At 44.2% G+C, this 57,671-nt stretch carries 53 protein-coding genes and 1 pseudogene (1 of these 54 running past the window's edge); 35 read left to right on the plus strand and 19 right to left on the minus strand.

The window, feature by feature from the left end; genetic code table 11:
- Window positions 1-173: 173 nt before the first annotated feature.
- Window positions 174-686 carry a universal stress protein gene (locus AS29_RS09790; protein WP_035406607.1) on the minus strand — a complete coding sequence of 171 codons (513 nt, stop codon included), beginning with the start codon at window positions 684-686 and terminating at the stop codon, window positions 174-176.
- A 190-nt stretch (window positions 687-876) separates the two neighbouring features.
- Between AS29_RS09790 and AS29_RS09795 the strand changes: the two genes are divergently transcribed.
- The gene (locus AS29_RS09795) at window positions 877-2,916 is read left to right on the plus strand and encodes a transglycosylase domain-containing protein (protein ID WP_051860637.1); all 2,040 of its coding nucleotides are present in this window, start codon (window positions 877-879) and stop codon (window positions 2,914-2,916) included.
- Between the two features lie 233 nt (window positions 2,917-3,149).
- On the opposite strand, the gene AS29_RS09800 is transcribed toward AS29_RS09795, so the two are convergent.
- Window positions 3,150-3,434, minus strand: coding sequence for a hypothetical protein (locus tag AS29_RS09800; RefSeq protein ID WP_035406604.1), 285 nt, complete (start codon window positions 3,432-3,434; stop codon window positions 3,150-3,152).
- Window positions 3,435-4,481: 1,047 nt separating this feature from the next.
- Here AS29_RS09800 and AS29_RS09805 point away from each other — a divergent pair.
- Together AS29_RS09805 and AS29_RS09810 are read left to right on the plus strand one after the other, a co-directional pair.
- The gene (locus AS29_RS09805) at window positions 4,482-6,239 is read left to right on the plus strand and encodes an ABC transporter ATP-binding protein (protein WP_035406601.1); all 1,758 of its coding nucleotides are present in this window, start codon (window positions 4,482-4,484) and stop codon (window positions 6,237-6,239) included.
- Window positions 6,236-8,266, plus strand: coding sequence for an ABC transporter ATP-binding protein (locus AS29_RS09810; protein ID WP_035406598.1), 2,031 nt, complete (start codon window positions 6,236-6,238; stop codon window positions 8,264-8,266). Before AS29_RS09805 ends, AS29_RS09810 begins: the two co-directional genes overlap by 4 nt.
- A 42-nt stretch (window positions 8,267-8,308) precedes the next feature.
- Here the strand turns inward: AS29_RS09810 and AS29_RS09815 are convergent, their stop codons facing one another.
- Window positions 8,309-8,977, minus strand: a complete 669-nt coding sequence (locus AS29_RS09815; RefSeq protein WP_035406595.1) for an NAD(P)H-dependent oxidoreductase — start codon at window positions 8,975-8,977, stop codon at window positions 8,309-8,311.
- A 131-nt stretch (window positions 8,978-9,108) separates the two neighbouring features.
- Between AS29_RS09815 and AS29_RS09820 the strand changes: the two genes are divergently transcribed.
- The gene (locus AS29_RS09820) at window positions 9,109-9,459 is read left to right on the plus strand and encodes a winged helix-turn-helix transcriptional regulator (protein WP_035406594.1); all 351 of its coding nucleotides are present in this window, start codon (window positions 9,109-9,111) and stop codon (window positions 9,457-9,459) included.
- A gap of 34 nt (window positions 9,460-9,493) precedes the next feature.
- On the opposite strand, the gene AS29_RS09825 is transcribed toward AS29_RS09820, so the two are convergent.
- Together AS29_RS09825 and AS29_RS09830 are read right to left on the minus strand one after the other, a co-directional pair.
- Entirely contained in the window at window positions 9,494-10,111 is a 618-nt protein-coding gene (locus AS29_RS09825; RefSeq protein WP_035406591.1) for an NAD(P)-dependent oxidoreductase, read from the minus strand.
- Between the two features lie 309 nt (window positions 10,112-10,420).
- Window positions 10,421-10,621: an alpha/beta-type small acid-soluble spore protein gene (locus AS29_RS09830; RefSeq protein WP_035406588.1), complete on the minus strand. Its 201-nt coding sequence runs from the start codon at window positions 10,619-10,621 to the stop codon at window positions 10,421-10,423.
- 254 nt (window positions 10,622-10,875) lie between these two features.
- On the opposite strand from AS29_RS09830, the gene AS29_RS09835 reads away from it, so the two are divergent.
- The gene (locus AS29_RS09835; protein WP_035406585.1) at window positions 10,876-11,118 is read left to right on the plus strand and encodes a hypothetical protein; all 243 of its coding nucleotides are present in this window, start codon (window positions 10,876-10,878) and stop codon (window positions 11,116-11,118) included.
- A gap of 282 nt (window positions 11,119-11,400) precedes the next feature.
- Here the strand turns inward: AS29_RS09835 and AS29_RS09840 are convergent, their stop codons facing one another.
- The 7 genes from AS29_RS09840 to AS29_RS09870 all read right to left on the minus strand — a co-directional run bounded on the left by AS29_RS09840 (window position 11,401) and on the right by AS29_RS09870 (window position 18,912).
- Complete coding sequence (locus AS29_RS09840; RefSeq protein ID WP_035406582.1) at window positions 11,401-12,528, minus strand: ABC transporter ATP-binding protein; 1,128 nt, start codon at window positions 12,526-12,528, stop codon at window positions 11,401-11,403.
- A gap of 127 nt (window positions 12,529-12,655) precedes the next feature.
- Window positions 12,656-13,561 (minus strand): PucR family transcriptional regulator, encoded by a 906-nt coding sequence (locus AS29_RS09845; RefSeq protein WP_051860636.1) that lies wholly within the window; start codon window positions 13,559-13,561, stop codon window positions 12,656-12,658.
- 109 nt (window positions 13,562-13,670) lie between these two features.
- Window positions 13,671-13,880 (minus strand): YheE family protein, encoded by a 210-nt coding sequence (locus AS29_RS09850; protein ID WP_035406579.1) that lies wholly within the window; start codon window positions 13,878-13,880, stop codon window positions 13,671-13,673.
- Between the two features lie 156 nt (window positions 13,881-14,036).
- On the minus strand, window positions 14,037-15,065 hold the full coding sequence (locus AS29_RS09855) for a YheC/YheD family endospore coat-associated protein (protein WP_051860635.1): 1,029 nt from the start codon (window positions 15,063-15,065) through the stop codon (window positions 14,037-14,039).
- A complete protein-coding gene (locus AS29_RS09860) occupies window positions 15,062-16,432 on the minus strand; it encodes a YheC/YheD family endospore coat-associated protein (RefSeq protein WP_035406576.1) in 1,371 nt (456 codons plus the stop codon). Before AS29_RS09860 ends, AS29_RS09855 begins: the two co-directional genes overlap by 4 nt.
- 24 nt (window positions 16,433-16,456) lie before the next feature.
- Complete coding sequence (locus AS29_RS09865) at window positions 16,457-17,545, minus strand: YheC/YheD family endospore coat-associated protein (RefSeq protein WP_035406573.1); 1,089 nt, start codon at window positions 17,543-17,545, stop codon at window positions 16,457-16,459.
- Window positions 17,546-17,550: 5 nt separating this feature from the next.
- The gene (locus tag AS29_RS09870) at window positions 17,551-18,912 is read right to left on the minus strand and encodes a YheC/YheD family endospore coat-associated protein (RefSeq protein ID WP_035406570.1); all 1,362 of its coding nucleotides are present in this window, start codon (window positions 18,910-18,912) and stop codon (window positions 17,551-17,553) included.
- A 115-nt stretch (window positions 18,913-19,027) separates the two neighbouring features.
- On the opposite strand from AS29_RS09870, the gene AS29_RS09875 reads away from it, so the two are divergent.
- Both AS29_RS09875 and AS29_RS09880 read left to right on the plus strand, forming a co-directional pair.
- Entirely contained in the window at window positions 19,028-20,164 is a 1,137-nt protein-coding gene (locus AS29_RS09875; RefSeq protein ID WP_035406567.1) for a DUF445 domain-containing protein, read from the plus strand.
- 99 nt (window positions 20,165-20,263) lie between these two features.
- Entirely contained in the window at window positions 20,264-20,614 is a 351-nt protein-coding gene (locus AS29_RS09880; RefSeq protein WP_035406564.1) for a YlbF family regulator, read from the plus strand.
- Between the two features lie 181 nt (window positions 20,615-20,795).
- On the opposite strand, the gene AS29_RS09885 is transcribed toward AS29_RS09880, so the two are convergent.
- Window positions 20,796-21,761 (minus strand): acetylxylan esterase, encoded by a 966-nt coding sequence (locus tag AS29_RS09885; protein ID WP_035406561.1) that lies wholly within the window; start codon window positions 21,759-21,761, stop codon window positions 20,796-20,798.
- A gap of 258 nt (window positions 21,762-22,019) precedes the next feature.
- Between AS29_RS09885 and ssuD the strand changes: the two genes are divergently transcribed.
- The 5 genes from ssuD (at window position 22,020) to AS29_RS09915 (ending at window position 28,072) form a co-directional block, all read left to right on the plus strand.
- Window positions 22,020-23,075 carry an FMNH2-dependent alkanesulfonate monooxygenase gene (gene ssuD / locus AS29_RS09890; protein WP_035406558.1) on the plus strand — a complete coding sequence of 352 codons (1,056 nt, stop codon included), beginning with the start codon at window positions 22,020-22,022 and terminating at the stop codon, window positions 23,073-23,075.
- 471 nt (window positions 23,076-23,546) lie between these two features.
- Window positions 23,547-24,782, plus strand: a complete 1,236-nt coding sequence (locus AS29_RS09900) for an ROK family transcriptional regulator (protein ID WP_231889924.1) — start codon at window positions 23,547-23,549, stop codon at window positions 24,780-24,782.
- A gap of 121 nt (window positions 24,783-24,903) precedes the next feature.
- Complete coding sequence (locus AS29_RS09905; protein WP_035406553.1) at window positions 24,904-26,211, plus strand: ABC transporter substrate-binding protein; 1,308 nt, start codon at window positions 24,904-24,906, stop codon at window positions 26,209-26,211.
- 110 nt (window positions 26,212-26,321) lie between these two features.
- Window positions 26,322-27,245 (plus strand): carbohydrate ABC transporter permease, encoded by a 924-nt coding sequence (locus tag AS29_RS09910; RefSeq protein ID WP_082883807.1) that lies wholly within the window; start codon window positions 26,322-26,324, stop codon window positions 27,243-27,245.
- The gene (locus AS29_RS09915) at window positions 27,245-28,072 is read left to right on the plus strand and encodes a carbohydrate ABC transporter permease (RefSeq protein WP_197491598.1); all 828 of its coding nucleotides are present in this window, start codon (window positions 27,245-27,247) and stop codon (window positions 28,070-28,072) included. Before AS29_RS09910 ends, AS29_RS09915 begins: the two co-directional genes overlap by 1 nt.
- Window positions 28,073-28,301: 229 nt before the next feature.
- Here the strand turns inward: AS29_RS09915 and AS29_RS09920 are convergent, their stop codons facing one another.
- Window positions 28,302-28,757: an HIT family protein gene (locus tag AS29_RS09920; RefSeq protein ID WP_035406550.1), complete on the minus strand. Its 456-nt coding sequence runs from the start codon at window positions 28,755-28,757 to the stop codon at window positions 28,302-28,304.
- A gap of 197 nt (window positions 28,758-28,954) precedes the next feature.
- Here AS29_RS09920 and AS29_RS09925 point away from each other — a divergent pair, with 197 nt between their 5' ends.
- The 7 genes from AS29_RS09925 (at window position 28,955) to AS29_RS09955 (ending at window position 38,219) form a co-directional block, all read left to right on the plus strand.
- Entirely contained in the window at window positions 28,955-30,190 is a 1,236-nt protein-coding gene (locus tag AS29_RS09925; RefSeq protein WP_035406546.1) for an ROK family transcriptional regulator, read from the plus strand.
- A gap of 65 nt (window positions 30,191-30,255) precedes the next feature.
- On the plus strand, window positions 30,256-31,518 hold the full coding sequence (locus AS29_RS09930; protein ID WP_035406544.1) for an ABC transporter substrate-binding protein: 1,263 nt from the start codon (window positions 30,256-30,258) through the stop codon (window positions 31,516-31,518).
- Between the two features lie 60 nt (window positions 31,519-31,578).
- The gene (locus AS29_RS09935) at window positions 31,579-32,430 is read left to right on the plus strand and encodes a carbohydrate ABC transporter permease (protein WP_035406540.1); all 852 of its coding nucleotides are present in this window, start codon (window positions 31,579-31,581) and stop codon (window positions 32,428-32,430) included.
- A complete protein-coding gene (locus tag AS29_RS09940; RefSeq protein WP_082883805.1) occupies window positions 32,430-33,290 on the plus strand; it encodes a carbohydrate ABC transporter permease in 861 nt (286 codons plus the stop codon). Before AS29_RS09935 ends, AS29_RS09940 begins: the two co-directional genes overlap by 1 nt.
- An 11-nt stretch (window positions 33,291-33,301) precedes the next feature.
- Window positions 33,302-35,023: a glycoside hydrolase family 35 protein gene (locus AS29_RS09945; protein ID WP_035406537.1), complete on the plus strand. Its 1,722-nt coding sequence runs from the start codon at window positions 33,302-33,304 to the stop codon at window positions 35,021-35,023.
- Between the two features lie 14 nt (window positions 35,024-35,037).
- Complete coding sequence (locus AS29_RS09950; RefSeq protein ID WP_035406534.1) at window positions 35,038-37,263, plus strand: alpha-galactosidase; 2,226 nt, start codon at window positions 35,038-35,040, stop codon at window positions 37,261-37,263.
- An 89-nt stretch (window positions 37,264-37,352) separates the two neighbouring features.
- A complete protein-coding gene (locus AS29_RS09955) occupies window positions 37,353-38,219 on the plus strand; it encodes a Cof-type HAD-IIB family hydrolase (RefSeq protein WP_035406531.1) in 867 nt (288 codons plus the stop codon).
- A gap of 80 nt (window positions 38,220-38,299) precedes the next feature.
- Here AS29_RS09955 and AS29_RS09960 read toward each other — a convergent pair whose 3' ends face one another.
- Complete coding sequence (locus tag AS29_RS09960; protein WP_035406528.1) at window positions 38,300-39,226, minus strand: S66 peptidase family protein; 927 nt, start codon at window positions 39,224-39,226, stop codon at window positions 38,300-38,302.
- A 162-nt stretch (window positions 39,227-39,388) separates the two neighbouring features.
- Here AS29_RS09960 and AS29_RS09965 point away from each other — a divergent pair, with 162 nt between their 5' ends.
- The 9 genes from AS29_RS09965 to AS29_RS10005 all read left to right on the plus strand — a co-directional run bounded on the left by AS29_RS09965 (window position 39,389) and on the right by AS29_RS10005 (window position 49,072).
- Window positions 39,389-40,153, plus strand: a complete 765-nt coding sequence (locus tag AS29_RS09965) for an alpha/beta fold hydrolase (protein ID WP_035406527.1) — start codon at window positions 39,389-39,391, stop codon at window positions 40,151-40,153.
- Window positions 40,153-40,737: a TetR/AcrR family transcriptional regulator gene (locus tag AS29_RS09970; RefSeq protein WP_035406524.1), complete on the plus strand. Its 585-nt coding sequence runs from the start codon at window positions 40,153-40,155 to the stop codon at window positions 40,735-40,737. Before AS29_RS09965 ends, AS29_RS09970 begins: the two co-directional genes overlap by 1 nt.
- Window positions 40,738-40,810: 73 nt before the next feature.
- Window positions 40,811-42,316, plus strand: a complete 1,506-nt coding sequence (locus tag AS29_RS09975; protein WP_035406620.1) for a coproporphyrinogen III oxidase — start codon at window positions 40,811-40,813, stop codon at window positions 42,314-42,316.
- 617 nt (window positions 42,317-42,933) lie between these two features.
- Entirely contained in the window at window positions 42,934-43,371 is a 438-nt protein-coding gene (locus AS29_RS09980; protein WP_051860633.1) for a GNAT family N-acetyltransferase, read from the plus strand.
- Between the two features lie 145 nt (window positions 43,372-43,516).
- Window positions 43,517-45,076 carry a fatty acid--CoA ligase gene (locus tag AS29_RS09985; RefSeq protein ID WP_035406520.1) on the plus strand — a complete coding sequence of 520 codons (1,560 nt, stop codon included), beginning with the start codon at window positions 43,517-43,519 and terminating at the stop codon, window positions 45,074-45,076.
- A gap of 19 nt (window positions 45,077-45,095) precedes the next feature.
- Complete coding sequence (locus AS29_RS09990) at window positions 45,096-46,244, plus strand: acyl-CoA dehydrogenase family protein (RefSeq protein WP_035406516.1); 1,149 nt, start codon at window positions 45,096-45,098, stop codon at window positions 46,242-46,244.
- Window positions 46,245-46,261: 17 nt separating this feature from the next.
- A complete protein-coding gene (locus AS29_RS09995; RefSeq protein ID WP_035406512.1) occupies window positions 46,262-47,137 on the plus strand; it encodes a 3-hydroxyacyl-CoA dehydrogenase family protein in 876 nt (291 codons plus the stop codon).
- Complete coding sequence (locus AS29_RS10000) at window positions 47,134-48,288, plus strand: thiolase family protein (protein WP_035406509.1); 1,155 nt, start codon at window positions 47,134-47,136, stop codon at window positions 48,286-48,288. Before AS29_RS09995 ends, AS29_RS10000 begins: the two co-directional genes overlap by 4 nt.
- 13 nt (window positions 48,289-48,301) lie before the next feature.
- Entirely contained in the window at window positions 48,302-49,072 is a 771-nt protein-coding gene (locus AS29_RS10005) for an enoyl-CoA hydratase (protein ID WP_035406507.1), read from the plus strand.
- Window positions 49,073-49,127: 55 nt separating this feature from the next.
- Here AS29_RS10005 and AS29_RS10010 read toward each other — a convergent pair whose 3' ends face one another.
- Window positions 49,128-49,313: a YhzD family protein gene (locus AS29_RS10010; protein ID WP_035406504.1), complete on the minus strand. Its 186-nt coding sequence runs from the start codon at window positions 49,311-49,313 to the stop codon at window positions 49,128-49,130.
- 156 nt (window positions 49,314-49,469) lie between these two features.
- Here AS29_RS10010 and AS29_RS10015 point away from each other — a divergent pair, with 156 nt between their 5' ends.
- The 3 genes and pseudogenes from AS29_RS10015 to AS29_RS10025 all read left to right on the plus strand — a co-directional run.
- Window positions 49,470-50,369 (plus strand): ABC transporter ATP-binding protein, encoded by a 900-nt coding sequence (locus tag AS29_RS10015; RefSeq protein ID WP_035406501.1) that lies wholly within the window; start codon window positions 49,470-49,472, stop codon window positions 50,367-50,369.
- On the plus strand, window positions 50,362-51,612 hold the full coding sequence (locus tag AS29_RS10020) for an ABC transporter permease (protein ID WP_035406498.1): 1,251 nt from the start codon (window positions 50,362-50,364) through the stop codon (window positions 51,610-51,612). The genes AS29_RS10015 and AS29_RS10020 overlap by 8 nt, the downstream gene beginning before the upstream one ends.
- A gap of 117 nt (window positions 51,613-51,729) precedes the next feature.
- Window positions 51,730-52,656 (plus strand): annotated as a pseudogene (locus tag AS29_RS10025) (IS1595 family transposase); the annotation flags it as partial.
- A gap of 91 nt (window positions 52,657-52,747) precedes the next feature.
- Here AS29_RS10025 and AS29_RS10030 read toward each other — a convergent pair.
- The 3 genes from AS29_RS10030 to AS29_RS21590 all read right to left on the minus strand — a co-directional run bounded on the left by AS29_RS10030 (window position 52,748) and on the right by AS29_RS21590 (window position 54,259).
- Window positions 52,748-53,419 (minus strand): HAD family hydrolase, encoded by a 672-nt coding sequence (locus AS29_RS10030; RefSeq protein WP_035406492.1) that lies wholly within the window; start codon window positions 53,417-53,419, stop codon window positions 52,748-52,750.
- A gap of 28 nt (window positions 53,420-53,447) precedes the next feature.
- Window positions 53,448-53,675 carry a hypothetical protein gene (locus AS29_RS10035; RefSeq protein ID WP_035406488.1) on the minus strand — a complete coding sequence of 76 codons (228 nt, stop codon included), beginning with the start codon at window positions 53,673-53,675 and terminating at the stop codon, window positions 53,448-53,450.
- Between the two features lie 254 nt (window positions 53,676-53,929).
- Window positions 53,930-54,259, minus strand: a complete 330-nt coding sequence (locus AS29_RS21590; protein WP_051860632.1) for a DUF3889 domain-containing protein — start codon at window positions 54,257-54,259, stop codon at window positions 53,930-53,932.
- Between the two features lie 135 nt (window positions 54,260-54,394).
- On the opposite strand from AS29_RS21590, the gene AS29_RS21595 reads away from it, so the two are divergent.
- From AS29_RS21595 to AS29_RS10060, 4 genes are all read left to right on the plus strand, one after another.
- Window positions 54,395-54,610: a hypothetical protein gene (locus tag AS29_RS21595; RefSeq protein WP_035406483.1), complete on the plus strand. Its 216-nt coding sequence runs from the start codon at window positions 54,395-54,397 to the stop codon at window positions 54,608-54,610.
- Between the two features lie 95 nt (window positions 54,611-54,705).
- Complete coding sequence (locus tag AS29_RS10050) at window positions 54,706-55,527, plus strand: GNAT family N-acetyltransferase (RefSeq protein ID WP_035406479.1); 822 nt, start codon at window positions 54,706-54,708, stop codon at window positions 55,525-55,527.
- A gap of 126 nt (window positions 55,528-55,653) precedes the next feature.
- Window positions 55,654-56,901, plus strand: a complete 1,248-nt coding sequence (locus AS29_RS10055; RefSeq protein WP_035406476.1) for a metallophosphoesterase family protein — start codon at window positions 55,654-55,656, stop codon at window positions 56,899-56,901.
- A protein-coding gene (locus AS29_RS10060; protein WP_035406473.1) for an AAA family ATPase crosses the window boundary here: on the plus strand, window positions 56,898-57,671 show its 5' end (the start). The gene runs 2,229 nt beyond the window's last position; the window shows 774 of its 3,003 coding nt (coding positions 1-774); its start codon is at window positions 56,898-56,900; the stop codon falls past the right edge of the window. Before AS29_RS10055 ends, AS29_RS10060 begins: the two co-directional genes overlap by 4 nt.

The following is a 57,671-nucleotide window of genomic DNA, read 5'->3' on the forward strand; positions in this document are numbered from 1 at the left end:
GCGAGTGACCGATATCTGAGAGTGAAAGTCCGATAAATGAGCGAGTGGACGATATTCAGTGAGAAGTGTCCGTTAACCGGAGGTGAGCCCTCCCTATCCAAGACTCCCCATAGAGAGATTAATTTAATACATAGAAAAAGCTGCCCCCTAAAAGAGCAGCTTTTCACTACTATTTACTTCGCAATCAAAACCGGGATGACCGATTCCTTTGTTACTTTTTCGCTTACACTGCTTGTAATCAATTTTTTGAAGCCTGAAATGTTGCGCTGTCCTACGACAATCATGTCTGCACCAATTTCCTCTGCAAAAGAAAGGATCGTGTCGGATGGATTGCCGTCCATAACTTTGACTTCACCCGGAATATTATTTTGCTGAAGCATGGCTTGGGCTTCCGTTGTTACAAGGTTCGTCCCGTCATTCATGTATTGATCTTCATGGTAGGCTTCATCCCGTGCATCGACTACTGGAGGCATTGGATAGTTCGTCATGCCATCACCGCTCATTCGGTTGGCGTAAAGCGGCTGAGTGGATGAGGCTGTGATGGCTGGCTTATTTTCATTTTCATATACATGGAGAACGGACAATTGAGCATTAAGCTGCTTGCTTAGGCTGATTCCGGTTGAGAGCGCTTCCTTGCTGTCTGCTGTTCCATTGAAAGCTACGAGCAGGTGACGAATTGTATTCAACTTCCCCACATCCTTTTTATAAGTTTAAAGCATTTTACATTCAATACCCTTTTTGGTAAATATTAATCCTCATGACATCTACCCCTATGAAATGGTCCTGCATATCGTATGATTTATCGTTATGTTTTTGTTAGGGTAATGTATAAAGGGAAGACAGCATGCCCAATTTCCATTAGATGGCGGGGATTTTATGACGAAAAAATTTATATTTAAAATATCGATCATTGCCGTGCTGGCAGTAGTGTTGGCAGGTCTCATTCTCCATCAGGCTTTAATTGCCAAAGCGGATGTGAGCAAGCTGGAAAAGTCAGTTACCCAGCCAACAGCAATTTATGACCAGAATGGCAAGCTGGCAAGTAAACTTACATCCTCAAAGATCGAATGGATGGATTACGAGGAAATGCCGAAAAGCTTTGAGCACGCTCTCGTTGCGACCGAGGATCGTGACTATTATAAACACAGCGGCATTGATTATTTAGGAATTGTCAGAGCGGCCTTTAAAAATATTGCTGCAGGTGGCGTCGTGGAAGGCGGAAGCACGATTACCCAGCAGCTGGCTAAAAATACGTTCCTGACGCAGGATCAAACCTTTACGAGAAAATTTGATGAATACTTTCTAGCCAAGAAAATTGAGCAGAAGTATTCGAAAGAAAACATCCTGGAGCTCTACGCCAATCAGGTTTATTTCGGCGAAGGGGCTTGGGGACTAAAAAGTGCTGCACAAACCTATTTTGGAAAAGAACCTAAAGATTTATCAAATAGTGAATCAGCTATTTTGGTGGGCTTAATAAAAGCCCCGACAAATTATTCTCCAGTTAAAAACTATGACAAGGCTATTGAGCGGCGCAACGTAGTAATTGGCTTGATGGAGGATCAAAAGTTTCTCTCTAAGGCCGATGCAGATAAGGCGCGCAGTGAAGAGCTCGTTTTAAAGGAAAAGAAGACAGATCCACTTAAAGGGAAATATCCTTCCTACGTGGATCAAATTATCGCAGAGGCAAGCCAGCGGTATGGAATTTCCCAGGAAAAACTCCTTGCGGGCGGTTACAAAATCCATACGGAATTGAACCAGGATATGCAGACAGGCCTTGAAGAAATCTTTAAGGATGACACTCTTTTTCCTAAGAGCAAAACGGATCAGCAAGTTCAGGCAGGATCGGTTCTGATTGATCCGAAAACTGGAGGGATTCAGGCCTTAATCGGCGGCCGGGGAGAGCATTCATTCCGTCAGTTTAATCGTGCTACTCAGCTTAAAAGACAGCCGGGTTCGATTATGAAGCCGATTGCTGCTTACACGCCGGCGCTTGAAAAAGGTTATACACTGGATTCTCCGCTTAAGGATGAGGAAATGGACTTTGGCGGATATACACCGAAAAATATTGATGGACAATACAGAGGAACCGTATCCTTATATGACGCCTTTATCAAGTCCTACAATGTTCCAGCTGTCTATACACTCAGTGATGTGGGCATAGATGCAGGACTTGATTCAGCAAAACGGTTCGGGATTCCTGTTACCGATAAGGACAGGCAGTATGGTCTCGCTCTTGGCGGCCTGAATGAAGGAGTATCTCCATTGCAGATGGCCGAAGCATTTTCCGCCTATCCGAACAAAGGAGTCCGTAACGAATCCCATGCGATAACAAAGATTGTAGATTCAGAAGGAAAAACAGCAGGTGAATGGGAAGGAGCCAAATCCAAAGCGACCACTCCTGAAGTTGCTGATAAAATTACTCAGCTAATGCTCGGAACCGTTAACGAAGGAACTGGGAAAAATGCGAAAATAGAAGGCTGGGAGCTGGCAGGAAAAACCGGTTCTACACAGGATCCAAATGGTGGAGATGGCACGAAGGATCAATGGTTTGCAGGCTTTACCCCTAATTTAGCGGGAGCCCTGTGGATCGGCTATGATAAAACGGACGCCGATAACATATTGGATACGACGAGCAGTAAAACAGCCGCTCCGCTATATAAGAAGATTATGGAACGAGCTTTAAAAAATGAAGAGAAACAAAGCTTTAATTTGCCTCTTTATCAAAAACCGGTATCTGTTCCGCCGCCGGCAAGTGTGCCTAATGAGAAAGAAGAAAAAGGAAACAAAGATAAAAAAGGAGCACCTGGCGAGGAAAAGAATCCCAGTCATCAAAAAAATAAAGAAATAGAGAAGAAAATGAAAGAAAAATTTAAAGAAGAGAAGAAGAAGTGGGAAGAGCAATTTAAAAACAATTAATAATAGAAATGCCCTGCAGACAACCTGCAGGGCATTATTTTATTTTTTTGCCGGTAATAAGGTCAAAAACCAAATAAAAAAAACCTGCTCGGCAGGTTCTTGTTCTTACAGCATATTGATAATCCAAGCGATAACAACGATTGCTCCAATAACCATCAAAATTGTACGCAGCATGTTCATTCTCCTTTGCACTTTATAATTTAATGTACCCATTGCTGAGTTGATTATGCTAATTAATGAAGAGGGGATAAAAGTGCAGTATTTTCTTTCTCAAACAGCTCAGCAAGTTTTTCGCTTACTTGAGCATATTTATCCCGATCACAGATAATTTGAAGCTGTTTGTTATGTGAAGCTGTCAGCAAAAATGCGACAAGAGATGGGAGTTTGGATACATCGACTTTAGACCTTTCGTCTGCATTGATATATATGTCAGTATTAAGTGTTTTCGCAAGCTGGTTCAATTCAATTGCCTGTTCCATGTTCAATGAAGAACCAACAAAATATGTAGCTTTTTCCATTTCTAGTCCCTCCCGATTTTTAATGTTTTTCTTTTTTTATTGTTGTATTTCTATTACCTCTTTAATTAAGAAGTGAAACAGAAAAAGATGAAAATGGGTAAAAAGACCTTGTTGTTTGCACAGGAATACTCACCCCATCATAAACCGCCTTCATTCCCTCAGTCGGAGGCCTGCAGGAGGCAGGTCAGTTCTGCGTTGCGACAGGACGTCGCGCTTTTAGCAGAACTTCCTTAAGTCAGCGCCCCTCGGTCGGGAGTTCCACCGTCTCTCATGCCTAACCAAGCCGCCTCCAAACCCGTTAGCAGAAGAGGATTAGCGCTTGTACTCCGTCCAGCTCCGGGCGCTAGCCCCTCGAGGTCATAAGCCGCTCATCCTGCGAAAGGGAAAACCGCCTTTCTCCGGCTGATCGTCTTATGCTTGTCGGAGGCCTGCAGGAGGCAGGTCAGTTCTGCGTTGCGACAGGACATCGCGCCTTTAGCAGAACTTCCATAAATTAGTGTAGCGCTTGTACTCCGTCTAGCTCCGGCGGCTAGGCCTTCGGACGCTTCACTCCCTCGGTCAGGGCAAAAAGCGCCCCTCGGTCGGGAGTTCCACCGTCTCTCAGGCCTAACCAAGCCGCCTCCGCTTTTGTGAGAAAATTTACAATTGACAAAAAGCTGTCACAAATGATATCTTTACAATGACATTAAACAATAATTGGAAAGGAGGGACGCGTCATGAAGGGAATTGATATGGTTAAGTTTGTTTCTGTTCGTCAATCAGGCGCGGTCCTCCTTTAACGTATATACAGCTTGATATCTGCAGCTGTTATTAGTTAGGGCATGGTCCGCGGTAAAACGCGGTTCCATGCCTTTTCATTTGGAAAAGGCATATCCTCCATGGTGTGCCTTTTTTTGCTTTTTTAGGCTGGAAACGGTCTTTTAAAGATAAATAAAACGAATTTAGGAGGAAATACAATGACCCGTAAAACTATTTCGAGACTGCTTTTAAATGAAGGAGATCCAGATAGCGGCTAGTTTTAAAAACAAAAGCAAGGGAGATGGGTACATGTTTTCGGTTTTAAGCAAATTAAAGTGGTTTTTTAAAAAGTATTGGCTTCGCTATACCATTGCGATTGTTCTGCTGCAGATGGTCAATATTTTCGAGGTTATTCCGCCAAAGCTGTTAGGAACAGTTATTGATGAAATTAAAGCGGGGAGTTTTTCCTCGGAGTCTCTTGTAAAATACGTCCTCTTATTTTTAGGTCTCGGTGCTGTGACTTATACGATGACGTACTTTTGGATGTACAATTTGTTCGGCGGAGCGCAATTAATTGAGAAAATTCTCCGTTCGAAGTTTATGGGACACTTGATTAAAATGACACCAAGATTCTATGAGAAAAACAGAACGGGCGACTTAATGGCTCGTGCTACCAATGATTTAAAGGCTGTGTCGTTAACGACCGGCTTCGGAATTTTAACGCTCGTTGATTCCAGTTTATTTATGTTAACCATTCTTTTTTCGATGGCCATATTAATCAGCTGGAAGCTTACGATTGCGGCGGTTCTTCCACTCCCCCTTATGGCGATTGCGATGAACATCTATGGAAAGAAAATTCATGAACGCTTTATGCTGGCTCAGGATTCGTTCGGAGATTTGAATGATAAAGTACTTGAGTCCGTTCAGGGAGTCCGAGTATTAAGGGCTTTCGTACAGGAAAAAGAAGATGTAAAACGCTTTAGTTCAATGACAGATGATGTGTACCGGAAGAACGTGGCTGTAGCAAAAATTGATGCTCTTTTTGATCCGACTATAAAGCTTCTTGTTGGAATGAGCTATATGATTGGTCTTGGCTATGGTGCATATCTTGTCTTTAATCAGGAGCTGACGCTTGGAGAATTGGTTTCCTTCAACGTTTATCTCGGTATGATGATCTGGCCGATGTTTGCCATTGGCGAGCTGATCAATATCATGCAGCGGGGAAATGCTTCACTTGACCGTGTAAATGAAACATTGGCTTATGAAGCTGATGTGAAGAATCATGAGCATCCAATTCAGGTGGATACACCGGATACAATTGAATTTCGAAACGTAGCATTTACTTACCCCTCGTCAGCGGTTACTAATTTAAAAGGAATGTCCTTCAAAGCCGGAAGAGGAGAGACCATTGGGATTGTCGGGAAAACAGGCAGCGGGAAGACAACCATTATCCGGCAGCTTCTCAGACAATACCCGCTTGGAAAAGGTGAAATTCTGATTAGCGGAGTTCCTATTCAGCGAATTCCAATGGAATCGCTGCAGAAATGGATCGGATATGTCCCTCAGGATCATATTCTTTTCTCAAGAAGCGTGCGTGAGAATATTCTTTTCGGTAAGAAAGACGGCACCGAAGAAGATGTGGAGCACGCAATCGATTCAGCATTTTTCAGAAAAGACATAGAGATGCTGCCTGAAGGTCTGAAGACCCTTGTCGGGGAAAAAGGGGTCGCTTTATCAGGCGGGCAAAAGCAGCGGATTTCAATCGCACGGGCTTTGATCGCTAATCCTGAAATTTTGATATTGGATGATTCCTTATCTGCTGTTGATGCGAAAACCGAGACGGCTATTATTGAAAACATTCGCCGTGAGCGGAAGGGAAAGACGACATTCATCACAACACACCGTCTTTCGGCTGTTGAACATGCTGACCGAATTCTCGTTCTTGAAGATGGTAGAATCATTGAAGAAGGAACGCACCAGCAGCTTATGAAAGAAGAAGGATGGTATAAAACTCAATACGAGCGCCAGCAGGTCGAGGCGCAAAATGAAGGCGGGGTGGGCGCATGAAAACAGGAAATCGTTTAGTTCAATACGCCCTTAAGTATAAAAAAACATTATTGGCTGCGCTGCTCATGCTGGCTGTTGCCGTTGGTGCCGAGCTGACTGGTCCGATTATTGCCAAGAAAATGATTGATGATCATATTATCGGAATTGAAAAGCCCTGGTTTGAGACAGAGTCCCGGGGAAAGGATACAGTAGCCTATAAAGGAAAAACGTATAAACGGGGCGACCGGTTCACAGAAGGGGAGCAAAAGGGGAAACAGGTTCACGTCCTGCAAACCAAATTGAATTATTATTTTATTCCGGAGGCTGTTAAGGAAGACGGAGAACGAAGAGCAGCAAACGGAGAGCTAATAATAAAAAACCGTGATGGAGAGACCTCTTATCCGGCAAGTAAACTGAGCAAGGATGAACTTTTAGCCTTTTACGAGCCAGAAGTCAGCGGTCTGATTTATCTGATGGGTCTTTATTTGGGCCTCCTTGTTCTTGCATCATTCTTTAACTATGGCCAGCGATTCTTTCTGCAGGTAACCTCAAACCGCATCATTCAAAGAATGAGAGAGGATATTTTCGAACACATCCAGCGGCTTCCAATCAAATATTTTGATAACCTTCCTGCAGGGAAAGTGGTAGCAAGGGTGACCAATGATACGGAAGCGATTAGAGAGCTGTATGTTGCGGTTCTGGCAACATTCTTTACAAGTGCTATCTACATTACCGGTATTTTTATTGCTTTATTCCTGCTGGAAGCAAAACTTGCACTGATTTGCATGGTCATTTTACCGATTCTGGTTTTATGGACGATCGCTTACCGGAAGTTTTCATCAAATTACAATGAGAAAATCCGTACTCTTGTCAGTGATATCAATGCAATGGTGAACGAATCGATTCAAGGCATGACCATCATTCAGGCGTTTCGCCGCCAAAAGGAGACGACAGAAGAGTTTGAAAAGCTGAATGAAGAGCATTTCCATTATCAAAACAAACTCCTCAGCATCAATGCCCTTCTTTCTCACAACATGGTTGGATTTATCCGAAATGTGGCCTTTGTTGCGCTTATTTGGTACTTTGGGGGAGCATCCCTGAATCCAGGTTCCATGGTTTCGCTTGGAGTCCTTTATGCATTTGTTGATTACCTGAACCGCTTGTTCCAGCCGATTTCGGGAATCGTCAACCAGTTTGCGCAGCTGGAACAGGCACGTGTCGCGTCAAACAGGGTTTTCAGTCTGCTTGATGAGAAAGGAATCGATGTAGAAGAAGCCAATAACAGGCGGTATAAAGGAAATGTAGTATTTGACCATGTCTCCTTTGGCTATACGGAGGATCATGATGTACTCAAGGATATCCATTTTGAAGCGAAGCAGGGGGAAACCGTCGCACTAGTTGGCCACACGGGTTCCGGAAAAAGCTCAATTATGAACCTGCTGTTCCGTTTCTATGATGTCAGGACGGGGAAAATTACGATTGATGGTGTAAACATTCAGGATCTTTCGAGACAGGAAGTTCGGAAGCATATGGGAATTGTTCTCCAGGATCCTTTTCTGTTTTCAGGGACCATCTCTTCGAACGTAAATCTTGAAAATGAGGAAATCACTCGAGAGCAAATTGAAAAGGCCCTAACCGATGTCGGTGCGGAAAATCTGCTGAAGAACCTGCCTAAAGGTTTTGATGAGCCGGTGATTGAAAAGGGCAGTACTTTATCTTCCGGTCAGCGCCAGCTCATTTCATTCGCGCGTGCTCTCGCGTTTGATCCGGCAATTCTGATTTTGGACGAAGCGACTGCAAGCATTGATACCGAAACGGAAGCAATTATTCAGGAGGCTATGGAAGTCCTGAAAAAAGGCCGTACGACATTTATCATAGCCCACAGGCTTTCAACGATAAAAAATGCAGATCAAATTCTCGTGTTGGATCACGGCCAAATCGCAGAAAAAGGAAATCATGATGAGCTGATGAAGCTTGAAGGAAAGTATTATCAAATGTATAAGCTGCAGCAAGGAAAACAAAATGCAGGCAGCAGCCTCGCAGGATAAAAAAAGCCCGCTCGTTTAGCAGCGGGCTTTTTTCTATGGATATTAAACCCAGTTTACAAGGGTATCGAGAGACTGTCTCGTTTTAGCTCTTGGTTCATCGACGCGGTAACCGAAAGCGGCCATGACAGACAATTCCAGGTTATCGCCAGTTAAAATTCCTTCCTCACGGAGCACTTGTTCCACTTTATCTTTATCAAATCCTTCAATCGGACAGGAATCGATCCCGATTTGAGCTGCAGATGTCATCATATTGGCGAGCGCAATATACGATTGTTTGGATGACCAGTCAAACATCGCGCGGCTCGATTCAAGGAGTTTAAAATCAGATTCCTGAAACGTTTTAAAAATACTTCGTCTGATTTTCTGGGATTCCTCGGGAAGTCCGTTTGCATCCATCATATGCTGAATATAGGCAGATTCATGGTGCATATCCTTCTCATTTCTTGAAAAGATCAGGACAAAGTGACTGGCAGTCGGCAGCTGGCCTTTTCCGCCCCATGTATAAGGCATTAGCTTTTCACGGATCTCTTTGTTTTGGACAACAAGTATTTTCCATGGTTCATAGCCAAAGGATGACGGCGACAGTCTTGCCGTTTCCAGGATGAACTGGAAGTCCTCCTCCGGTATCTTCTTCGCTGCATCAAATTGTTTAGTGGCATGCCTGAATTGGAATGCGGTTAAGATTTCCTGTTTTTTATCTTGAATGTTCATGTAATTTGGATTCCTCCTGTTGTTGTGGGATCGTTGCTGGATTTAGTATAATAAATTGGAACGATAAATGTAAGTACGCACATGTATGTGGTATAGGAACATTTTTTATACTGTAAGATGGAGTGGGAAAAATGACGGATTTTAAAGCATATGGGTATTCTTGTTCTGTCGCAGCGACGCTTGATATTATCGGAGGAAAATGGAAAGGGGTCATTCTTTTCTATTTGCTCGACGGCAAAAAACGATTTAATGAACTTAAACGTCTGAATGGGGAAATCACGCAGCGCATGCTAACCCTTCAGCTTAGAGAGCTGGAGAGAGATGGAATCGTTCACCGGGAAATCTATAAAGAAATTCCTCCTAAAGTCGAGTATTCTCTTACTGAATTCGGCCAATCTCTGAAACCGCTCATTTTGATGATGAGAGAATGGGGAGAGCATCATGTCGAGTATGTGATGGAAAAAAGGAAGAATGAGATATAAGAAAAGCGCTGCATCGGGAGGATGCGGCGCTTTTCTAATAAGCAAGCCCAACACGTTTTTTGGTATGTTTCGGATTCTTCCATTCATGGAACACAAAATGAGCCGTGTCCTGTACGGAAATGGATGTACCGCCATCAGGAAGCACATTTTCTTCAGAGCGGTAGATTCCCGTTAGCTTTCCATCCGGTAAGTAGGTAGGGCATGCGATTGTCCAGTTTAAATCCGATTCCCTCAGCATTTCATACACCTTCGCATGTTCTTCGGCGGCTCTCGTTGAACGCCGCTTCGATTCATTGGATTGAAACCGGTACAGGGATGGATCATTTCTGGACTGAAGGATCCCTGCGGTTCCGACGGTAATCATTCTTTCAATGCCATGTTTTCTTGCAGCGTCCAGGATGATTTCCATGCTGACGGATAACGTATCATTGCCATCTGTATTCAGACAGCTGATAATCGTTTTGCATCCTGCAATGGTTCTTTCCACGTCCTTTGCATTCCGAGCATTTCCTTCTATGATTTCAGTGTTCCCAATAGCCTGAAGTTTTTCTGGAGACCGGACCAGTGCTTTGAAGGGCTGTCCGGCTTCAGTGAGGAAGGAGGCAAGTTCAAGGCCTACCCGGCCCGTACTTCCCAAAAATGCGATGGTCATATGGCCACCCCCTTTTTCCTCATCATACCTTACTTTGCGGATTTTTAAAAAGAAATAGCCGAAAAGGCAAATCAGTTTCCTGCAAAAAAAATAAAAGAATAAATCCAATTAAACCCCAATCCAGCTCGGCAGTCATTCTCCAAAGCTCCCTCCATCCCTTTTTTTCATTATATGGAGGTTTGACTCTGCGGCAACCGCCAAACAAAAGAGATATGCGGGATTTCCAGCCATGAATAGTCTGCCGCTATTCCACCAAAATAGAAGAAGGGAGATGCGCGAGGCAACTCCCTTCGAATCCAAGTTATTTAATTAACGAGCTCCGCCAAAAGACTGTTGAGCCATTTGTACTAGACGTTTTGTGATTTCTCCGCCTACAGAACCGTTAGCGCGTGCAGTTGTTTCTGCTCCTAGGTTTACTCCAAACTCAGTAGCGATCTCATATTTCATTTGATCGATAGCTTGTTGTGCACCAGGTACTACTAGTTGGTTTGAGCTGTTGCTGTTTGCCATGTGTGTCAACTCCTATACATTAATTTTTTGGTTGGATCAGCTGGGCTTGCACCAGCCGGAGAATCAGCGAGTGAACCTCCTGCCTCTGTCGGCTTGATCCATTGCGCTTGCTACAATACGTATTATGTTTCCAATTCGGATTTTTAATCCGGATATAAATTGGTAAATTATTCAACGTGAAAAAAAGAGGCACATATTTAATTGACAAGGGTGAAAAATACGAACAGAAGGAATGGTGAAGGAGTTGGATTCAGATGGACATGTGCCCGCTTTGCAACGGGTTTGAGGAAAAAATGATTCTCTGTCCAAACTGCGGGACAATCATGGCGGACGATGGCAGGGCAACAGATTTTCTGGATGATTATAGTGCATATATGGATATTGATACAATGAAGCTGTATGACGGGGTTCTTCATTCCTTGGAACAGCATGAGTGTGTTCACCAATACAGCTGTGGCAATTGCTTGCATGAGGAAATTGCGGTTATAAAAGAGTGAGACTCTCCAGAGGCTGCCTCAAACATTTTAGAAAAATCCCTGCTAACCCAATAATTTCTTTCACTTACTGTATCCCTCATATCATAAATATCTAAGAATAAAGCTCTTTTAATCTTGGCGGCTGATTGCAGCAAGCAGGCGTTCGCTTTCCGAACCAATCAAAAGGTGTTAAAAATCAACACCATGCTTTTACAAAGCCAATTAAAAAGTGAAGTTTTCACATTTAACACGGTCTGAATAAAAAAAGAAGCTGCCGTGGGGGCAGCTTCTTTTTGATTTAAATTAAACCAATACAGCCTTCGCTTCACTTGCAGGACGGATTCTGGATTCGGAATCTTTGTCGAAGAAGTGAACTTTGTTCATATCAAATGCAAGTGGCAGAACCTGTCCCGGATCAATATCTGTACGGGAATCAACACGTGCGATAAATTCCTGTCCTGCTACTTGAGAGTAAAGCATGGTTTCAGCACCCATAAGCTCGGATACTTCAATTTTTGCATCGATTTTAGATCCGATGGAAGCGTCAACGAATACAGGCTCATCATGGATATCTTCAGGACGAATTCCCATGATAATTTCTTTGCCGACATAGCCTTGCTCGCGAAGGAATTTCATTTTACCTTCAGGAACGGATACTTTTTCGCCGCTCATTTCAAAGAAGCCGTCTGAAAGTTTTCCTGTCAGGAAGTTCATTGCTGGAGATCCGATGAACCCGCCAACGAATACATTTTCAGGCTTTTCGTACACTTCTTTTGGAGCTCCAACCTGCTGGATCAGACCGTCTTTCATAACAACAAGACGTGTTGCCATTGTCATAGCTTCCGTTTGGTCATGCGTTACATAGATAGTTGTTGTTTGAAGACGCTGATGCAGCTTGGAAATTTCTGCGCGCATTTGTACACGAAGCTTTGCATCAAGGTTGGAAAGCGGCTCATCCATAAGGAAAACCTTTGCGTCGCGCACGATTGCACGGCCAAGTGCAACACGCTGGCGCTGACCGCCTGAAAGAGCTTTTGGTTTACGGTCTAAGTACTGTTCAAGACCAAGGATTCTTGCTGCGTCTTTTACGCGGCGGTCAATTTCATCCTTAGGGAATTTACGAAGCTTTAAACCGAATGCCATGTTATCGTATACGTTCATATGAGGGTAAAGAGCGTAGTTCTGGAAAACCATCGCGATATCGCGGTCCTTCGGTGCTACATCATTCATGCGCTTGCCGTCAATCACAAAATCACCTTTGGAGATTTCTTCAAGACCTGCAATCATACGAAGTGTCGTAGATTTACCGCAGCCTGACGGACCTACGAACACGATAAATTCTTTATCTTGAATATGAAGGTTAAAATCGCTAACCGCGGTTACTTTATTGTCGTAAATTTTATGGATGGAATTCAATACTAATTCTGCCATGTCTCTTCCTCCTGTTATTGTGCAAGTTTTGAAAGCGTTTTATCTATGCTTTCATTCTAGGAAAAGGAGGTGAATGCGTAAATAGACAAGTTGCACAAAAAAATGAAAGGGCTTTCGTGCACTTTGCCTATTCCGGCGCTGGGAGGGCATTCTCCCTGTGAATGATCAGCAAATAAACGGCTAAAGCATTCGTGAAATATTTGATATCAATACCGGTTCTTTCAATGAAACGATCGATTCGATACTGCAGGCTGTTCCGATGCATATAAAGTGCTTTGGAGGCGGATGACACATTTAAATTGCACGTGAAGAATACTTTTAAGGTTGAAACCAGTTCTGCCTCATCCAATGTATCCAGCAGCCGATCGGATATAGCATTCCGTAGACTAAGATAGCGCTGTCCGGTCATAAAAAGAGGAGAGGCTTCGTAAAAGGTAATCACTTTCCCTTTAGGAAGCTTACCTGGAAATTCCCTGAACATGTCTCTTTCGGCTTGGAACTTTTCCCTGAGCCTGGAATTACTGTCGTGAATCTGCCCGATAAAAAACACTGGTTCAATAAAGAAATCACTTAATAGGGAGGAGGAGAGGGCTGTAATGGAATCCATATCAAGCAAACCCGAAGGAGCCTTCTCAATGATGACTCCTGATTGATCAGAAAGCCAAATGACCAGGGCTTCTTCCATAAACCCTGCCACTGCTTCTAACAAAGCAGGCTTATCCTCAATCCTCTCACTGAACTCTGCATGGATAAAGCGGACTGGAAAATCATCTGGCGGAGAGTCTTCTTTGCCGGTTAAATAATAGAACCAGCTCTTTTCCTTGTGGCTGATCCCCGATAAATAAGGACTATCCGGAGAAACAGCTGCGGCAAACATGGCTTGAAGCAGCTCTGTTTCATTGGGTACCAGCCTTGATTTTCGTATCCCAAAGCTTTCTCCATCCGCCGTTTCAAACCATTTATATTCATCCAGCAGCCTTGGAGGCCCTGATAAAAAATCATTGTCGAAGTAAAGCATCAATTGCTGAAGCATAGTCAGACTCCTTTACCTGGTACTCCTTTTATTATAACAGGTAGCGGGACAGGATGAATATTTGAAGCGCAGCTAAAAAAGAACGGAGGAGGGTCCGTTCTTTTTTAGCTTATTCATAAACGTGGAAAAGCATCAGTTCATGGATCTGGGAGATTAGATGCTCCTCCTCATCCCCGGGAGGAATGGCTGTTCCCCACTCCACCTGCCCGTTCTTATGGTAGATGCCGTCGTAATGAGTTCCTTTAAAATAAAAAGAAATCCGCCATCCAGGCAAATTTGCCTGCTTGAAAAGAGGTTTCCATTGAAAATGCTGAACCATCTGTAATCACTCCTTGATTCCATTTCGGTAATAAAATTTATACGGCTTGAACGATCTGCCACTTCGATTCATCCCACACTTAGTCAGATTGAAGTAGGAGTCTTCTCGCTGTATAAATACGGCATAAATGAAAAAAATCCTTTTGCCAATAACTGGTCAAAAGGATCTGTTCTCCGCTAATTGCATAAACAAACGGCTGAGTTTAGAAATTCTTGCGCCTTCAATTTCAGGTTCATCAAATTTCATGGGTTTAGAGTTAATTTCATAAATATAGAGGTTTCCGTTTTGATCAACACCTGCATCAATCGAAAATTCTCCGATAAGTCCGTAGCGATCTGACAGTGCTTTGCCAGCGGTTTCCGTGATGAAATGGAGCTGATCCATATCTATCCTATTCTCAACAAATCGGAAAGGAACGATTTGCCCTCCAGCAGGTACATGAGTAGTCAGATTCTGCTTTTTGGATGCACGCACTCCGGTTCCAACGAGAACGTGGGTCGTTCCATTCAAAATTCCGAGCAGCCGCAGGTCATATTTTTGTCCGTTTAGTAAATCAGAATCAATCGACTGCTGAACGATGACAGGAATATCAGAAATTTGATCCCACACTTCCCTAATCGTAGATTGATGGGGGGGAACCTCGATGGACTCCGATATCACATTCTGACCGCCCAAAGCGGTTACTTTCATGATTCCTTTTCCTTTGCATTGGTTCACCGGTTTGATGTAAATCTGACCAAGCCGTGCTGTCCATTCCCGAAGTTCCTCTTCACTTTCAATTAGAGAGGTGATTGGAAGGAAGGGGCGGAGAAGGGGGATATCAGACAGCGTATTCCAGATTTCCCATTTGTTAAAAAATGAAGGATTAAAGATTGGAATTTTTTTTTCCTTTAGCTTCTTTAGGCAATCTTCAGCTTTTATTTCTGCGATTCTGGAGGGAATGCGATTATAGATTACGTCAGGGAGAGGAGCTTTCATTAATTGCCACTGGTGCTTTTCTGCAAAAAAACTGAAGCCCTCCGCGTATTTTTCCTTTATCCCCTCTGGAGTGACTACATAGCAGAGGCCACCAAGCCTTGAAACCTCTCCGATTAGTTTCTTAAAATAAAACTCACTTCCAAAAAAGGTTCGGTTTTTTTTCCCTGGAGCTGTTAAAATGGCAATTCGCGGCTGTCCACTCGTCATTGAACAATATCCTCAGGTGATTCAATCGACTTTTTCATCAGGAACATCGCATAATCTAAAAATTGTCTTCTGGAAAGCAAATCTCCGTCCTTTAGCTTTGGGTGGGAGAAGATGGATCGTCCTGGTTTGGAATTGGCTTCAAACAGCCAAATCTTCCCTGTCTGGTCCAGACCAAGGTCAAAGCCGATTTCCCCAATAAAGCCAGGAATATTTTCATCAATGTGCTCACTAAGCAAAATGGAGGACTCCGTTAAATTATGAAGTACGCGAATCCGTTCCTGCGGATCCTCAATCAGCTCTTCAAGAGTTTTAACAATCCCTCCGCTGTTTAAGTGGGTGGTCACGCTTCCCTTCCCGGCAATCTTAGCTGCGATCGCAGTGACACTCCATTCGCCCTTCGAATCTTTATTCGTATGAATGCGGAAATCAACTGCCTGATTATTCTGCCGGAAAAGCTCGATGCCCTGCTGCGCCAAGTATGAATCAAGTACTCTTCCGTTGAAGGAATGCTTGAAAAAGTGTTCAAGTGAAGGATATTTCCGCAGTTTATTTTGAAAGGCTTCATCTCTGTATTTACAGTAATAGCATTCCTCCTTCCGGCTGTACATGAGCTGAAACACGCCAAGACCGAGACTGCCGTTAGCGGGTTTTAAGTAAACACTTTTGTAGGAGCTCAGCATTTGTTCGATTTGCTCAAGAGTCGGTCCAAGGATGGTTTCTGGTAAAAACTCTTTCGCATCCGGAATACGGGAAAGGGTTTGATGAATATCCCATTTATTAAAGAATCCCGGATTAAACCATGGAATGCCGTATTCTTCGATTAAGCGCCGCTTAACAAGCTTTAAAGCGTGATGATTTTCAGATTTTCGGTTCGGAAGGCGGTCATAAACAACATTCGGGATGGGAACCTCAAGCTCACTCCAGCCTTTTTGGCCGTATGTATAGCCCATCACGGTCCCGTTTTCCCAGTTAATGTGATGTGCTCCAAACACGACTGTGTACATGCCGGCTGTCTGATCCATGCTCATCATTTTCGCGAAAAATAGGGACCGCTCACCGACTGGCCTGAGGAGAGAATCGGTGAAGCCTGCTGTAAAAATACCGATTAGCGGCCCTAAATAAAGAATTCCATCATGGATGAGCACCCGGGTTTTTCCTGGAAAGGGAAGCTTGAGTTTTTCAGCCATCGCTGGATGCACTCCAATTTCCCAGCCATTTTTCCCTGTTGCCTGTGAAGTGCATGGAAGGCAGAACGTTCCAAAGGCAGCATGGCTTACTTCTTCAAATACATCATGTCCGGACGGAAACACAAATTCCGGTCCGTTGTCTTCTTCATTCAATAAATATAGCGAGTAGATATCGGACATAACGGCATTCAGGCTCCTTTCAATCTATTGCTCTTGATCGGCATTGGCGGTTTTAGCCAGCAGGTGCTTGCAGTATGCCAGCGGCGCTTCGTATAAGTTGTTCTTTTGGTCTGGCTGGGTTTGCATAATCAGCTGGCGTCCCGGCTTTGAATTCACATCCAGAATCCAAATAGACCCGTCTCTTGAATATCCAATATCTATACCAAGCTCAAATAACGAAGAGAAGGACTGTTCAAGAACAATCGGTAATTTTGAGAGAATCGTGCTGAGGTCGTCATGGAATAAATAAGCCTGGCGGCGCGATAGTCTTTGAAACCAATCTTCATAGGATAGTGCCTCACCTCCGCTTCCAAGGTTGGAAATAAACGATCCCTGATAGCCGCGCCTGATCCCGCGGCCGCGTTCAGCCCAATTTCCGCTCCCATCCTTTTGCATCAAAATACGGATATCAAATGGATACCGGCTCCGGTCTGTGAGCTGAAGCAGCGGCTGAATGAGATAGGGAGATGTGGATTGTTTTAGAAACAGGTTCATCCAGATTTCGAATTCCTCAATGGAAGAGAATCCCTTTGTTTTCTTATTTGCACCGTTATGATAAACCGCTTCAATGGTTTTCCCGCTCAATGACAGGGCGATTATTCCCCGTCCCTGCGCCCCTTTTACAGGTTTCAGCATGCATTGCCGTTCCCTGAAAAGAAGGGGAAGTATGTCCTTAGCTGTATCAATCTGTGCGGTATCCGGTAAATAGAAGGAGAGGGTAGAATCTTTCATAATCGCCTGATGCACTGCCCATTTATCTGGCAAGCCTTTACCCAGAAATACGGTATCCGGTCTGTTTTTCAGCCATTCAGCGATTGGGCGGGACTTAGCCGAACGGTCGCCTTTGCTATAAAAGCAGCGATCATAAATAAAGGCTGGCAGCGGCTGAAGAGAAGGCTTCCATTCATCCTGTTCATATACAAATCCCTTTAATAGAGCAGTGCCGGGCTGAATGTCAGCAGGACAAAACCTGAACACAGTCAGTCCAAACGACCCGGCTCTTTTAGCAATTTCAGTGGAATACGATTTTTCTGCTTCCTGATGAAGCGTCATAAACCCAAGCACAGACTTCATTCTCTTCACACCCCATTCAGCTTACTTAAATAAATTCCATAGTCCACTACAGCCTTTGCAGACGGTCTAACCTTCATCTGTCCGGGAATATATTCACTGCTTTTGGAGGGCTTTGAATTAATTTCAATGAGCCAAAGCCGTTCATCCTGATCAAGGGTTAAATCAATTCCAAGCTCGCCATAGCAGCCATTTGAGTTCCTTTCAACCGCGAGGCAGATTTCCCGGGAAAGCTCAGCAAGCAAATTCCGGATGTTCCGCCCCTTTTTTACCCCATATAGCTCTTCGAGGATTTTTTTTACAGGAAATGCCGCACCGCCTTGATAGAGATTTGAAACGAACGTATTCTCGGATGACACCCTAGCTGTCATAGAAGTGACCGCCCAGTCGTGATCATTCTTTTTATGGCAGAGGATGCGGAAATCCATTGGCTTACTATGATACGTAATGATTCGGATCGTCTCCTGCAGCATATAAGGTTCCTTTGTGAGGCGGGGATACATGTGCCTGAACATTTCATCCGTATTTTTGAAAGAAGCAGCCGGGTCAATTGAAGAGGTATCATCCAGTAAATAGCCCTCATCCGTTTCCCTGATCCGGAAGATCTTTTTCCCTTGGCTGCCATAGATTGGCTTTACAAAAAAGTCAGTGTAGGAAGCAGTATACAATTCGTAATCCCGTTTAGAAGCAAGCTTTCTTGAAACCGGAACATAGGGGAGTAAAACGGGATCAGCCTCCAGCCATTGATGGACTTCCCATTTGTTCAAAAAACGCTGATTAAAATAGGGAATATTGTGCTGCTGAAGTTCATCCGTGAATGCCGCAAACCGAACATCGAGCTCCGTTCTCCTTTGGTGAAGACGGTTATGCACAGCATTAGGAAAAGGCAAAAACGTCCTGACCCATTTTTCCTTATGCCGGACCCATCCGCTCACATGCTTATCCTTCCAGTCCTTCAATGAAAAAAGATAAAAGAGATAGCCTTTTTCCTCGCAATAAGACGCGAGTTCTACACAATAATCCTCCATATTTCCAAGTGCAATGCTTTCTTTAGCAGACCGGATATCTGTAAGCAGGGCAAATATGGGGCCAATCCTAATTCCTTCTGCTTCCATACAAATTGACCAGCTCTGTCCTCCCACTAGCCATTCCGGAACAAAAGCGGCCTCAAGAGCCGTTTTTGAAATGGAAAGGAAAAAACTCTTATCATCTATAATTACGAGGCGGACTTTGACTCTATTCCTTCCAATCGAAAGGAAGCTCCATCTGGGAGGTGAGAACTGGCCAAATCGATTAAGCAGTCCGCTGCTGATTCTTACGGAAGGTTCCGAATCCTCGTGAAAAAAAATATCGGTTTTCATCCATTTCATCGCAATCCCTCATTTGCCGAATGGCGTAACTAGACTTATAATTTGTTCTAGGCAGATGTCCTTATCAGCAGTTTATGGAGAAGACGAAAAGTATGTGAAGATATGGAGTGTTAGAATGAGCGTGCTATGGACTTTTATTTTTATGATCGGTATTGGAGCCGCAATTGGCGGAATTACGAACCACCTTGCGATCCAAATGCTTTTCAGACCGTATAATCCGGTCTATGTATTCGGAAAAAGACTTCCTTTTACACCAGGCCTCATACCGAAAAGAAGAGACCAGATGGCTGAGCAGATGGGGAAAATGGTGATTGAACACCTTCTGACTGCAGAAAGCCTTAAAAAGAAAATCATCGATTCCTCTTTCGGACAAGCGCTGGAAAACTGGGCAGAAAAAATGGTGTTTGAATGGATGAATCAAAATCAGACAATCCTGGAGGTTTTAGAAAAAGCCGGAGTTGAAAAGGCAGATGAAAAAACGGAAAAGCTGATTGTTTCAATGATTGAAAGCAAGTGGAGAGAATTTGAAGCGGAAAGCCGGGAAAAAACGCTATCGCAAATGATGCCTCCAGCACTTGAAGCGAAGCTCGACGGAAAAGCAAAAGAGGTTGCCCATTATATCGTTCTATCAGGCATCCAGTATTTTGAAAGCTTCGAGGGAAGAAATCGCATTAAAAACATGATCGATGATTTTCTTGCAGAACGCGGCCGCCTCGGCAGCATGATTCAAATGTTTACAGGCAATATGAATCTCTCTGAACTTGTACAGCCTGAGCTGATAAAGTTTTTGAAAAACGGGGAAACAGAGGCATTCATCTCCGACCTGATTACAAATGAATGGGAAAAAGCGAAGCAAATGAAATTCGGGGAAGTTCAAGAGAAGCTGAAAATGGATGAAGCTGCAGCTGAGCTGAAAAACCGTGCTATTCGCTCTCTTGGAATAAAAGACTGGTATGGAAAAACTGTATTTGATATGACAGCGCCATACCATCATTCCATTCGCGAAACCTTTATCCCGAACATGGTTTCCATGGCAATCAGCGGTTTAACAAACAACATGGAAACTCTGATGAATCAACTCAACATCGAGCAGATCGTTAAAGAGCAGGTAGATACATTTTCCACTCAAAGACTCGAGCAAATGGTGTTATCTATAACAAGCAGCGAGCTGAAAATGATTACCTATTTAGGTGCTCTTCTCGGAGGACTAATTGGGATCATCCAGGCTTTTATCGCGGTATTTCAGGGGTAATTATAAGGCGGGCCTCCGCCATCCATGAAAATCAGATCGATTTCTGTTATAGTGGGTAGGGGTCCGAATCGAGGACCGAAATTAAAGGAGGGCGATCACATGTCAGAGAACCTTTACACAGAAGCCGGCAACCTGGAAAAAGCACTGCGCGAAAGCACAGAATACAAGCAGCTTAGAGCGCTTTATGATCAAGTGAACGCAGATGAAGCAGCAAAAAATATGTTTGATAACTTCCGTGACATCCAGCTGAAACTTCAGCAAAAGCAAATGTCCGGACAGGAAATCTCACAAGAAGAAGTGGACCAGGCGCAAAAATCGGTTGCACTTGTCCAGCAGCACCAAACCATCGCCCAGCTGATGGAAGCCGAACAGCGCATGAGCATGGTCATCGCCGAACTCAACAAAATCATTATGAAGCCGCTTGAAGACCTTTATGGTGCGGTGGAATAATCAATATAAGAAAATCGCCTTCCTTGGAGGGCGTTTTTTTTTGAATGGGTGCTTGGTGATTCTTGTACTAAGCCCTGCTGGAAGGGCTTAGTCAGCAAATAATGGTAAAAAGTCAGCAATTACGATTATCAGCAAAAAATCCGATCCACCCGTAATTTCCATCCTATTTTATTAAAAACCTCTATATCTCCCCAAAAAGTTCATCCTTCACATACTCCAGCATCCGCCGCTGCACGTGCTCGGTCATTTCGTGAGCGGTGAAAGGATGAACCGCAAGCTTTTTACGGGATGAGATCCTATTGTAAACAGCAAGAATGCTTTCTGGAACACAGACCGGATCCTTTAATCCTACTTGTATGTGTACGGGGACCGTAATAGCATGAGCGTGATTCAGCACATCGAACATGCTCAGCGTATAGAGGATCTGACTGAGATGTTCAGGGTGTTTTTGGACAAAAGCAGCGGCTTCGCTAAGTGACCCGGAAGATTTCATGATCCCTAGATCCATGTGACACATCCCGGGAAGAGCAGCAGATGCAAATTTTAATTTATCGCCGCTTAATGCAGCCGTCATCAGCGCAAGTCCGCCGCCCTGGCTGAGACCGGCAGTGAACAATCTGCCTCCGTCTACTCTGGGGTGGGAGGCAGCTGCATCCACCGCTCTTACTGCATCGATGACAATCGCATGATAGTAGGAAGTCTCAGGATCCAAAATTCCTTGTGTAATCCAGCCGGACGTCATTCCGTATGAACTGGTCAAATGGTTTCCGGTTTTGCCTCCTTGCCCTCTTACATCCACTGCAAATACGGCGACCCCCAATAAAAGAAGAGCCGCGTGTTTTTCAGGCATGCCTTTGCTGTCCCCATATCCGTGAAAGACAATCGCGCAAGGCAGCTGCTCATCCTTTGCAAAACGGGGGATAAGGAGCTGGGCGTTCAGCGGCGTATCATCAAAGCCGTAAAAAACAGCAGGATAAATATCAACCGAAGGAAATAGATCAGCAGTCTGTGAAAAGCGTGCATCAACGGGCGTTTCCTTAAACTTTTCCAGATTCCTTTTCCAAAAAGCAGATAGGTTTTCCAGCGAAATTGTAGGCGCAGCTGAATAAGCCAAAAGCTGCTCGATCTGTTTTTCCAAAGCGTTCATTGTTTACCACCTTCCTATCACCATGTTTCTCGCTGAAAACTGAATTTCCTGCTTTTTCAGATTGTTTACTTGACGTATCGGAATTATCAACTTTACAATAGTTCTATAGAATAAAAGGTTAATGAGAGAACTGAAAACCCCCGCCTTCACACATTTATAAGCAGGGGTTTTTGCATTGCAGGGTCATGTCCTTGCGGTAAAAATCATATTTTTATAGAGAAACAGGCAGTTCTCATCAGTGAGAGAAAGGGGTACATCATGAATTTATTCTGGTTTTTTCCAACAGCTGGAGACGGCCATTATTTAGGAACACGTGCGGGAGAAAGAAAACCTGAGATTACCTACTTAAAGCAAATTGCAAGTGCATTGGACAACCTTGGATATGATGGTGCTTTATTACCGACAGGGGCAAATTGTGAGGATTCGTGGGTAACCGCTTCCTACCTCGCCTCTGTCACAAATAAATTAAAATTTCTGATTGCCCTCAGGCCTGGTCTCATGTCTCCAACCCTGTCTGCAAGAATGTCTGCAACCTTCGACCATTTTTCAGACGGCCGCCTTCTTTTGAATGTTGTGACAGGCGGTGACCCTGCAGAGCAGGCAGGGTTTGGCAGCTACCATAGCCACGATGAACGATATGAAGTAACGGATGAGTATTTGGATATTTGGAGAAAAGTAATGGAAGGCAATCAAGTAGATTACAAAGGGAAACATCTGGAGGTAACGGGTGCTCATATACCGGAGCTGCCTGTACAGAAGCCGTATCCACCGCTATATTTCGGCGGATCATCTCCAGCAGGGAAAGCGGTTGGAGCGAAACATGCGGATGTTTACCTGTTATGGGGTCAGCCGCCGAATCAAATTAAAGCAAAAATTCAAGAGATGAAGAAGTTGGCAGCTGCTGTAGGACGAACACTCACCTTTGGTATTCGGCTGCATGCAATTGTCAGAGAAACGGAACAGGAAGCATGGGATGCTGCTGAACGGCTGATCAGTCATGTAGATGATGCAACCATCCGGGCTTTCAAGGAGCGTCATGCTTCCTTCGATTCAGTTGCTCAGCGAACGCAATCTTCTCTGCACGGCGGCTCCAAACTGCGGGACAATCTCGAAATTTCTCCTAATCTATGGGCTGGAATTGGGCTCGCACGCGAAGGAGCGGGAACAGCAATCGTCGGCGACCCTGACATTGCAGCAGAACGGATGAGAGAATACGAGGAGGCTGGTGTGGATACATTCATACTATCCGGTTATCCTCATCTGGAAGAAGCCTATCGATTCGCAGAGCTTGTGTTTCCGAAACTTAATAAATAGCGTTATTGCTAAAAAACCCGCAGCACTGCGGGTTTTTCTTTAGTCTGAGTTAAAAGATGGCAGCGCTACAGAAAGCCTCTTGTCAAAATCAGGAACGCTTGCGATAATAAATGTAAGTGCTTACATAACTACCTTGGAAAATTAACTTAATTAACGAAGGGGGATCGGCGGAACATTAAATCGATATGATTGGCAAGAGACATTTCATTTTCGGATGGCCAATTTTTCTTTTGACAATGTTAAGCTTTATGTTGATTAATTTACACCTGTTGATTGATCGGAAAGTGAACGCCTGCCAGCTGCAAAATCAACAGCCAAAGTTAACAGTGCCTTATTTTATAAACACCTGGTATACCTTTAAAAGACAAGAGGTTTGCGGGTTTTCCACAAGTTTACTGGACACTGCTGTGCTGAGAGTCTTCATGATATAAAAAAGTCGTAAATGGCTTTATTTAAAGAGGGGGAAAACGGTTGGCTAATCATGTAATCGGGAGTTTTCAATTAATGAAATCCCTAAACCGGTCCCTGATTCTGAATATTATTCGTTCTTCAGGGATGATATCCAGGGCAGAAATTGCGAAGAAAACGAGGCTCACTCCGCCTACCGTTACAAACATCGTTCATGAACTTTTGAACGAGGAATTAGTTATAGAAGGCCAGACCGGACCTTCAAGCGGAGGACGAAAGCCTATCATGCTGAGAATCAACTCACGGAATTTTTATATCATAGGGGTGGATGTCGGGGTTAAAAAAGTCCGCTTTGCCGTTACAGATTTAAATGCGGAGATCCTTATGAAAAGCATCGTATCCATCAGCGAAAGAATGACAGAAGAAGAGCTTGTCAAATTGATAATTAAGCAGATTTATACCCTTACGGATAAGGCGGATATTCCAAGGACGAAGATAATGGGAATTGGAATTGGCATGCATGGAATCGTTGATGCCGAGCGGGGAATTTCCATATTTGCCCCAAATCTTAATATGAAAAACATCCCGCTGAAAAGCATGCTGGAGGCAGAATTTATGATCCCGGTAAAGGTTGAAAATGATGTGAGGGCTATGGCGCTTGGCGAGGCATGGTTCGGCAGCGGCATTGGCTTTGAGGATCTCATCTGCATCAACGTTGGATATGGGATTGGTGCAGGTATTATTATGAACAACAAGCTGTTTAGGGGACGGCATGGCCTGGCGGGTGAAATCGGCCATACGGTCGTTGATTTAAACGGACCAAGGTGTACGTGCGGAAGCTATGGATGTCTCCAAACTCTTACGGCCCACGACGGGTTAAAAAGTGCAGCCATGAAGGAAATCATTCTTGGCAGGAGGACCCTTATCTCTGAGCTGACTGAAGGAGACGTTGACAAAATCAGCGGGAAAATTATCCATCAGGCTGCAAAATCAGGGGATGATCTGGCGATTGAAATATTACAAACGACCGGTAAATACCTCGGGGCAGCCATTTCTAATCTTGTTCACGTCTTAAATCCGCCAAAAATCATTATTGGAGGCGGCATATCAAAAGCAGGACCATTTCTATTGGAGCCTCTTAAGGAAGTCGTTCGAAAACGGGCGCTGAGTGAAGAGGCAAGGGAAACGATCATCGTAGAATCAGGTCTTGGGGACCGTGCAGGACTCGTCGGCGCTGTTACATTAATCCTGGAGGATATGTTTTCATTAAACTATGAAAATAGGAGACAAACCGTATAAGAAAGCCCTTACATTTTGAAAAAAAGTGTGCTATTTTAATAGTAGTTCGTTATATTATTTAATTAAGTAACACGATTCACTTTGGGAGAAATGAAAGCGGATACAAAAAAGGGGGATTTATATGAAGAAGGTATGGTCATTATTGATGGCTGCAGTCTTGACAGTGGGGATGCTGTCTGCATGCAGCTCACAGGGATCAGGCGGTTCCGCTGGGGATGGCGGAAAGCCTAAAGGAGAAATTACCGTTTGGGGATGGAATGTTGCAGCGAGCTCAATGGAATTGGCAGTAGAAAATTTCAAGAAAAAATATCCGGATGTGGAAGTGAAAGTCCAGGATATAGGGCGCTTGGATTTATACGATAAGCTCACAGTCGGGCTTGCTGCCAACGGTGCCGGACTTCCGGATGTCCTGATGGTAGAAAGCGACCGTTTGGATAACTATAAAAAGCAGTTCCCGAAAGGATTCATGGATCTTTCTGAAAAAGGGTTTGATAAATATGAAGATAAATTCGGGAAATCAAAAATAGCTACAGCTAAAAACGAAGATGGAAAGTTCGTAGCCATGCCATGGGATATCGGGCCGACAGGCGTTTTTTACAGAACTGATATTTTTGAAAAAGCGGGTGTAGATCCGAAATCGATTGAAACGTGGGATGATTTCATCGAAGCGGGGAAAGTGATTAAAGATAAAACAGGTTCTGCCATGGTACCAGTGGATATTGCGAAGGATGATGCACTGTACCGGATGATGCTGAATCAGCAAGGTGCTTTCTATTTTGATGATAAAGGCAACATTGACTTCCAGTCTGATGAATCCGTAAAAGCGATGTCCATGATTCAAAAGCTGCAGGAAAACAAGCTGGTTGCTAATGTGGACGGATGGGATGGAACTGTAACGGCGACTGTAAACGGAACTGTGGCAACTGTGCCTTTCGGCGTCTGGTATACCGGAACCATAATGGAACAGGCAAAGGAGCTTGATGGGAAATGGGATGTAATGAAGCTTCCCGCATTTGAAGCCGGCGGAAACCGGGATGCCAATCTTGGGGGATCGGATATCGTCATTCCGGCTGCCTCCAAAAATAAAGACGCAGCTTACGCATTTGCTGAATTCTTCACGACAGATAAAGATACGCAAGTGAACGTTCTTAAAAAATACGGAATCTTCCCATCGCTGCTTGAAACATACGAAGACAAATACTTTGATGAACCGGTTGCTTTCTTTAACAATCAGCCGATCTTCCGTATGTTTGCAGATGAAGTGAAAAATATTCCTCCGGCCAATTATACGAATGATTACCCTCGCGGACTGAAATATGCAGCAGATGCTCAGGCTGCAGCTCTTCTTGATAAGAAGGACCCGGCTGAGGCACTGAAAGCAGCTGCTGATCAGCTGGCAAATGAATCGAAACGCGAAATCAATAAGTAAGATATAGAAGGGAGGGCTGCTTGTTCATGGGCAGCCCTCTTCTTTACCCCGTTCCTAAATTTAATGAACAAACGCGTTTCATTCAGATGTCCCGAGAGGAGGATTTCAATATGGCAGAGCTTCAGAAAGAGACCGCTGCCAAGCAGGTCTATGAACCAAAGGCGTATAAGAAAAATTGGATTACACCGAAAAACTTCCCGTATATTCTCATTGCACCTACCGTGATTCTCTTCTGTTTATTCACGGTATATCCGGTTATTTCATCGTTCATTATGAGCTTTCAAAAAAGTGACGGGGCCGGGATGGCATTTGTCGGCTTAGAAAATTATGTAAGGCTATTTAAGGATCCGCTCTTTTTAACAGCCTTGAAAAATACGTTTTTCATCTTAATTATTCAGGTTCCGATTCAGCTGTTCCTGGCCCTGATTCTTGCCGCAGCCCTGAATTCAAAGCTTGTCAAAATGAAGGCTTTTTTCCGGATTTCCTACTTTATGCCGGCCATCACAGCACTCGTTGCTTATTCCATTGTTTTCATGATCATGCTGGATGAAAATTATGGAATCATCAACTACTTTCTTTCCTTGCTGGGAATGGAAAAGGTCGGCTGGCTGACGAGTACTACATGGTCCAAAGTTGCCTTAATGATAGCCATCACATGGAGGTGGACAGGCTACAATATGGTGATTTACCTCGCCGGACTTCAAAATGTATCTGAATCCTTATATGAAGCGGCAAGCATTGACGGCGCTGGCAGGGTCCGGCAGTTCTTTTATATTACAATCCCGCAGCTGCGTCCGATTATTTTGTTTACTTTCGTACTCTCCACAATCGGAACTCTGCAGTTATTTGATGAACCGTTTATCCTGACTGAAGGCGGACCGAATAACTCCACGTTAACGATTTCTCTGTACTTGTACCAAAACGGTTTTAAATACTTCGATTTCGGCTACGCATCGGCTATAGCTTATGTGCTTGTGATTATGATTGCGATCCTCTCCTGGATTCAGATGAAAGTCGCAGGTGATCAGGACTGATGAAAACACAAAGGAACATCTCGAAAATATTGCTGTATGCCCTACTAATTGCTGGTGTCATTTGTTCCATCGGTCCGTTTTATTGGATGGTGATCGGAGCTTCCCATACGAGCGGCGAGATTTTCAAAGTTCCGCCGAATTTCCTTCCTGGCAGCGAGCTATGGACGAACCTTAAAAACCTGGATGAATCCATTGGTATCCTAAAGGTTCTGGGGAATTCATTAACGATAACACTCATTTATACAGCATTGGCCCTGATGATCTGTTCTGCTTCAGGCTATGCTTTTGCCAAGTTCAAATTTAAAGGAAGAGATGCCATCTTCTTTGTTCTGTTATTGGCCATTATGATTCCGTATCATGTGACGCTGATTCCGCTGTTTAAAATGATGGCTGCTCTCGGGTGGATCAATACCTATCAGGCTGTTATTCTTCCGAATCTGGCCTATCCTTTTGCCATTTTCCTCATGAGGCAAAATATGAAGGCGCTGCCTGACTCATTGCTGGAAGCAGCTAGAGTGGATGGCGCAGGGGAATTTAAAATCTTCTTTACGATTGTTTTGCCGACAATGAAGCCGTCTCTTGCAGCGGTCGCCATCTTCCTGTTTATGTTTCAATGGAACAATTTTCTTTGGCCGCTTGTTATCCTTAACGAGCAGGAAATGTACACATTGCCAGTCGCATTATCAAGTCTGATTGGCCTGTCGAAGGTTGATTATGGGCAGCTGATGATGGGAACCGCCATCTCCACCCTGCCGATTATGATTTTCTTCCTGCTGCTGCAGCGCCAGTTTATATCCGGCATGCTTGGGAGCTCTGTTAAAGAATAAACATATTATCTATCAAACAGAAAGCAATTTTTACTTTTTTAAATTTGGTTATGGCTGCAGCTCCAATCAGTCTTTCTTTTAAGCTCTGTTAAACTTGGCTGTTGATTGCAGTTGGCAGGCGTTCGCTTTCCGCTCCAATCAACAGGTGTCAAAAAATCAACACTATCCTTTACCATAGCCTAAACCCGGAAATTCAGCTTTGAGCGTTTCCGGGTTTTCATATTCGTATTTACCTTGCAGTAATCAGCCGCTCTATTTCCGCTCTTAATCTATCTCTCAATTTTTCCAATTCATCTTCTGCAGGCTTTACTTCTTCAGCAAACATGTCTTCCCGGTCTACCCACCATACGGGTCCTTTTATAGGGGCATCGTTTTCCTTCCTGGGAAATAAATGCCAATGCATATGAGAATCCCCGTTTCCAAGCAGTTCATAATTCATCTTTTCAGCTCCAAATGCTTTTTGAACCGCTTCTGCAACCAAGCTCATTTCCATTAAAAATGTTCTTTTAAATGTTGGACGAAGCATATGCAGTTCGCTTTTATGCTCTTTGCAGAGGAATAGGCTGTAGCCTTTGAAATATTGATGGTCTCCGATTACTGCATAACCGGTATCGAGTTCGGCAACGAAATAAGGATTTTTCTCTTTTTCTATCCATTGGATTCTCTCGCAGATTAAACAGGACATATATTCATTCTCCCATCAAAATAAAATGCTAATATTTACCTTAATTCAATTGTAATATGAATATCTGATTTAGTCTTGCAAAATATGAAAACGCTTGCCATAATACATGTAAGTGCTTTCGCAAAAACATAATTAAATTAATTAATTTTCTGTAAGAGGAATTAATTGATTGTATATGCAGCAGGGAGGATGAATGGATGGCGAGCCATCTTGTCGGAAGCTTTCAATTAATGAAATCGCTTAACCGGTCTTTGATATTAAATATTATTCGGTCAACGGGAGGGATTTCACGAGCGGAAATCGCCAAAAAAACGAAGCTGACTCCTCCTACCGTTACGAATATCGCCAGTGAACTGCTGAACGATGGACTGGTAGTTGAAGGTCAGCAGGGCCCTTCCAGCGGAGGGAGAAAGCCGATTATCCTAAGAATTAATTCCAGGAACTTTTTCGTTGCAGGAATTGATGTAGGAGTAAGTAAAATCCGCTTTGCCCTAACGGATCTGGAAGCGCAAATTGTGCTTCAGAATACGATTCCGATTGATGATTCGATGACGGAGGAGGACTTTGTTCAGATTATTATCCGTGAGATTCTTCGGCTTGTAGAGACAGCAGCCATCCCGAAGGATAAGCTGATCGGCATCGGAATTGGCATGCATGGAATAGTGAACTCTTCTAAGGGGGTAGCCTTGTTTGCACCTAACCTTAACTTAAAGAACATCCCTCTGAAGGAGAGGCTTGAAGAGGAATTGATTGTCCCGGTACGGGTGGAAAATGACGCAAGGGCAATGGCTCTGGGTGAATCCTGGTTTGGCAATGGTGTTGGAGCAGAGGATCTGATTTGCATCAATGTCGGCTATGGAATTGGGGCAGGAATCCTGATGAACAATGAATTATTCAGAGGCCGCCATGGACTGGCAGGGGAAATCGGGCACACGGTCGCAGATTTAAACGGCACGAAATGCACTTGCGGCAATTATGGATGCCTTCAGACGGTCGCAGGACATGATGGACTGAAGCGGGCAGCCATGAGGGAAATTTCCTTCGGCAGAAAAACGTTAATTACGGACCTGATCAATGGAGACGAGAACAAAATCAGCGGTGAATTGCTGCACAAAGCTGCACTTCAAGGGGATGAGCTGGCGATTGAAATATTCCGTGATGCAGGGAGATACATCGGTACAGCTGTAACAAATCTGATCCATATTATGAATCCTTCGAAAATTATTATCGGCGGGGGAATTTCAAAAGCTGGTCCCTTTTTGCTTGATCCTATTAGGGAAGTCGTAAAACAGAGGGCATTGGATGAGGAAGCTAAGGAAACAGTGATTGTTCAGTCCGGCCTTGGAGATGAGGCGGCTTTGATTGGAGCAGCAACGCTCGTGCTTGCAGAAATGTTTGCTGTGCAATACCAAAACCAAAAAGAGATCTTATAAATCTAAATAGTTTGTTTCATAAATTAATTAAGTAACTATATAGCCAGAATCATAGGAGGGAAATTATGAAAAAAAAATGGAGCGTATTTCTGTGTCTCATAATGGGGATTGGACTTCTGGCAGGATGTTCTGGCAAGGCTGATAACCCAAATAAATTAACAGCCTGGGTCTGGAACGTTAACGTACCGGTTTTGGAAGCTGCTGAGAAGCGATATCAGAAAAATCATCCAGAGTTTGATCTTGAGATTGTTGAAATGGGTACAAGCGATGTGTATCAAAAACTGACCACTGGGCTGCTTGCAGGCGGACAGGGCCTTCCGGATATTGTTCTGGTGGAGGATGACCGCATTCAAGGCTATATTGATTCCTTTCCGGATGCCTTCCTGAATCTATCAAAGCAGGGATTTGATGAAAAGAAAGAGTCCATGTTTCCAGAGTTTAAAAGAGATTTAGTCTCAAAGGACGGAGATATGTATGCGTTTCCTTTTGATGCGGGTCCAACCGGGGTCTTTTACCGAAAAGATCTATTCGATAAAGCCGGAGTTAACGCAGAGGATATGAAAACATGGACAGATTTTATTGAAGCTGGAAAAACGATTAAAGAGAAGACCGGCAAGGATATGATCGGACTTGATTTAAACGGGGATGACGGTCTTTACCGAATGATGCTGAATCAGCAAGGGACCTTTTATTTTGATGAAAATGAAAAGCCGAATCTGACTTCATCAGAGTCAGTCAAAGCCATGGAGGTTCATAAGCAGCTGAAAGAAGCGGATCTTGTGAAAAATACAGTTGGCTGGGACGCATGGATCAGCTCCATGGTTCAAGGTGACGTAGCGACAGCTCCTTCTGGCGCGTGGCTTGCAGGCTCGATTACCCAGCAGGGGAAAGATTCGGCTGGCAAATGGGGAGTCATCCCTTTACCGGCATTTGAGGAAGGTGGAAACCGCGCCTCAAACCTCGGCGGAAGCAACTATACGATCATGAAATCCTCAGAAAATAAGGAAACGGCGTATGACTTCCTGGAGTACTTTTCAACGGATGAACAAACTCAGATTGAAGCAATGAATGGCGGGCTTTTTCCTTCATTGACTACGATTTATGATGAAGAAGTATTCACAAATGGAGTGGACTTCTTTGGCGGACAGGCTGTATGGAAAACATTGGCCGATCAGATGACAGACATTCCATCCGTTAATTATACAGGCGATTTTCCATACGCCAAGGATGAAGCGGTGAAGGCGCAGTCCCAGGCAACGGGAGGAAAGCTTTCAATCCAAGAAGCATTTAAAGCAGCTCAAAAGCGTTTGAAAAACAGGATGCTGTAAGGTGAAAATTCTGGAAAGAGCTAATGCAGTTAGCTCTTTCTACAAAAGGCGGGATTGCAAATGAGTCGTTCACGATTGTTTCCTTATTGGTTTTTAGCTCCGGCACTGGTTTTGTTTCTCATTTTTACTGTGTATCCGGTCGTGGCTTCCTTTATCTTAAGCTTTCAAAAGTTTGAGGCAGGAGCTTATACATTTAACGGATTAAACAACTATATTCGTCTCTTTAATGACGAAATTTTTTGGACAGCGCTAAAGAACACGTTTATCATTTTCATTTTTCAGGTGCCGCTCATGCTGCTGCTCGCAATCGTATTGGCAGGGGCATTGAACAGCCAGCTTTTAAAGCTGAAAGGATTTTTCAGGGTTTCCTTCTTCCTTCCAGCTGTAACGTCTCTTGTAGCCTATTCCATCCTTTTCTCGATCATGCTGCAGGAGGAAGGGATTATCAACAACGCGTTGAGCTACCTTGGGATTGCAGCCGTGCCCTGGCTGTCTGATGGATTTTGGGCAAAGGCATCAATAATTCTTGCGATGACATGGAGATGGACAGGCTACAACATGGTCATTTTTCTTGCCGCGCTTCAAAATATTCCTGAGGAAATTTATGAAGCAGCATCATTGGATGGAGCAGGAAAGATACGCCAGTTCTTTCATATCACCATCCCTCAGTTAAAGCCTGTCATCCTGTTTGCCGGTACATTAAGTACGATCGGCACGCTGCAATTGTTCGATGAACCATTTAACCTGACTAAAGGCGGACCGGCAGATTCAACGATGACACTTGGACTTTACATTTATCAGAACGGTTTTGAATATTTCCAATTTGGCTATGCTTCCGCCATTGCTTACGTGGTAGTTGTACTTGTGGCAATCTTGACCTTTATCCAATTCAAAGTGGCAGGTGATCGATAATGGAAGCCTTAAAAAGTGTACCTATGACCCAGGAAAAAAAGAACAGGAAGCTTCCGCAGAAAATAGGAATGTATGCACTGCTGGGTATTTTCCTAGTCATCTCAATATTCCCTTTCTACTGGATGTTCATCGGGTCTACGAATGAATCCGGGAAAATGTTTACGAATCCTCCTACGATGCTTCCCGGAACGAAGCTCGTGGAGAACTATCAGAATCTGAATTCTGCGATTGATATATCGAGAGTGTTATTTAACTCATTATTTGTTTCCCTGCTGTATGTGGTTTCAGCATTGATTGTATGTTCTCTCGCAGCTTATGCGCTGGCGAAGTTTGAATTCAAAGGCAGAAATCTGATTTTTACTGCCTTTCTGCTATCCATGATGATTCCTTATCAGGCAACCCTAATTCCACTGTTTCAAATGATGTCTTCAGCTGGATGGCTGAATACGTATTTTGCGGTCATTGCCCCGCAAATCTGTTATCCATTTGCGATTTTTCTGCTGCGCCAGAATTTCCTTGCTTTTCCGACTGAGCTGATTGAGGCCGCACGGCTTGATGGAGCGAGCGAATTAAAGATTTTCGCAAAGGTCGTCATGCCTGCAATGAGACCATCTCTTGCGGCTGCATCCATTTTCTTATTCATGACTCAGTGGAATAATTTTTTATGGCCGCTCGTTGTATTGAATGATTCATCCATGCACACGTTCCCTGTAGCTCTCTCCAGTTTAATGGGATTATCGTACATTGATTATGGACAAGTGATGATGGGTGTTTCCATAGCAACAATTCCAATCATTATCTTCTTCCTCGTCCTACAGAAACAGTTTATTTCAGGAATGCTGGGGAGTGCAGTTAAATAAGGAGGGATTATATGCTGACAGAAAAAGACGGACAATTTTTCCTGAACGATCAGCCTTTTCAAATTTTATCAGGGAGCATCCACTATTTTCGGGTGGTGCCGGATTATTGGGAAGACCGCTTGCAAAAATTGAAGATGCTCGGTCTGAATACGGTAGAAACGTATATTCCATGGAATGTGCATGAGACAAAAAAAGGAGATTTCCAGTTTGAAGGAATGGCAGACTTGGAAAGGTTTATCCAGACAGCGGCAAAACTGGGTCTCCATGTGATCCTGCGGCCGGCGCCATACATTTGCGCAGAATGGGAATTCGGCGGGCTGCCAGCCTGGCTGCTGAAGGGACAGGATATGGAGCTTCGCAGCTCCGATCCTGCGTTCTTGAAGCATTTGACCGAGTATTTTGAGGTTCTCCTGCCGAAGCTCGTGCCTTATTTAACTGTAAATGGCGGACCGGTCATTGCGATGCAAATTGAAAATGAGTATGGGGCATATGGAAACGATCAGGAGTATTTGAAATATTTAAGAAAGGTGTACAGGCAGGAGGGAATAGATGTCCTTCTCTTTACCTCCGACGGTCCCGAGTTTATCCAGCATGGTTCAATTGAGGATGCGGTTACGACCTTAAACTTTGGCTCGAAGCCTGAGGAAGCCTTCAGCGCACTGGAAAGATTCAAGCCCGGCTCGCCTCTTATGTGTGCGGAGTTTTGGATCGGCTGGTTTGACCACTGGGGTGGAGAACACCACAGAAGGGACGCAGCGGAAATGACCGCTGTTTATGAAACCATGCTTTCAAGAGGCGCCTCCGTCAACTTTTACATGTTTCATGGAGGGACGAACTTCGGCTTCATGAACGGAGCCAACCATTACGAGACATATACTCCAACCATTACAAGCTATGATTATGATGCATTGCTGACAGAATGGGGAGATCCTACCGATAAATATTTTGCAGTGAAAGAGGTATTGGCCAAGTATAAGGAAGTTCCTCAAGATGATCCTGAGCCTGGTGTGAAAAAAACATATGGCAAGGTGGCGTTATCGGAGAGCACCAGTCTGTTTGATGCGGTTCAGGGTTTATCCACTCTAAAAACTATTGCACCGAGATCAATGGAAGAGTTTGATCAAAGCTATGGAATGATTCTTTATCGAACGAAGGTAGAGAAGCAGGGAGAGCTCGAATTGGATATTTCACCGATCAGGGACCGGGCGTTTCTCTATATCAACGGAAAGCATATGAGGACCATCTATCGGAATGACGCGGAGAAAATGATTACGCTGTCCTTTGATCAGTCTGTGAATGTGCTGGAAATTCTGGTGGAAAATATGGGCCGTGTTAACTACGGCAAGCATTTGAAAGACCGAAAAGGGATTATTCAAAACCTTTGGCTCGGCCAGCAATATTGGTTTGATTGGGAAGTCATTCCCATTGAACTGAATCCAGAGGAAATGAACTGGCTTCCAGGAACAGATACGAGATATCCAAAATTTTATAAGGGTAGCTTTTCGGCAGATGAATGTGCGGACACGTTCATCGATTTGGCCGGTTGGACGAAAGGCTATGTCTGGATGAATGGCTTTAACCTGGGCCGTTATTGGCAGATAGAGGGGCCTCAGGGAAGCCTTTACATCCCCGGGCCGCTTTTAAAAGAAGGAGAAAACGAAATCCTTGTGCTGGAGCTTGAAGGAACATCATCGAGTACTGTTGAATTGTCAGATCAGCCCGATATCGGATAAGAGGAGGAACAGCCATGCCAATTCATATCAACGAATCATCCAAGCAATTTCACTTAACGAACGGACAGATCAGCTATATTTTTCACGTGATGAAAAATGGAGAGCTCGGCCACTTATACTATGGAAAAGCTCTGAAGCATCAGAAGGATTTTTCACATTTTCAGAATTCAGTTGTTCCGACAGCGGCAAGCTGCCATGTTGAAAAAGACGATCCCGCCTTTTCCCTGGAAACCGCAAGACAGGAATACCCTGGATACGGAACTACAGACTTCAGGGAGCCTGCGCTTTCGATTCGAAGAGAAAGCGGAAGCTCGATCCACCGCTTTGAATACGAAGGATATGCCATCACGGATGGAAAGGAACGGATTCCTGGCATGCCAGCTACCTTCGCGGAGCAAGGGGAAGCGAAGGATCTTGCCATTACGCTGATTGACCGGACAGCCGGACTGAAGCTGATTTTGAACTACACTCTATTCGAGCATCTTCCTGTTATTGCAAGGAGGACGACAGTAGAAAACATCGGCACGGAAAACGTTCAGCTTGAACGGGTGATGAGTCTGTCGCTTGATTTAAATGACCGCGATTATGTGATGATGCATCTTTCCGGTACGTGGTCAAGGGAGCGCCACCTGAAGGAGCGCGTGCTTGAAACAGGCATTCAGTCCATTTCAAGTGCAAGAGGAGCGAGCTCACATCACCATAACCCATTTTTAGCGCTTCGCCGCCCGGAAACGACGGAGACGCTGGGAGAAGCGATCGGCACTCATTTCATTTACAGCGGAAATTTTCTCGCCCAGGCCGAGGTAGACCATTACGACACAACGAGAATCACAATGGGGATTCATCCCTTCCAATTTAATTGGACCCTGAAACCCGGTGAGGTATTCCGCTCCCCAGAGGCTGTATTGACTTACTCGGATGAAGGCCTGAACGGATTAACGAAGAGTGTGCATGATTTATTCCGGAATCATTTGATATCGCCTAACTGGCGTGATAAAGAAAGACCGGTTCTCATTAATAATTGGGAAGCAACGTATTTTGACTTTAATGCAGAGAAAATTATGCAAATTGCCAGACAGGCAAAAGAGCTTGGAGTCGAGCTTTTCGTTCTCGATGACGGGTGGTTTGGGAAAAGAAATGATGACACGTCATCCCTTGGCGACTGGTTTGTGGATGAAAACAAGCTCCCGGAAGGTATCGAAGCTCTTTCTGAATCGATTCGCGGAGAAGGTCTGCAGTTTGGTTTATGGTTTGAGCCGGAAATGGTTAATGAAGAGAGCGATTTATTTAAGAAGCACCCGGATTGGGTGGTTCATGACCCGGAGCGTCCTAAATCCTATGGACGGAATCAATGGGTGCTTGATTATACCCGCAAGGAAGTCGTTGACTATTTGTATGAACGGATGTCCTTTTATATCCGTTCTGCAAAGCTGAACTATATCAAATGGGATATGAACCGGAATATTACAGAAGCGTATTCAGCATCCTTGGGCAGGAATCAGCAGGGGGAGTTTTTCCACCGCTATATTCTAGGTGTCTATGATTTGTACGAAAGGCTCACCTCAGAATTCCCTGACGTCCTCTTTGAATCGTGTGCAGGAGGCGGTGGGCGCTTTGATGCAGGCATGCTTTATTACGCGCCTCAGGCGTGGACAAGCGACGATACGGATGCAGCGGAAAGAATGAAGATTCAATACGGCTCCTCTTTTGTTTATCCGATCTACAGCATGGGCTCTCACGTGTCGGACATTCCAAATCACCAGACCCTGAGAAAGACATCACTTAAAACACGAGGAGATGTCGCGTATTTTGGAACATTCGGCTATGAATTGGATCCCAATCGCATGACAGAGGAAGAGAAAGAAGAAGTAAAAAGCCAGATCGACCAATACAAGCAGATCCGCTCCCTTATCAGGGACGGTGATTTTTACAGACTGCGCAATCCGTTTACCTCAAACGAATTGCTCTGGATGGTTGTGGCGAAGAATCAGTCTGCAGCGATTGCCGGCTGGTATAAAACACTGGCTATTCCGAATTCGAAAAAAGAGCAGGTCATCAAGCTTACAGGGCTGGATCCCGATGCAGCCTATTCAGTAGAAGGCCGTTCCAGGATCTATCGGGGAGATGAACTGATGAGGAGAGGTCTTAATTTATCAACGGAATTCAACGGGGTCAATGCCAAGTATGCAGAAAGAGGAGGAGACTTTCAATCCGAAGTCTTTCTTTTGAAAAAAGTCTGACGCGGGCAAGCCGTCTTGTTCTACCCTTATAATCCTCTTCATACGCTGATAAGGGAACAACTTCAGACATCTAGAGAGGGGGAGCCTGCGTGGTTTACCGCATGCTTGCATTGAACATAGACGGAACGCTGCTTCGCTCAAATGGGCGGCTTAACCAGGCGACTAGAGAAGCCATTGAATTTGTGCAGAAAAAGGGTGTGTACGTCTCGCTTGTGACAAACCGCCATTTCCAGTCTGCCAGAAAACTTGCGAGAGCTTTAAAACTGGAATCGTTTTTGGTTACTCACAGCGGCGCCTTTATCGCAGAAAAAATAGATGAGCCGCTTTATGAAAGAAGACTTGGAGAAACGCTGACTTACAGCCTTGTTCAGGTGCTCGAAAACTATGAATGCCACATCCGGATTATTCATGAGCGCTACAGCATCGGCAACAGGGTAAAGGTCACACCGCATATGACCGGAAGTACGGTTATCCAGTCCTCAGAACCGCTTTTTTACCCAAATCAGTATGTGGAATCACTTGGAGATGCACTAAGAGATGAACCAATTGATGCGCCAAAAATGGAGGTTCTTTTTCAAAGTAAAAGGGAAAAAGAAGCGGCTGCCGCTTTTCTGAAAGAAACCTTTAATGAGGTGGCTATTTCAGACCGGAATGCCCTCCGCTTTGATCTGACGGCAAAAGGAGTGACCAAAGCAACCGGACTGGAACTGCTTTGCAGCCATCTTCAAATACCGATGAGCGAAGTTGTCGCAATTGGAGACAGCCCGGATGACCGGGATATGATCGCAAATGCCGGACTCGGTGTCGCTATGGGGCAGGCGCCGTTTGAAGTAAAACAGGCTGCTGACTGGATCACACGCTCCAATGAGGATTCAGGAGTTGCCTACATGATTAAAGAGCATTTTAGAAAACAGTACCGCCTTGGATACTTAGATAAAATTAAGCTGGACCGGTAAGTAAAGGCTGACCCTGAGGGGTTGGCCTTTTTTTGATGAAAAGAGGAGGGTAATAACACAGGCGAGTATGTGAAAGCAGCTTACGAAGGACGAACGCCCGGCTCAAGAATGGTGAATGTATTATTCACTGTATTTAAATTTGCTCGGGCACCGATTGGAATGGCTGCTTTGTAATACCCGTGTGCCGTCGTAACGTTTGTCATCAGCGGTTTACCAAGCGGAATAAAGAAATCCTGAATTAAATCCTCAAAGGTTTTGCTGTATGCCTCCCCGCATTCGGTACATTCTCCAAGAACAATCCCGGCACAATCCTCGAATTTTCCTGCAAGTTTTAGGTGGTTTGCATAACGGTACACTTTATTAATCGGCTCGTGTGTTTCTTCAAGGATAATGATTTTTCCGTTTGTATCGATGTCATAAATGGTTCCGATCGTATCATCAAAAGAGGTTAGATTTCCCCCGACCGTTTCTCCGGTTGCATTTCCCGGTACTCTGCTGACCTGTAGAATGCCAGGAGGATTCACAATTTGACGCGGTGATTGGAGGGTAGCCGTGGCCGCAAAAAACTGCTGAAAATTATAGGCGGGGGTTTCCGGCACAAAATCAAGCAGGAGCAGACTCTGAAAGGTAATTAAATCTGCATATTGAAATAAAACATTTTGCAGAACCGTAATATCGCTGTAGCCGCTGAAGATTTTTGGGTTTTTGCGGATAATTGAATAATCAAGATAAGGAAGAATACCAGCAACTCCGACTCCGCCCCTTGTCGGCAGGATCATTTTCACTGCCGGGTTGGAAAACATATTCATTAAATCCGCTGCTCTCTGTTCATCAGTTCCGCCCAGAAACCCGTTAGCCGCATAAACATAGTCACCAAGTACAATCTTAAATCCCATACCTCTTAACGTTGCGATCCCCTGATTTATTTTTTCCTCATCAAGCGGACTGCCGAGCGTAACGATGCCAATGGTATCTCCCTGCTGTAAAATAGGCGGTCTCTGAGCCAATCCCTTCACCCCTTCTATCCAAATCATGCTGTAACATGTATATGTGGAAGTGATGCGAAAAAGAAGAACCTATAATCTGAAGTGAAATGAGTATGCTTTTCATTGACCGACAGTTCAATCATAAGATAGGATGGACATGTCAGATAAATTAGGAGGGCTTACATGGATTTGCATGCCGAAGTTCAAGGCAGCGGCCGCCCCGTTATTCTCATTCACGGGCCCGGAACGGATTTGCGTGAATGGGTTTTCATCATCCCTTATCTACTTAAAACGTGCCAAGTGATTGCTTATGACGTCAGAGGGTCAGGAAAGTCGCCGTCTCCGGTTGAACCGATGAACTTCGTCGACGATTTAAGAATGCTTATGGACGGTCTCCACATTGAAAAAGCAACACTAGTCGGTCATTCAAGAGGTGGACAGGTAGCTGCAGATTTTGCATTAACTGATCCTTCCCGCATCGAAAAGCTCATATTAATTTCTCCCTCATTAACCGGATACGAATATTCACAAGAGTATAATTTTTGGCTGCATAAAATAAATTCAGCACCTCGCGATATCAATGGCATTGCTGAACTTGTTATGAACGGACCCCATCACTCAATCATTAAAGCATCTGAGCATTTTGCTCTTTTCGGGGAAATGATGAGGACTTATGTAAGAAAGGCTCTTACAGAATGGAAAAATTATGAAATAATTTGGCCGGAGCCCCCGGCTATTCAAAGACTCAAAGAAATGCAAGCAGCTACTCTTTTTATTCAGGGAACAAAGGAATTTGAAGATATATATCAAATTAGAGAACATTATGACAAGATCCCGTCCATTGAATTTGTCATTATTCCTCGCGCCGATCATATGTCGACCTTGACGCATCCTGAAGAAATTGCCGAAAATATTTTGGAGTTTATAAAGGAGGAAGCTAAACACTAATGCCGCGCACCCCTGAAGCTTATGAGAAGATAAGAAAGCAAAGCAGCGAGAGAATATTATCTGCTGCTTTAGACCTCTTCATAAAAAAGGGATACCACTCCACCTCAATCGAAGAAGTAACGAAACTTGCCCAAGTCTCAAAAGGGCTGCTTTATCATTATTATCAAGGAAAGGAAGGCCTCCTTGAAGCAATAATCCAGATGAGGATTGAAAACCTGCAAGCAGTGATGGAGGGCGCCCTGACAAAAAGGACACCTAAAGAAAAACTTTGCCATATAGCAGAAGGAACGCTGGAAAACGTGTTTCAGAATCCTGAGCTGTACCGATTTTATATGAATCTTCAAACCCAGCCCCATCAGGATTTGGTACTCGCAAAATATGCGGATATCCTAAAGAAGGAGTTTGAAAGAAATTTTGAAATTCAGAGCCGGATTTTTGAAATGCTCGGTGACCAAGAGGCGAGGAAGCGCTCCCTGCTTTTTTCCTCCACGCTTAATGGCATTATGCTGATGATTTGCAGCTATCCTGATCATTTTCCCATTGAAGAAATGAAGTCCCAGGTGATAGAGGAGTTTTGCAGTTAACCCTTATTGTGTTCGCACCATCCATCATGTACACTAAGATCAGTTTTTAAATTTTTCCTAAAAGGTGATTATGTTGCGTATTTATATAAAAGGAAATCAGGATGAACGGTTTCATCGGCCGCTTAGACTGATTTCCAATTTGTTTTTTGAAGAGACAGAACTTTTGTTTGAAGAAGATGAAGCAGATTTAACGGCTTCCTTTATGATCGAAGACCGCGGACCATCTGTTCTCATTTCCGGAATCGCGGAAGCAGGCTCCCGCACCTATACGGCAAGCCACGAAAAGGATCTGACTGCTTTCTCTATAGAAAAGGAACGGTTTAAACAGATTAAAAACACATTGGCCCGCGTATACCTCATGCTGCTTCAAGAGCATACCGGCATTATTCAGCAGTGGGGCATCCTGACAGGAATGCGCCCGGTCAAACTGCTTCACAAAATGCTGCAGGACGGCATGACGAAAGAAGCAGCCCACCATAAGCTGCGGGAAGAATATTTAATTACCGAACAAAAAATACAGCTCATGCAAAGCATTGTGGACCGTCAATTAAAGGTGATTCCCGATCTCTATGACCTCGGCAGGGAAATCAGCATTTACATCGGAATTCCATTTTGCCCGACTAAATGCGCTTACTGCACATTCCCTGCGTTCGCTATGAATGGAAAACAAGGCAGAGTCGATTCGTTCCTTGGAGGTCTCCACTACGAAATGGAAGAGATCGGAAAGTACCTGAAGGAAAGCGGCATCAAAATTACGACTGTCTATTACGGCGGAGGAACGCCAACAAGTATTTCTGCAGAGGAAATGGACATGCTGTACGAACGCATGATGGAAGTCTTCCCCGATGTGAAGAACATCCGGGAAGTGACCGTTGAAGCAGGACGCCCTGATACGATCACACCTGAAAAGCTGGATGTCCTGAAGAAATACAGCATTGACCGCATCAGCATCAATCCGCAGTCCTATACACAGGAAACACTAAAGGCAATCGGACGCCACCATACTGTGGAAGAAACGATTGAAAAGTTCCATCTTGCCCGCAAACACGGCATGAACAATATCAACATGGACCTGATCATTGGACTGCCAAATGAAGGGGTGGAGGAAATGGCGCACTCTCTTGCTGAAACGGAAAAGCTTATGCCTGAATCGCTGACCGTTCATACGCTCTCATTCAAACGCGCATCCGAAATGACCCAGAACAAAAAGCGCTATAAGGTGGCGAGCCGAGAAGAGACAAGCGACATGATGGGACTAGCCGTTGACTGGACTGCAATAAACGGATATGAGCCGTATTACCTTTACCGTCAAAAGAATATCCTAGGCAATCTCGAGAACGTAGGATATGCGCTTGAAGGACAGGACTCCCTTTACAACATCATGATTATGGAAGAACAGCAGACCATACTCGGACTTGGCTGCGGAGCCGCCAGTAAATTCCGCGATCCGGAAACAGGAAAGATCTCACACTTCAACAACCCGAAGGATCCAAAATCGTATAATGATGGATATAAGCATTATACAGAAGAGAAAATCCGTATCATGAACGAACTGTTTGGTGTGAAGGAAGATGTATAAGGTTTTTGGAAAGCCCGGCCGGAGAGCCGGGCTTTTTTCAGTTGTGCAGGATTGATGGTAGCGGGGGAGATCTGTTTGGGGAGGTAAAAAAAGGAGGAGGCTTTGAAAAGATAATAGTGAATCAGATTGGGTAAGCGGGCGTTAGAATGATTGTCGGCGGGGCAAAAACCTGTGTGGAGTGAGGCTGTATTGTTTAAGTTTGCTACTGGATCGGGATCCGGCAGGTCGAAACGTCCCGAATCGAAGTTTTCGATCATAAAGGACACGATGCCAGGCTAGGATGCCAGGCAATGCGGACCGGATCCAGGTACTGATTGGGTTTATGATGAAAAATTTCCGGGTTATGATGAATTTTTTGGGTTTATGATGAAATTCCTCCGGGTTATGATGAATTTTTCCAGATTATGATGAAATTCTGAAATATATGATGAAAGCTGAAAACTCTTCCCTAAGGCATCATGCAGTAAGTAGTCCAAATACTGCGGAACGCGTTCAGACCTGCTGAACTGCATCCAGCCATCCCTTCATTTCTCACAATCTGTAACTTTACATCCTCCAATCCGTCTTTTAAAATAGAATTTCCTTAAGTTTTTGCTTTAGGACAGGAGGATCTTATTATGTTTGAGATAAAACCAATTCAGTCAATGGAAGCGATTCCGCTTCGCCAGATGGTGATTTCACCGGACTCGCCACTGGAAGAGAGCAAGTATTTCGGAGATGAAAACGAAGATACCATACATATTGGAGCGTTTGCGAAGGATCAGCTTGTCGGGGCAGCCTCTTTTTATAAGGAGGAGCATGACAAATTAAGCGGCAAAAGCATGTACCGCCTTAAAGGGCTTGCAATTGATCCGGGTCACCGCAATGAGTTAAGGGGGCAGACGCTCATTTTGTTCGGTGAGAACCTTTTAGCACAAAACAAAATTGAGGTGCTGTGGTGCACGACAAAAGTGTCAAATCTGCCTTACTATCAGCATCTTGGATTTCATGAGACAGAGCATACCTACAATGATGGAGAAAAGGGTCTTCAAGTTTTGATGGTTAAGCATATATGATTATTTCAGCAGAGCGGGCAAGATTGAATGCCCGCTCATTTTTTATGGCGCAAAAGCAGGATTTTAGCAGAATGATAGGAAAGTATATAGAGAGATTCTATTTTTGTAAGAAAATGAAAGCGATTCCAATTTTGGAGGGGATTCGATGTATTCATCAATCGGGAAGCTTTTTGATCTAGCGGCGGAAAAGGGCAGGGATAAAGAGGCGCTTGCTGATGTGTCTCGCGGTATAAGAAGGACTTTCAGCGAGTGGAAAACAGATGTGAATCAATGTGCAAATGCTTTGCATGAAGCAGGGGTGAAAAAGGGAGACCGTGTTTCCACGTTCCTTTTTAACTGTGCCGAGCTTGCAACGGTGTTCTTTGCCTGCTCAAAGATTGGTGCAGTGCTGAACCCGATTAATTTCCGCTTAAAATCACAGGAAGTCGCATTTATATTAACGGATTGTTCTTCGAAGCTCGTCCTGTTTGAGAAAGCTCTCACACCGGAAATTGATGCGCTGCATGAGCAATTCCCCTATACGCTTTTCTGGTCCATCGATTCTGCTCCTCCGTCCTATGCGGACTATTATCATGAAAAGGTCAAAACCGCTCCCGCTCATGATGTGCAGACGGAGGTTACGGAGGATGATTTATACGCCATTATGTATACGAGCGGGACAACGGGCCGTCCAAAAGGCGTGCTCCACAGGCACCGAGACATGATTGACCAGGCAATGGTTTGCACTATGGCGCTCCGTCTCACTCCAAATGACTGCGGGCTGACAGCCGCTCCGATGTTCCACTGTGCCGAGCTTCATTGCTGCTTCCTTCCGAGAGTCCTGATTGGTGCTAAAAATGTGATTCTGCACCATTTTGATCCGAAGCAGGTCCTGGATGTCATAAAAAAAGATCAGATCACCATTATGTTCGGAGCCCCGACGATGTGGAATATGCTTTTACAGGAAGACTTGGAGTCAGCTGACTTCAGCAGTATGAGGGTCGGTCTTTATGGTGCTGCTCCAATGGCACCTGCTTTAGTAAAAGCCCTGAAAGAGGCGGCTGGTATCGACTTGGTTCAGGCATACGGCATGACGGAAATGGGTCCGGCTGTGACCTTCCTTACTGAAGATGAACAGCTGACTAAGGCCGGTTCTGCAGGAAGAGTATGCTTTGGACATGAACTGATTATCGTACGCCCGAATGAAGATGGACCGGCTGAACCGGATGACCGGCTCAAGCCATATGAGGTGGGGGAAATTCTCGTTAAGGGCCCATCCGTTATGGCCGGCTATCATCAGAGACCCGAGGCAAGTGAGAAAGCATTGTATAAAGGCTGGTATCACTCCGGAGACCTCGGTTATTTGGATAAAGACGGCTATTTGTTCGTTGCAGACCGTGTGGATGACATGATAATCAGCGGAGGAGAAAACGTGTATCCGCGCGAGGTAGAAGATGCCCTGCATGAGCATGATGGGGTCCTTGACGCAGCCGTTCTAGGAGAGCCGGATGAAAAATGGGGCGAAATCGTAGTAGCGTATATTGTAAAGAAAAACCCAGAATTGACAGAGGATGATCTTGAAATTTTTTGCAAAGAAGGAAGCCGATTAGCGGCCTATAAGCGTCCGCGTAAATATATTTTTACCGAACAGCTGCCAAGAAACGCAAGCGGAAAAATCCAGAAATTCCTGCTGAGGGAGCAGCTTGCCGCACATACACAGGCGTAACAGAAAGGATGAAAAAGGGATGACATCAGCCGTCTATATAAAAGAAGAGCATGCCATATTCAGAAGTTCTTTGAGAAGGTTTTTACAGAAGGAAGCCGTACCTTTTTACGAGCAATGGGAAAAGGACCGTCTAATTCCAAGAGATTTTTGGATGAAAGCCGGGAAGGAAGGTTATTTATGTCCATGGGTGGATGAGGAATACGGCGGACTTCAAGCAGATTTTGGCTATTCCGTCATCTTAAATGAAGAAATGGAGAAGGTCGGTTCAAGTCTGATTGGTTTCGGGCTTCATAGTGATATTACCGTCCCATATATTCATGAATTCGGAACACCGGAGCAAAAGCAGCGCTGGCTTCCTGGCTGTGTTTCCGGGGATATCATTACCGCAATCGCGATGACTGAGCCCGGGGCAGGGTCCGATTTAGCTGGAATCAAGACCACTGCGGTGAAAGAGGGGGATTCCTACAGGCTGAATGGTTCGAAAACGTTCATAACGAACGGTATTCATGCAGACCTTGTTATCGTCGTCTGTAAAACAGATCCGAAGGCGGTTCCCGCTCATAAAGGAATCAGCCTGATTGCTGTAGAGAAAGAAACAATCGGTTTTCATAAAGGGAAGAAGCTCGACAAGGTGGGTCTGCATGCCCAGGATACAGCTGAGCTTTATTTTGAAGATGCGATCGTACCTGCAGAGAACCTGCTTGGGGAAGAAGGCAAAGGCTTTTACTACCTCATGCAAATGCTTCAGCAGGAGCGGCTGCTCGTTGGAATTTGTGCTCAGGCATCTGCGGAACGGATTTTGGAACTGACTTCTGCTTATGTGAAGGAACGTGAAGCCTTTGGAAAATCAATCAGCAAGCTCCAAACCGTTCAGTTTCGTCTTGCTGAAATGGCGACAGAAGTGCAAATTGGCCGTTCGTTTTTAAATGAAGCCATTCAGGATCATATGGATGGCAAGGATGCGGTTCAAAAGGTATCCATGGCTAAATGGTGGCTCACAGACATGGCAAAACGCATAGCGGCAGAAGGAATGCAGCTGCATGGAGGGTACGGATACATGGAGGAATACGAGGTTGCAAGGCGGTACCGTGATATCCCGGTTATGGCTATATACGCCGGCACTAATGAAATCATGAAAACGATTATTGCGAAAAAGATGGGACTTTAATTAGGGGGAGAAAGCTTATGGGCCTGACAAAAATAGCGGTGATCGGGGCGGGGTTAATGGGGAGCGGCATTGCCCAGTCACTGGCAATGGGAGGAAAACGGGTCACACTCTATGATTCCTCAAAACAATCGCTGAAAAAGGCAGAAGCCTCTATTGAAAAAAGCCTGCAGCGCTTCGTTAAAGCAGGAACAATGGACAAAGAGGTTGTTTTCACGGTTATGGAGCATATCCGTCCTGTTCATGATGTGTGGGAAGCGGTAAAGGACGCGGAGCTTGTCATCGAAGCGGTTCCTGAATCACTTTCCTTAAAAAAACTAGTATTTGAGGAAATCGACCGGCTGGCACCGGAGGAAGCCATTTTGGCTACCAATACATCTGAATTAAGTGTTACAGCGATTGGGGCTGCTACAAGCCGTCCGGATAAAGTACTCGGGATGCACTGGTTCAATCCTGCGCCGGTCATGAGGCTGATTGAAATCGTACAGGGAGAGGATACATCAGCCGAAACCATTAAAGCTGTAGAAGAGGTTTCCCAGGAAATAGGGAAGGAAACGGTGATTGTTAAGGATCGGCAGGGCTTTGTCACAACCAGGGCTCTTACTGCCCATCTGCTGGAATGCATAAGGATGCATGAAGAAGGGGTGGCAGATGCCAAAGGTATTGATAAAGCGATCCGATTGGGGCTGAACTATCCAATGGGACCGCTGGAGCTTGCCGATCTTGTCGGACTTGATACAATGCTGTTCGTCAGCGAAGGAATGGCCGCTGCCTATGGCGATCGCTTTTTGCCTCCGCAGAGTTTGAGAAAAATGGTTGAAGCAGGCCATTTTGGACGAAAAACAGGAAAAGGCTTTTATACCTATACGGACCAAAGGGAGACGAGTAAACAATGAGCAGAGAAGCCGTCATCATTGAAGCGGTCCGGACCCCCGCAGGCAAGCGAAAGGGAGTTTACCGCGAAACGCATCCGGTGCATCTCGCTTCGGGAATTCTTAAAGAACTGACTCGGCGTTCCGGGTTAAATCCAAGCCTGATCGAGGATGTGGTCATGGGCTGTGTCAGTCCGATCAAGGAACAGGGCTTAAACATTGGCCGCCTCGCTGCTCTTGACGCTGGTTTTCCCGTAACCGTGCCATCTGTTCAGCTGAATCGGATGTGCGGTTCAGGATTGCAGGCCATCCAGTTTGCCTGCCAGGAAATTACGTCAGGAGATATGGACATTACCGTCGCCGCCGGAGTGGAGAGCATGACAAAGGTTCCAATTTTGAGTGATGGAAATGACCAAACCATCCCGCCTTCTCTGAAAGATCAATATCATTTTGTTCATCAGGGAGTATCAGCCGAACTAATTGCAGTAAAATACAGCCTGACACGGGAAGAGTTGGATCGATTTTCATTTGAAAGCCACCAAAAGGCGCTCGCAGCTCAGAAAAATGGAAGATTTGATGCGGAAATATTCCCTGTAACAGGAATGGACCGAGAAGGCACAACCATTACCGTAACACAGGACGAAGGCCCCCGTGCTGACACGTCGGTCGAAGCCCTGGCTGCATTAAAGCCTGTTTTTAAAGAAGACGGCGTCATTACGGCAGGAAATGCGAGCCAGATGAGTGATGGAGCTGCGGCGATTCTCCTGATGGAAAAAAACAAAGCGCTGCAGCTGGGGTTCAAGCCGCGCGCGAGAATTGCGGCGAACACTGTCGTTGGGTCAGATCCCATATTAATGCTGGATGGTGTCATCCCGGCAACGAAAAAAGTGCTCGATAAAGCCGGGCTTAAGATTGAAGATATCGATCTGTTTGAAATAAATGAAGCCTTTGCGCCTGTCGTTTTAGCCTGGATGAAGGAATTGGGACCGGACAGAGAGAAAGTAAATGTAAACGGAGGGGCCATAGCACTTGGCCATCCTCTTGGAGCAACAGGCGTTAAACTAATGACGACACTCCTTCATGAATTGGAACGCAGAAATGGCCGCTATGGACTTTTGACGATCTGCATTGGCCACGGAATGGCTGTAGCTACCATCATTGAACGATTAAACTAAAGGGGATGAAGCAATGAACACGGTAAATGTAGTGTATGAGGGAAGAGTTGCAAAAGTTGAAATGAGCAGACCGGACGTATTGAATGCAATGGACGGCGAAATGCTGAGCGAGCTTCTCGCAGCATTTAAAGAGGTGCGGGATAGTGAAGCGGATGTTTTAGTGATCTCAGGAGCAGGACGGGGATTTTCCTCTGGCGGCGATATTAAGTCAATGCTTTCTGATATGGATGAGTCCGCATTTTCATCCGTCATGTATACGATCTCGCAAATGATTACCGAGCTGTATACGATGCCGAAGCTCACCATCAGTGCTATTCATGGTGCCGCAGCCGGACTTGGCTTCAGCCTGGCACTGGCATGCGACCATGTGATAGCGCATGAAACGGCGATTCTCTCAATGAACTTTATCGGAATCGGTCTGATTCCGGACGGCGGCGGCCATTTCTTTATGGAAAAACGTTTAGGTGAAACAAAAGCGAAGCAGATGATCTGGGAGGGAAGAAGACTCTCGGCTGAAGGTGCGATGCAGGCCGGCCTTATTGATCAAATGGTCGCAGGGGATATGAAAGCGGCTGTAGAAGAGAAAATTTCTGAATGGCTTGAAAAACCCGTCGCTGCCATGATTGAGACAAAACGCATTTACACCTCTAGAAGTGCAGCAGACCTTGAAACCATCTTAAGTCTTGAAACCTCTTCCCAATATAAAATGAGACAGACAAAGGATCACAAGGAAGGTATTTCTTCTTTCCTTGAAAAGAGACAGCCTCAGTTTTCGGGAAAGTAATTAATGCTATAGAATAGGCAAACACACAAAAGAGGTGCTGGTAGCACCTCTTTTTCTAACGCTCAAATAACACCATCTTGCCGGCCGCATTCACACAGCGGTGCGTTTTCTTTGTATAATTTTTTTCCTCAAGTTTTTGAATGCCAAGATCTTTTGCTTCCTGCTCGCTCGCTGCCTCGAAGCTTTCATCCAGAAGCTTTTCCCCATTTTTTTCAAATACAGTTAAGTAGTACTTTCCCATAGCTGCCTCCCCTTTGCCTCATTAAAATCGTCCTCTATTATTATTTCGGAAACGAATTCCAAAATTCCTTCTTCTAACTTCCATTTTAATCATTTATGATGAAATTGAAACTTTTTACCAGCAGGCACGTAATGAACCATTAGAGGAGGGATATTTATGGCCTTAATGCTGAATAAAGTAACGAAGAATTTTGGAGCGCATACAGCTGTTGATCAGCTGAATCTCGAAATACCGGAGAAAGAGATCTTTGGCTTTTTAGGAGCGAACGGTGCGGGAAAAACGACCACATTCAGAATGATTCTTGGGCTGCTGCATCCAAGCGGCGGTGAAATCAGCTGGCAAGGAGAGCCCATTAATTACAAAACCACTGATCAAATCGGCTATTTGCCTGAGGAAAGAGGACTTTACCCGAAGCTGAAGGTGAAGGACCAGCTTGTGTATTTGGCTAAATTAAAAGGAATGCACAAAAGCGAATCAGAAAAAGAACTGACTAAATGGCTTGACCGCTTTAAGGTGCCTGAGTATATGAATAAAAAAGTTGAAGAGCTGTCTAAAGGAAATCAGCAGAAAATCCAGTTTATAACGGCAGTGCTTCACAAACCGAAGCTGCTGATTCTGGATGAACCCTTCTCAGGGCTTGACCCGGTAAACGTTGAGCTTTTGAAAGAAGCGGTTGAAGAACTGAGACAGCACGGGACTTCAATCGTTTTCTCAAGCCACCGAATGGAGCATGTTGAGGAGATGTGCAACCATTTATGCATCATGCATAAAGGAAAGCCGGTTGTTCATGGCGGATTGAAGGATATTAAACGGTCCTTCGGAAAGAAAAATGTCATCATTCATGGTGATTTTGATTTAACCTATCTCAGTGAACTCCCAGGTGTTATCAAACATAAGAAAACGTCAGAGGGCATCAGGCTCCAGGTAACCGGCGAGGAAGTGTCGCAGGATGTGCTGGCAGCCATTCAAAACAAAGGATTCATCCGTAAATTTGTTCTGGAAGAACCTTCTTTAAATGATATTTTCATTGAGAAGGTAGGTGCGTCCTATGAGTAAATTCTGGGTTGTGATGCTGTATACATATCAAAACAAAGTGAAGTCAAAATCTTTTCTAATTACAACCGGTATTTCCCTTCTATTAATATTCGGCATTTCCAACCTCCAAAATGTAATGGAGATGTTCAATAAAAACGAACCAAAAAAAATTGCCGTAATCGACGAAGGGGGCTCCCTTTTCGAGCCGTTCCGCCAAAATGCAGAAGCACTTGATAAAGAGTTGGAGATAAAGCAATCATCAGAAAATGAAGACACACTCAAAAAGCAGGTGCTGGACGGAAAGCTTGATGCTTATGTGGTGCTGAAAAGTGATGCAGAAGGCATGCCGGAGGGAACCTTTAACGCTGAATCTGTCGTAGATTCCGGATTCGCATACAGTCTTGATCAGTCGCTGCAGCAGACCAAAGTGGCGATCGGGACAGAAAAACTCGGTGTGGACACTGCTCAGATTTCAAAGCTTCTTGCTCCAGTGGAAATGGAAAAGAACGCACTTCAGGAAAATGCAAAGTCTGAGGAAGAATTAAATCAGGCCCGCGGGCTTGTGTATGTCATGCTGTTTGTTATTTATTTCTCTGTCATAACGTATGCAAGTATGATTGCCATGGAGGTGGCGACGGAGAAATCCTCCAGAGTGATGGAAATTCTGATTTCAAGCATCTCGCCTATTCAGCAGATGTTCGCTAAAATTTTAGGTATCGCACTTGTCAGCTTAACGCAGCTCGCGATCATGATTGGTGTCGGTTTCCTTGCTGTCAAAGATAAAATGGCTCAGATTGATGCGATGAGCGGCGGGGTGATGGGTATTTCCAATACATCTCCTGCGACCATCGCATATTGCTTCATTTTCTTCCTGCTTGGCTACTTCCTTTTTGCTACACTGGCGGCGTTCCTTGGCTCGCTTGTAAGCAGAATAGAAGATGTTCAGCAAATGATTACGCCGATGATTTTCATCGTCGTTGCCGGCTTCATGATTGCGATGTTCAATCTTGGTAATCCGGATAATACGTTTGTTACGGTAACATCCTTTATCCCATTTTTCGCACCGATGATTATGTTCCTAAGGGTAGGGATGCTGGATGTTCCGTTCTGGCAGGTTGGACTGTCAATCTTTATATTGATCGCTTCCATCTATCTGCTTGCTTATTTTGGTTCGCGTGTATACAAAGGCGGGGTGCTCATGTATGGAAGCTCAAGCTCGCTGAAGGATATTAAGAAAGCGATTAGCATCGGAAAGGATCACTAAACGGAAAGCCCGGGTTAAGCCGGGCTCTTTTTTCTATGCGGGATGTTAATTAAAGGCTGTTTTCGTATAGATTGTTGCTTTTTTGACCATACTCCCAAAGACCTTATAAAAGAAGAATTTTTCACGAATGCTGATGAAGATATGAAAGATGCGTTTACATCAATTAGAGAAACACGCTTCAACGAAGGAATAGGTTGTGTTCATTGTGGCAGTGTAAAGGTGAAGCGTAACGGTAAATACAGAAATAGATAAAGATATTTTTGTCGTGATTGCGGCAAGTCTTTCAATGACCTAACAAACACTCCTATATCGGGAACTCGTTATCTTGGGAAGTGGTCTACATTCTTCCTGTTAATGGTGGAGGGATATACCTTACCTAAAATTTCTGAAAGACTGGGCATCCAGCTATCTACTGCATTCTACTGGCGACACAAGGTACTTTTCGCTCTTCACTCATTAGGATTTCAAACCTTAAAAGGCATCATTGAAAGTGACGAGACTTTTTTTAAGGAGTCTTTAAAAGGGCGTGAAGTGGTCGATAGAAAACCAAAGAAACGTGGAGGTAGAGATAAGAAGAGAGGTATTAGTAACCTCAAAATCGCAGTTGTGGTGGCACAAGACCGTAATGGACAAGTGATTGCCCAAAAAGCTGGCACTGGGCGAGTAAGGGCTGAAGAAATCGATGCGGTTATTGGTGATTTTATCGACCCATCTTCTTTGCTATGCACAGATACGGCTACGAATTATAAGAAGTTCGCTGTTATGAAGGAGCTAAAACACGAGACCATTAACCTAAGTAAAGAAGGTTATGTCAAAAAAGGCACATACCATCTTCAACACGTCAATAGCTACCATAAACGTTTAAAGGATTGGATGCAGCGGTTCCAAGGTGTGGCAACCAAGTATCTGGATAACTACCTCTACTGGTTCAATTTCCTTCAACAGAGCAAGAAAATGGCGACCAAGGAGCGAGTAAAACAAATGCTTCTGAGTGCGTGTCAAAAATCCAATTTGATTACAGTCAATTATTTGCGTGAGGTGTAAAAACAGCCACTTCCAAAAGGAAGCAGCTTTATCGGGTATTAATCTAAAACTACCAGGTAATTTAGAAATAATCTTCACAATCTTATTAGAGTCAAATATAACTTAATAATCTATCAAGAGAATCAATTTCAGCATATGGTTTTATATCGGTATCATTCTTATTCATATGAGGATTGAACCAAATGCCTTTTATATTAACATTTTGACAACCACCAATATCTCTCACTATGTCATCTCCAACAAATAATGCGGATTCGGGTTTTACATCTAGCTTATTTAGTGCTAATTCAAATATATCTTTGTCAGGTTTACTAAACCCTACTTCTTCAGAAATGATGATTATATCAAAATAATCATCTAAATTAGTATTAAGTATTTTTGCTTTTTGTCGCGGCGTTGAGCCGTTTGTTATAATTGCAACTTTCAATTGCTTTCTTATAGCATTTAAGAGATATATTGTATTTTGGCTTATGGAAAAACAATGTGGAAAATAATTATTCCAAAAATCTTGAATGTTATCACCTATCAATCTATATTTTGGTGGAAATTCTTCGAAAAATGACTCGAAGACTCTTGTTTTATCACTATAGCCATAGTCTCTTTTATCAAACTCTTTAAATTTTTGTAACATTTCGAGTTTAACTGAATGTTTAACATCTTCATAACACTCTTCTAAAATCATTAAAAACATTTTATCAACTGCATTATCTCTATTAAGTAAGGTATCATCTAAGTCAAATAGTATTGCTTCATAATCCTGCATAAAATCCACAGCCTTTCAAACATAAAATTTATATACCCGAATTTACCAGATGGGTAAATAACCCTACCAAACCTATAACAATTAGAATGCTTAATAAAGCGATAGTATAGCTTTTTTTAATCATATTATATATTGAAACAATAACCGCAAGAGATAAAAGTACAACAGTTGAAACAATATCTTTAGCAAAATACATATAGTTTAGAACCCCTAAAATCACCAAAAGCAAGGGTGAAAAATTTATGAAACCCTTCATTTTATATCCCCCTGTCTCATTTCAAAAAACCATAATTATACAGTTTAAATTATTTCTTTTACAATAACATTCCCATTGGTTAATAAAACATTTTTACCTAATTATACCATAATAAGGTAAGTAAATATCTTTTATAAGCCTTAGCAACAATCTTTAGAAAACAGCCTAATTAAAAGAACGGTACCGGCAGAAAACTCAAAGGTTACGCAGGGGCTGAAACCTAAAAAACCTGCTTCATAAAAGCAGGCATGTGCTTACTTCATTTCATGCACCTGTACAGAGTGAACCTTTTTTGTTCCCGTTTTGTAATGAATCACAACAATCACTTGAATGGTTCTCTGTCCTTCAGCCAATGTCAGATGATACTGTTTCAATGATTGGTCTTTTTTTGTCTGCTCGAAAATTTGCTTCGCCATAATGACCTGGCTTAATGGATAAACCTTTACCGCTTCTTTTTTTGCTGCAGCCGTGAAATCAGGGGTTTTCGCTGCTTGTGCGGAATAACTGGAAAATGAAACCTTTTCCAAGTTCCAGCCGTATATAATGACAAGGGAAGCAAAAAGGGAAATCCACCACTTTTTCATTGTTATCACCTTCCTCCTGGATAGTCTTCCCTTATGTATGGTTGATATTCTAATAAAAGGGAGGATCCGGACATGACGGTTCGGGCGGTGGATTTTAATCGGAACTGAACACGAAAAGAATGGGGGAATCGGGATATGGCATGGATAGGTTTGGCTATTATAGCGGGAATAACATTTATCATTTATAAAGCAGTTAAGGGAACGAAGGATCATCAAGGGAACAGAAACAGCAGCAGCTCAGGTTTCATGCCGTTTTTTTACTCAGGCGACTCAGGCGACTCTTCATCAGACGGCGGTGGCTTTGACGGCGGCGGGGGCGGAGATGGCGGAGGCGGTGGAGGAGGCGATTGAAGCTTCCTCTCTTTGTTCCTTTTTTTCAACAGTTTTCATAGAGGATTTAAAGTACCTCACAGAGAATGACTAAAACAGACAAAAGGGGGTTTATCATGCTGTCAAAAGAACAATTGTCACATATAAAAAAGCTTCAAGCGGTATGCGAAGAAGCAGATGGAATTCAGTTAAAGCTCAATTGGGACATGCTGGTGTGCAGAGAAAACGGAGTGAAACAGGACTTCTTTCATTATGAACCAGATGGATTAGCAGCTTTCATAGGCTTATATGGTTTCGGCAATAAAGTCGAGATGTGCGGTATGGTGAAGCCGGAGTACCGCCGAAATGGCCTGTTTTCTGCCATGTATAAGGAAGCGTTGGAAGAAGCACGAAGTCAGGGGTATCACACCATCCTTTTAAATGCGCCCTCCAACTCCAAATCAGCAAAAGGTTTTTTAAATGAGATCCAGGTCCCTTTTGTTTTCACTGAGCATCAAATGAAATGGATGGGCGGACCCCTTCCGGTAACTGAGGACGTCATTCTCCGGAGCTCGGAAAAAGAGGATTTTGCACTGGAGGTTCAGCTCGAAGCAGACTGCTTTGGATTTTCACTTGAAGAAGCAGAAGCCTTTACAAAAAGCAGGAAACAGGAGCAGGGCCAGCAGTTCTGGATCATTGAGAATAATGGAAAAGCGGTTGGAAAAGTGCGGGTCGCAGCTGAAAAAGGTGAAGCGTGGATTTATGGGTTTGCTGTTTCTCCGGAGCATCAGAAAAAAGGGATTGGCCGAAAAACACTGTTCCGCATCCTGGAAGAAGAAACGTCGAAAGGCAACTCGGTTTTTCTCGAGGTGGAGGCAAAAAACACCCGCGCCTTGAAGCTGTATGAATCGTGCGGATTCAGGGCTTATTATGCACAGGATTATTATTTAACGAAATAATCGATATCAGAACTTCCTTTAGGGGAGGTTCTTTTTCCTGTTAAGCAAGGAAATGCATAAGAACGTGCATTCCCCTCCCTGTGATGATAAAATATATGCAAAGGTCTAAAGAGAGTGGGAATTACCATGCCATCTATAAAATTTATTCATGCTGCTGATTTGCATCTGGATAGTCCATTCGCCGGGCTTCAGCATTTGCCTGAATCCATTCTGCAGCGGCTGAAGGAAAGTACGTTTGCAAGCTTTTCAAATCTGGTGTCATTTACTATAGAAGAAAAAGCAGATTTCCTTCTTTTAGCCGGAGATTTATTTGATGGGGAAAACAGAAGCTTAAAGGCGCAGCTCAGGCTAAAAAGAGAGTTTGAGAAATTGAATGAGTCTGGAATTCATGTATATATTATTCACGGTAATCATGATCATTTAGGGGGGAAATGGCTTCAAATAGACTGGCCCGAAAATGTCCATGTTTTCAGTCATAAACAGGTAGAGTGCCTGCCATTTTATAAAAATGCAGAACTGGCTGCTCACCTTTATGGATATAGCTATCCGGAGCGCTCTGTTACAGCAAATCTTACGCCGCACTATAGAAAACAGGAGGGGGCTCCTTTTCACATCGGACTTCTCCATGGATCGCTTGAGGGAGGAACGGAGGAGCATGATGTATACAGCCCGTTTACCATCCGTCAGCTGGAGTCAGCAGGTTTTGATTATTGGGCGCTGGGTCACATCCACAAAAGGGCTATTCTCCCCTCACAGGAAACCACAATTGTTTATCCGGGAAATCTTCAGGGGAGGCACCGGAAGGAAACAGGGGAGAAAGGGTGTTATACCGTCACAATAAATGAAGCGGGTGTGAATCCTGTTTTTTCCCCTCTTCATGATGTACTGTGGCTGGAACGCCGCATCCCCTTAGATGAAACGGAAACCGCGGATCAGCTTATGGAGCTTATTAAACGGGAAAAAGAAGCTCTCCGCAATGAGGGATGCCCGGTTATCTTGACGATTACCCTGTCAGGAAAAACCGTGCTTGCTGCAGATTTAAAGCAGGCTGAAACGGCAAGAGACCTGCTTTCTGCGATTAATGAAGAGGAAGAAGAGCGGACCGATTTTGTTTGGATTCGGAAAATATCTGACGAAACGGTCTTTCATGCTGATAAAGAAAAACTTAAACAGGATTCAGTTTTTTACAGGGACTTTTTAAACGTTACGGAAAACTACGGTTTTTTTGCAGAAGCTGCTGCGCCTTTGTACGGAAATGCATCAGTTCGAAAATACGTAGAAGAGTTCTCAGAGGAAGAGCAGCAGGAAATAATCAAGGAAGCGGAGTCTCTCATTTTAACACAGCTGCTGAAGGAGGGAGAGCTTCATAAATGAAAATCCGAGAGCTTAAAATTTATGGATATGGCCAGTTTATCAATCGGCACATCAAACTTCATAATGCTCCGGCTTCTTTGTTTTACGGACAGAATGAAGCCGGAAAATCCACGATTATGTCCTTTATACATAGCATTCTTTTCGGGCTGCCTCAAAAACAGCAGACGGACAGCAAATACGAACCGAAAGAAGGTCAGGTTTTCGGCGGGGCGATCGTTGCTGAAGTGAGCGGTACGGGTATTGTTAAAATTGAACGGGTCCGGGGCCGCTCAAGCGGAGAGGCAAGGATTGATCTTCCTGACGGTCAAACAGCGGGTGAGGCGCTGCTGCGCGAATGGACAGGCGGGATGGATAAAGCGTTCTTCCAATCTGTTTTTTCCTTTGATTTGCATGGCCTTCAGCAAATTGAACGCCTCAATGAAGAAGAGATAGGCAAATTCCTTTATGTAACGAGCATGGTAGGAACAGATGCTATTTACAAGCTTGAGCAGAGGCTCGGAAAAGAACAGGACCGCTTGTTTAAGCCTAATGGCAAGAAGCCTGCACTAAATGATAAGCTGGGAAAAGTGAAGAAAACAGCCGATGCCGTAAAAGCAGCGGCTCAGGCAGCCAGTGAATATCATCAGCTGATGATGCAGAAGGAAGAGGCTGAGAGGGACGTTCTTCAGCTGGAGTTAAACGTAAGTGAAGGAAGAAAAAAACAATCCTATTTAAGCAGAGTTGTTTCTTATTTGCCGCTCTTAAGGGAGCAGGAAGCTTTAACCCAGGAG

The organism is Bacillus sp. SJS, assembly GCF_000732485.2.
Classification (GTDB): Bacteria; Bacillota; Bacilli; order Bacillales; family Bacillaceae; genus Metabacillus_B; species Metabacillus_B sediminis.

Coding starts and splice junctions, on each gene's coding strand:
- AS29_RS09825 (WP_035406591.1), bottom strand. CDS start 10,111: ATGACCATCGCATTTTTGGGAAGTACGGGCCGGGTAGGCCTTGAACTT.
- AS29_RS09995 (WP_035406512.1), top strand. CDS start 46,262: ATGGGCCTGACAAAAATAGCGGTGATCGGGGCGGGGTTAATGGGGAGC.
- AS29_RS09810 (WP_035406598.1), top strand. CDS start 6,236: ATGAAAACAGGAAATCGTTTAGTTCAATACGCCCTTAAGTATAAAAAA.
- AS29_RS09930 (WP_035406544.1), top strand. CDS start 30,256: ATGAAAAAAAAATGGAGCGTATTTCTGTGTCTCATAATGGGGATTGGA.
- AS29_RS09840 (WP_035406582.1), bottom strand. CDS start 12,528: ATGGCAGAATTAGTATTGAATTCCATCCATAAAATTTACGACAATAAA.
- AS29_RS09820 (WP_035406594.1), top strand. CDS start 9,109: ATGACGGATTTTAAAGCATATGGGTATTCTTGTTCTGTCGCAGCGACG.
- AS29_RS09795 (WP_051860637.1), top strand. CDS start 877: ATGACGAAAAAATTTATATTTAAAATATCGATCATTGCCGTGCTGGCA.
- AS29_RS09870 (WP_035406570.1), bottom strand. CDS start 18,912: ATGAAATGGATGAAAACCGATATTTTTTTTCACGAGGATTCGGAACCT.
- AS29_RS21590 (WP_051860632.1), bottom strand. CDS start 54,259: ATGAAAAAGTGGTGGATTTCCCTTTTTGCTTCCCTTGTCATTATATAC.
- AS29_RS09965 (WP_035406527.1), top strand. CDS start 39,389: ATGGATTTGCATGCCGAAGTTCAAGGCAGCGGCCGCCCCGTTATTCTC.
- AS29_RS10030 (WP_035406492.1), bottom strand. CDS start 53,419: ATGCAGGATTATGAAGCAATACTATTTGACTTAGATGATACCTTACTT.
- AS29_RS09800 (WP_035406604.1), bottom strand. CDS start 3,434: ATGGAAAAAGCTACATATTTTGTTGGTTCTTCATTGAACATGGAACAG.
- AS29_RS09850 (WP_035406579.1), bottom strand. CDS start 13,880: ATGGTTCAGCATTTTCAATGGAAACCTCTTTTCAAGCAGGCAAATTTG.
- AS29_RS10010 (WP_035406504.1), bottom strand. CDS start 49,313: ATGGGAAAGTACTACTTAACTGTATTTGAAAAAAATGGGGAAAAGCTT.
- AS29_RS09970 (WP_035406524.1), top strand. CDS start 40,153: ATGCCGCGCACCCCTGAAGCTTATGAGAAGATAAGAAAGCAAAGCAGC.
- AS29_RS10005 (WP_035406507.1), top strand. CDS start 48,302: ATGAACACGGTAAATGTAGTGTATGAGGGAAGAGTTGCAAAAGTTGAA.
- AS29_RS09940 (WP_082883805.1), top strand. CDS start 32,430: ATGGAAGCCTTAAAAAGTGTACCTATGACCCAGGAAAAAAAGAACAGG.
- AS29_RS09945 (WP_035406537.1), top strand. CDS start 33,302: ATGCTGACAGAAAAAGACGGACAATTTTTCCTGAACGATCAGCCTTTT.
- AS29_RS09880 (WP_035406564.1), top strand. CDS start 20,264: ATGTCAGAGAACCTTTACACAGAAGCCGGCAACCTGGAAAAAGCACTG.
- AS29_RS09875 (WP_035406567.1), top strand. CDS start 19,028: ATGAGCGTGCTATGGACTTTTATTTTTATGATCGGTATTGGAGCCGCA.
- AS29_RS09885 (WP_035406561.1), bottom strand. CDS start 21,761: ATGAACGCTTTGGAAAAACAGATCGAGCAGCTTTTGGCTTATTCAGCT.
- AS29_RS09855 (WP_051860635.1), bottom strand. CDS start 15,065: ATGACGAGTGGACAGCCGCGAATTGCCATTTTAACAGCTCCAGGGAAA.
- AS29_RS09925 (WP_035406546.1), top strand. CDS start 28,955: ATGGCGAGCCATCTTGTCGGAAGCTTTCAATTAATGAAATCGCTTAAC.
- AS29_RS09845 (WP_051860636.1), bottom strand. CDS start 13,561: ATGCTTCAGCAATTGATGCTTTACTTCGACAATGATTTTTTATCAGGG.
- AS29_RS09905 (WP_035406553.1), top strand. CDS start 24,904: ATGAAGAAGGTATGGTCATTATTGATGGCTGCAGTCTTGACAGTGGGG.
- AS29_RS09985 (WP_035406520.1), top strand. CDS start 43,517: ATGTATTCATCAATCGGGAAGCTTTTTGATCTAGCGGCGGAAAAGGGC.
- AS29_RS10020 (WP_035406498.1), top strand. CDS start 50,362: ATGAGTAAATTCTGGGTTGTGATGCTGTATACATATCAAAACAAAGTG.
- AS29_RS10000 (WP_035406509.1), top strand. CDS start 47,134: ATGAGCAGAGAAGCCGTCATCATTGAAGCGGTCCGGACCCCCGCAGGC.
- AS29_RS09980 (WP_051860633.1), top strand. CDS start 42,934: ATGTTTGAGATAAAACCAATTCAGTCAATGGAAGCGATTCCGCTTCGC.
- AS29_RS09835 (WP_035406585.1), top strand. CDS start 10,876: ATGGACATGTGCCCGCTTTGCAACGGGTTTGAGGAAAAAATGATTCTC.
- AS29_RS09805 (WP_035406601.1), top strand. CDS start 4,482: ATGTTTTCGGTTTTAAGCAAATTAAAGTGGTTTTTTAAAAAGTATTGG.
- ssuD (WP_035406558.1), top strand. CDS start 22,020: ATGAATTTATTCTGGTTTTTTCCAACAGCTGGAGACGGCCATTATTTA.
- AS29_RS10035 (WP_035406488.1), bottom strand. CDS start 53,675: ATGAAGGGTTTCATAAATTTTTCACCCTTGCTTTTGGTGATTTTAGGG.
- AS29_RS09865 (WP_035406573.1), bottom strand. CDS start 17,545: ATGAAGTCTGTGCTTGGGTTTATGACGCTTCATCAGGAAGCAGAAAAA.
- AS29_RS21595 (WP_035406483.1), top strand. CDS start 54,395: ATGGCATGGATAGGTTTGGCTATTATAGCGGGAATAACATTTATCATT.
- AS29_RS09815 (WP_035406595.1), bottom strand. CDS start 8,977: ATGAACATTCAAGATAAAAAACAGGAAATCTTAACCGCATTCCAATTC.
- AS29_RS09920 (WP_035406550.1), bottom strand. CDS start 28,757: ATGTCCTGTTTAATCTGCGAGAGAATCCAATGGATAGAAAAAGAGAAA.
- AS29_RS10015 (WP_035406501.1), top strand. CDS start 49,470: ATGGCCTTAATGCTGAATAAAGTAACGAAGAATTTTGGAGCGCATACA.
- AS29_RS09935 (WP_035406540.1), top strand. CDS start 31,579: ATGAGTCGTTCACGATTGTTTCCTTATTGGTTTTTAGCTCCGGCACTG.
- AS29_RS09910 (WP_082883807.1), top strand. CDS start 26,322: ATGGCAGAGCTTCAGAAAGAGACCGCTGCCAAGCAGGTCTATGAACCA.
- AS29_RS10050 (WP_035406479.1), top strand. CDS start 54,706: ATGCTGTCAAAAGAACAATTGTCACATATAAAAAAGCTTCAAGCGGTA.
- AS29_RS09915 (WP_197491598.1), top strand. CDS start 27,245: ATGAAAACACAAAGGAACATCTCGAAAATATTGCTGTATGCCCTACTA.
- AS29_RS10055 (WP_035406476.1), top strand. CDS start 55,654: ATGCCATCTATAAAATTTATTCATGCTGCTGATTTGCATCTGGATAGT.
- AS29_RS09860 (WP_035406576.1), bottom strand. CDS start 16,432: ATGTCCGATATCTACTCGCTATATTTATTGAATGAAGAAGACAACGGA.
- AS29_RS09950 (WP_035406534.1), top strand. CDS start 35,038: ATGCCAATTCATATCAACGAATCATCCAAGCAATTTCACTTAACGAAC.
- AS29_RS09830 (WP_035406588.1), bottom strand. CDS start 10,621: ATGGCAAACAGCAACAGCTCAAACCAACTAGTAGTACCTGGTGCACAA.
- AS29_RS09990 (WP_035406516.1), top strand. CDS start 45,096: ATGACATCAGCCGTCTATATAAAAGAAGAGCATGCCATATTCAGAAGT.